Genomic DNA, 57,671 nt, shown 5'->3' with positions numbered 1-57,671 from the left:
GAAATGGTCTGTCACGGCAGAGTTGTCGAGAAATCCGTGGAGGTAGGTGCCCGTGCAGTTGTTTCCGCTGACAATAAGGTCGGCTTTCTGGCCTGCTCTGTCGTTGCCCTGGCTGTAGGTGGTAATGCCCTGATGGATTTCGTAGCCTTTGCACTCTTTACCGTTGAAAATGAAATCCGTCTGCCGTGTGGTCTTTTCTGGCAACATCTCGGTTATGGTGTCGAGAAGGCCGAGTCCGGGCAGTTGCGGAATGCTGCCTTCCACGGCATGAGGATCGAGCACCGATTGCCCCAACATCTGATAGCCGCCACAGATGCCGATGACGGTCTTCCCGTTGCGATGTGCCCTTACTATTGCTTGGGCAACACCGTTTTTGCGCAATTCGTATAAATCGTCGAGGGTTGCTTTCGTGCCGGGCAGAATGATGATGTCGGCTTTTTCTATATCGGCGGTATTGTTGGTATAGAACAGGTTGACGCGCTCGTCGCGCTCCAGTATGTTGAAGTCTGTGAAGTTTGATATATGTCGGAGCAGCACCACCGCAACGTTCACCTTGTCGGTAGCCATCTGACGGGCTTTGCGCTCCAGTTCCACGCTGTCTTCCTCTTCTATCACGATGTCTTTGAACATCGGTACTATGCCCAGCACAGGGATGCCGCATATCTGCTCCAGTAGTTTCTTTCCCTCATCGAAGAGACGAATGTCTCCGCGGAACTTGTTTATTATTATGCCCTTTATCCTCTTCCTGTCATCGGGAGTCTGCAGCATCACACTGCCATAGCATGATGCAAATACACCGCCACGGTCTATATCAGCCACGAGAATTACGTCAGCGTCGGCATGCCGGGCCATTGGCATGTTCACGAGGTCTGAGTCGCGTAGGTTTATTTCAGACACGCTCCCGGCACCCTCCATGATAATCGGACAGAAAGATTGGCTGAGCCTGTCGAAGGCTGCGTTCACTGCCTTGCGTAGTTCTTCGCGACCCTCTTTGCGGAAATAATCGTATGCCGAGCGGTTGCCTATCGGTCGTCCGTTCAGTACCACTTGTGTGGTGTGTTCGGAGTTGGGTTTCAGCAGCAGGGGGTTCATGTCTGTAGTGCAGACCACTCCGGCAGCTTCTGCCTGTACAGCCTGGGCACGGCCGATTTCCAGTCCGTCGGGTGTGGCATAAGAGTTGAGAGCCATGTTCTGCGCCTTGAAAGGGGCAGGGTGGTAGCCCTCCTGCAAGAAGATGCGGCAGAGGGCAGTGGCAATTATGCTTTTGCCTACGTCGCTTCCAGTGCCTGCAAGCATTAAAGGGTGTAATATATTGTGTGTCATAATGTTATAGTCTGATTGTTGAAATTTTGAAGAAGGGGAATCCAGTCTCTGCCCAATACCAGTGGGTGTAGCCTGCTACTACATTTTTATATCTGTATAGAGCCGTGGTGGTCTTGGTGTTTTTTGCAGAAAGCTGTATGCATTCTTTGTGTATTTCCCCATTGTAAAAGCTCTTGTTGTGAGAGGTCTCGTCTGTCAGTGTAACGTCATCATTGATGTCGGAATAATGGAATTCATGTCCTCTTATGCATTGGTTCCTGCCATCGATTGTCAGATACATCTGTCTGTAGCCCAGATGCAGGCGGGCGTCGCGCATCGAGGCGCTGAAAGGGAAGACACCGCACATCGGAATGTTGTCAATATCGTGGCACAGGTACATGAAACCTCCACATTCTGCAAATATCCTGCCTCCGTTTTCGGCATAGGCCTTGATTTCTGCCATCATTTCAGAATTTCCCGAGATGTCGTCGAGATATAGTTCGGGGTAGCCTCCTGGCAGATAGAGAATATCGCACGAAGGCAGATGACTGTCGTGAAGAGGTGAGAAAAACCTGACTTCGCCCATTGTGCGGAGCGAGTCGATGTTGGCACGATATATGAAGTTGAAAGCCTCGTCTTTTGCTATCAGGATTCTCATGATTCAAGGATTTTGTCAATGTCTACATGCTTTTCTATTTCTTTGGCGGCAGCTTCTATGATGCGGTTCATTTCCTGTCTTTCGGATATTGTAAGCCCAAGATGCCTGCCTGGGATTGTCAGTTCGCTGTTCTTGGCCATATAGCCAAAGCATTCCACTCCGGCGTCGTTGCAGGCAGATTTCAGAAACCGGAAATGATTTTCAGACCCTACGTTGTTGAACACCACTCCGGCAATCTGAAGATTCTTGTTGAAATTCTTGAAACCATAGATCAGCGGTGCCACGCTGTAGGCCATAGACTTTGCGTTGACGATGAGGATGACAGGAAGATGGAGCATGATGGCAATCTCGGCGCTGCTGCCGTGAAAACCGTCGTAGCCGTCGAAGAGTCCCATCACGCCTTCTGCTATTGCAACGTCGGCATTTTGTGAATAATCCGAGAATATTTTTCTTACATGTTGGGCAGAGGCCATGAAGGTGTCGAGGTTAAGGCTCTCGTTGCCTGACGCCATATGGTGGAAGATGGTGTCGATATAGTCAGGGCCGCATTTGAAAGGCTGCACGCAGAGTCCTCGTTGGGTGAGAGCACGCAGCAGTCCCATTGTGAATGTCGTTTTGCCGCTGTTTGATGTGGCGGCTCCTATGAGGAATGATTTCATTGTCGCTATGTTTATGTTTGTCAGATCAGATTTCTTTTCTTTTTCAGTAGGATAGACAATGCTATCGGTGCTCCGATGAGCGATGTGACTGAGTTAATCGGAAGTGCTCCTTCGAAGCCTGGCATTCGGGCAATGAAGTTGCAAAGCAGAGCCAATGCCGCTCCGCAAAGCACGTTGGCTGGCAGCAATATATTGTGGTCGGTGGTGTTGAAAAGACCGCGGCATATGTGAGGCACGGCAAGACCGAGGAACATTATAGGACCACAATAGGCGGTAACGATAGCGGTGAGAGTGCCGGCGGAGGCAATAGTAAGCATTCGTGCCCGTTTGACATTGAGACCGAGATTCGTGGCATAGAGGTCACCCAAGAGCAAGATGTTCAGTGGCTTTGCGAGTAGCATGACAAATGGCAGGAGAAAAGCGGTGAGACCGGTGAATACATATACCTGTCCGCCTGTGACGCGGGAGAAGGAACCGAGCCCCCAGATTACGTAGGCTCGTATATCTTCCTCGCTTGAGAAATATTTGAGCACTCCGATGATGGCTGTGGCAATATAGCCTATGAGTACACCGGTGATGAGCAGAGTGACGTTGCCTTCCACCTTATGGGAGAGAAAGACTATCAGCGACATCACGAGCATGGCACCGAAAATGGCGGCAATGGTTATGGCTGTGTTGCCGATAATGCCGAAACTCGACAGGGGTGTGCCGCCGATGGCTCCGCTTAGCAATACAACGAAAGCTACACCAAGACTTGCAGCACTGGAAATGCCCAGTACGGAAGGTCCGGCAAGGGGATTGCGGAAGACGGTCTGCATCTCAAGTCCGGCTACAGACAAGCCTGCGCCACAGGCCATGGCTGTAATGGTTTGAGGCAATCGCGTGTATATTATGATATTTGTCCACACCTCAGCATTCGCTCCTTGCAGGGCCTTGTCGCTGAAGGGATTGAGGATTGTCAATACAGCGTTTACTGGAATGGCTACTGAGCCTACAGCCAGATTCAGCATAGCCAGAACTATGATGCCCAGTATGAGCAATGTCATCATTGTAGAGTGTCGCATATCAGTTTTATTTTTATTTCTCCTTGCGGGAAAACAGTCTTGGTGTTTTCATGGCAGAGAGATTTTATCCTTTCGAAAAAACAGGCTGGCATGATGTTCCATAGCTCCCTTGCCATTGTTATGTGGCTGATGGGAGATGGGTCTATGCCGAGTTGCTTGGCGGTGGAGATAAGGAAATCTTTGTTCATAACCACTTTGTGTGAGTGAGTGTCTAGGTTTCCATCCGCCAATTTCACTGCTTTTCCTATCATGATGGCGAGAGTTGCACGCCTGAATCCAATATCATAGGCAGCTTTCAGCGCCTCGCCAATGAAATTGCCGTAGTGTATGCAGCGTATGTCCCTTTCTTCCCTCAATGCCTTTTCGCTTTTCATTCCGGCAACGAGTCCGATCTCTCGTCGCCCCATGGCCCATGCCACTTCCAGTTCGCGGCGTATGCTTCGTATGAAGGCATCGTTGGAAAGAGGGTGGACAATGCCTGATGTGCCTAAGATGCTAATGCCACCAACCACACCTACCCTCGGATTGAAAGTATGTTTGGCTATTTCCTCTCCGTTCTCCACGCTTATCGTTACATCAACGTCCATGTTCGTGATACGGCTTATTTCATTTATAATCATTTTACGGGGCGTTGGGTTCACTGCAGGTTCGCCGATAGGGATGCCCAAGCCTGGAAGAGTGACGGTGCCAACTCCACTGCCATGAAGAAACCTTATCTGTTGTCGGCTCATCGTTGGATTGCCTGTATCCTGTTGTCTGACAGGGCAAGAGATGCGAGATGTTATTCTACAGCCTCTTGTCACATCCGGATCGTCGCTGAAGTCTTTTGTGACGGTGGCAATTCCTTTGGCGTTGTGTTCAACGGGGATAGTGAGTATTTCACCATCAGGAAGAGAGAAGGAAACTTCCTCGTCGTCATCATCAAACAAGAGGGAGAGAAGTGCTGCTTTTGTAGCAGCTGTGGCGCAGGCACCGGTAGTGAGACCTGTTTTCAGTGGAAAGAAATCGGGCATCATCTGTTCGATGCTTCGTCTTAGTCCGTATTTTCCTGTTACGTAAACCCAATCGCCGGGAAGTGCAGGATGCTCGATTACGTAGATTTTCAGCCCTAGTTTTTGTGCTGCCTCTATCTTTGCGTCGAATCCTCCGGACAATCCGCTTTCCTTGGTCAGTATGGCATCGCAGCCAATGCGCTTCATCATGGCCTTTTCAGCTTCGGCTGATGGTATCTCAAGGTTTTCGTTATACATTACCAGATGCTCACTTGGGAAACCTGAGACCTCCGCTTTGTCAAGACTCTCCTGTCTGTCGAGGATTCGGAAGAAAGTTGTATGTTTCCGCCAATAAGCTTCCAACTTACTGATAGTGTTTACTCCACTCAACGCCAGCAGACAGTTGATGTCGTCAGCTTCGAGTCTACTGATAGCTTCTTCATAGCTATGGCAATATGTCACACCGATGGCGTGGCGTGGGAAAGAACGTTCAACCCTTATTACAGGAATGCCTGCTTCTTCAATCGCCTTGTGCAGGTTTTCGGCAAAGGGGTGGGCAGCGTCGATGATGCAGCAGATATTATTGTCGTGGCAGAATGACTTTATCTCAGTGGCGGACATGCTTCCAGAGAGACGCACGCCGTTGTGCATCTCCACTTCTTGCAGCTTGCTTCTTGTGGAGTAGTAGAATGGCTTTCCTGCTTCTTCGCATACCTCCACAGCGATGCGGCCTTCTGTTGTGCCGCCAAAGATAAGTATCATTCTTTACCCTTTCTGAATAGATGAGTGAAATGTCCGTCGTAGAGTTTGCTCAGACCATTACGATTGTCGATAGCCTCTCCTACAACTATCATTGTTGTGAGAGTAAGGTTGTTGTCCTTGAGAATCTTGGACAGGTCTTTCAGTTGGCCACGATAAATGCGCTGCTCTTTCCATGTTAATTTATAGCATGCCGCAACAGGCGTTTCGGGAGGATAACCTCCATCGAGGAGTTCTTTCATCACTTCGTCTACAATGCTGGCACTGAGGAATATACACATAGTGGATTGATGCTCTGCCAAGAGATGGAGCTTCTCTTTGTCGGGCATTGGAGTACGTCCTTCGCCACGGGTCAGGATGATAGTCTGACATTTTTCCGGGATTGTGAACTGGCTTCTGAGTTCTGCAGCGGCAGCAAGAAAACTGCTGATACCAGGAGTGATGTGGTAGTGCATACCGTATTCGTCGAAATATGCCATCTGTTCCTGTATGGCACCATAGATACAAGGGTCGCCTGTATGGAGACGCACTATGAGTTTTCCTTCGTCATAGAATTTCTTCATCAGGTGGAATTGCTCCTCAAGGTCCATTCCTGCAGATGAGCGTACTGTGGCTCCCGCTTTGGCACAGTATGTCAGTTCCTTGGGTACAAGACTTCCTGCATAAAGGATAAGATCTGCCTGCTCGAGGAATTTCCTGCCGCGCACGCTTATAAGATCAGGGTCGCCTGGACCAGCCCCCACTATTTCTATGTGTCCGTTGTCAAGGCTATTGTTCATGTCTGGTTTGTGGCATGCAAATTCGTCTTCACCAAGAGCCCATGTATAGAAAAACGTCTTGTCGCCGGCAGACACACTACCTTTCTGTTTCTCCACCACCAAACTGCCGTTTCTGCTTGCAGCCAATGCGGAAGCCTCAGCAACACCATGGCAGCCTGTCACTTCAAATACCTTGTCGGAAGGGTTCGGAACCTCTATCTGGCAAAGAGTCTCGGCAGGATAGATATTCAGTTCGGCCCATGGCAATAGGGCTTGGAGTTTCTTCAATGCAGCCTCGTCTTTCTTCAATGTTATGGTTGAGACAGTTCGTATGCTCTCCATAGCATAGCCTTCATTGCGGACATTCGACAATATTTCGTTGGCAATACCAGTGGGAGCGTCTTTCTGGCAACCAATGCCGAGATTGAGGCATTGCGGACAATACTGGATATGTTTCACTCTGCTTATGTCATATCTGTGTGGAGACACCAAGATCAGCAATTCTTTATTCCATTTGTCATTACCGGTAGTCTTGTCGTTAGAATTGCCATCTGACAAATAGTCATTATAGCTGTCGTAGACTGTGACATGTGTCGGGCATGAGGATTTCAAATATCTTGTTCCTTCGTCATCCACTTCACACACGAGGGCGGTTGGGCATTTGTTGACAAATGTAGCGATGACTTTATTCATTTCCTCATTTGTCATTTTGGTGATTTGCCATCCGAAGCGCTTGGCTATGGTGTCGAGAGACCACAGACCGGTATTGTCGCTCTGGGTGGTTATAATAGCCTCAGCATTTATAACTTTCGCTATTTCTCGGGCAAGGCCGTTGGCACCGCCCACGTGTCCGCTCAAAACAGGAATTACGTATTTCCCTGTTGAGTCTACACATACTACTGCGGGGTCGGTGTGTTTGTCTTTGACAATGGGAAGTATTTTTCTCACGCAGATGCCCAATGCTCCGATGAAGACTATCGCCTCACCATCAAAGCACAAGTTTCCTTTTCGTATTTTGTCTGCAAGACGTCTGCCTGCATCGTTTATTGTCTCGTATTTTATCATATTGCTTTCAAACGTATTGTGTTCTACAACACAGGAGCTCATATCGCTCTCATTATTGTAATAGGGTTGTTGCCGTCAACAGTTATCGTGTGTAGTATTTCTGTTGTCATGCCTAACTCTCTCGTAATGCTGAAGAAAGAGTCTTTGCTTGTTTCGCTGACAGAATTGAAAACTATGCAACCAGAGTGAGACAAGACATTTTTTACTTTTATAAGTACTTCTTTCATCTTGCCTCCATAACCGCCGATGAATACGGCGTCGGGCAGGGGGCAGTCGCTTATGTCCATATTGCAGAAGTCGCCTATCCTTGCGTCAATGCCAGGGGCATGGAATTTCCTGGAGTTTGCAAGCATGAGTTCCTTTCCCTCGTCGCGTATTTCGAATGCCGTGACCTTCAGATGAGGATAGGCGAGCTTGGCCTCAATGCTCACGCTACCAGTACAGAATCCTATATCCCAGAAGGATTTCTTTTCAGCTAACTGAAGGGCCGACAAAGATGCCATACGTACGGGCATTTTAGTTATCATCCTGCTGCGGCCATCCAGCAAGTGGAAGGCTTCGTCTGGGATGCCGATATTCTGGCGTATGAGTTTTCTTTGTTCCAATATTATGCAATTAGGGGTAGAGTAACCTTTGGCAGGGTCGTATTGTCCAAAGTTCTCTTTTTCTTCATTGCCAAGGTTTTCACCCACATACATTTCGTAGTTGTCGTAGCCATAGGTGTGCATTCTTTGCCATATCTCATGTGGAGTCTTGTTCTTGTCGGTGAGACAGCCAATGAGACGTTCTCCGCGTATGAGGGCTTCGTCTAACCGGTCCCACGGTCTGCCGGTAAGCGATGCCGTGTACATGTCATTATAAGCGAGATTTAGTTTGTGTGCAAGTAGCTGAAGAGAGTTGAATGTGGGAAACACTTTCATTTGTACTTCAGGAAAAGACCTCTTTACGGTATTGGCGAAACCATAGAACAGGGGGTCGCCTGAGGCGAAAATTACCAGTTCATCATGGTGCTTGTATTTTTCCAGTACGTCGGTAATTGGTATGGTAATGTTTATCCATACGTATCTGGTGGGCAACATGCTGGCTATGATTTCATGATGGCGCATACCACCGGAGAAGACTCTTCCTGCGGATATGATTTTCATGACCTCTGGTGTGAGGCAAAGTCTGTGGCTGTCGGAGAGTCCTATAATATAACATTTATTCATGTCTTCACTACTTATAATAGGGTTATACGTCTCTGCCCGGTCTCAATTGTTCTGCATCGTCGAATGTCAGAATGCTGTTTATGAGCGTTGCTGCAAGATTACTTCCGCCCTTCCTTCCGTCAATTATGATTTTAGGTATATCGGTGAGAGCCTTGGCTGCGTGTTTGCTTTCCTCAACATGTACGAATCCGACAGGTGCTCCCACTATTCCTGCAGGTCTGCAAATTTGTTTTCTTACCAGCGAACAGAGTTCCAGCAGTGCTGTAGGAGCATTGCCGAAGGCATATAGGGCGTTGGGATGCTCTTGTGAAGCAAGCCGCATCCCGGCCTGAGCGCGGGTTATGTTTTTTTCTTTGGCCATTTCTATAGCGCGGGGGTCATTGATGTAGCATACGGTTTCTATTCCAAGTCGCTCCAGTGCTCCCTTGCGTATGCCGGATGCTACCATAGAGACATCTGTAACAATAACCTTTATTTCTCTGCTTTTTACCTTGTCGTAAATCTTTACTGTGGCTTCGTTGTCCATCCACAACAGGTTTTCCATATCGAAGTCTGCCGTAGTATGAATGGCATGAAGGAGTGGCCATAGTTTCCATGTAGGGATGTCCCGGTTCTTCAGTTCATTTCTGATAGTTCGGAAAGACTTTATCATTATGCTTTGCCCCACTTTGCAATCTTCATCCTCCTTGTCTTTGCGGTAATAGCCACGTGGGGTGATGAACGATCCGTTCCAGTTGTAAGACTGGCTGTTGCCAATTATTACCACTGTAAACATATCTATATCCTCAGGATTGAAATCCTTCAGCGTTGTGATCTTTACACTTTGTTCCTCACGTCCTGCTTGTCTCACGTATCCTACGATATTGTCCTCGCTTCTATATTTGAGAAACAGTTCTTTCAGACGGTACAACTGCCAGTATCTGCCGTTGCTTTTAGGGTTATATACGGCAGTGATGAAGTCAGCTTCCGCTGCAGCAACAATTCTTTTCTCTATCACATGCCAGGGCGTCATGAGGTCGCTCATGGATATTACGCAGAAGTCATGTCCCATCGGAGCTCCGAGGAGGGAGGCTGCTTTCTGGAATGCGCTGATGCCGGGTATTGAGACGATTTCCACTTTGGATTCCTTCTCACGCTTCATCTCATAAATGAGAGGAGCCATGCCATATATGCCGGCATCGCCGCTGGAAACCACACACACGGTATTCCCCTTCTCGGCATATTCAAAGGCCATCTCGGCACGTTGGCGTTCTTTTTTCATTCCGGTGTCTATGCAGACTGTATCGTCGGATATGAACTTCTCGATGAACTGGAAGTAATATTTGTATCCTACAACTACGTTACTGTCTGCTACGGCCTGTTGAAGTGCGGGAGTTATATCTTCCGCACTGCCAGGTCCGATGCCTGCCACATATATTCTCATATCAGTCTTTGAATTTTAAAGTTACACTCAATATAACGGATCTTCCAGGATTTATTGTAGAGAAATTAGAATTCCAGTAAGATGTGTCACGCTTGTTGAAGATATTGTCTATGCCTACACCTGGTGTTATGGTAAATTGTTTCAGGCTGAAAGTGTGCCGCGTAACAATGTCCCATTGCTGATATTCAGGAGCGTAACCATATGTATTTGAGTATCTTTTGCCCTGTATGTGACCGTTGATCTGGGTGTTTAGATGATATGAACCCCAGCTTTTGTCCCATGCGGCAGATACATTTACAACATTTTTCACGCTCTTGTCCACTGGAGTTTCTGACATCTTATATTGTTGTGTCTTTTTGTCAAGCGTCACGCTTTTTGCCTTGGTATCGCAGAATGTATAGCCTGCAGAAGCAGAGAATCCATATGGGAGAAGAAGCTTTAAGTTTGTTGATATTCCCTTTATGGTGGCTTTGTCTATATTGTCGCGTTGACGTATAGTTGTCCAGCCTTCATTATAGAGTGCCGTCAGTTTCTCACTGGCTTCAATCTCAGTCTGTGTCATGGTGCGGTAGTTTATCATGTTGCGGATATTGTTGAGGAATCCGCTGACGCTCAGGGTGAACCACTTGTTGGCATATTCCAGGTTGGCATTCCAGAATCTGTTCTTTTCGGGCTTCAGCCTGGTGTTGTTGATTGTGTATCGGGCAGATGTCTTAGTCTGGTCGGTAGCATAAAGCTGAGAGAGGGTAGGGGTACGGTAGCCTTCAGCATAGCTTACTCTGGCTCTGAATCCGGCGATGTGATAGAAGAGGGCCGCATTTGGAGTCACATTGCTTCCGAAGTGCTTGTTGTAGGTATATCTCAGTCCCACAACAGCTTCCAGACCTTTGACAATGCGGATTTCATCCTGTGCGAACAGGTTGTATGTATATGTGCTCTCCTTGTCAATATTGTCAGAGGCGCTCTTCAGGTTTTCCTGTTCCATCTCTATGCCAGCCGATAGCTTGTTCCAGTTGTTGAGCCTGAAAATACCTTTTATGGTCTCGTTTATATACTGTGTGTTCTTGCGTGTTTCGTCGTAAGCTTCTTTGGTTGCCGTTTGCCAGTAGTCATAAGCCGACTTGAAGTTGTCCATGTATACGTCAAAGTAGAGATGCACATTTCTGTTTGGCACCCATCTTGCACCAGCTCCCAAGTTGTATGTCCTGTGTTTTATATCGTAGGTGTAGGCTTGCTTTGAAGTATAAGTATAAGTCTTGTCCCCCGTAGTCTTGTCGGTAGTTGCTTTCTGTGTGTAGTATGTAGCGTTTCTGTCGCGTCCGGTTTTGTGACCATATAGGTTGCCGGAAAGGTAGATGTCGATTTCGTCATTGAATCTCCACTCCAGCCTCTCGCTGATGTTGTCAGACTTGAAAGCCGTAGACATCGGTCTGCCGGTAAGCTTCAATACGGATTCGTCGCCTTCCTTGAATTCCTGATATCTGTTCACTTGCCAGTTGTCAGCCTGACGGTGGTTATAGCTTGTGTAGCTTGAGAATTTACCCTTTGTTATATCCACGTTGATATCCTGGTCGAATCTGCCTTTGTTCATCACTTTTGTGCTACTTGTCACCTCAAGGTTGTTTTTGCCATCGTCTGTGATTACGTTTATCACTCCGGCTATGGCATTACTTCCATAAAGGGCGCTTGCTGCTCCCGACAGGATTTCTATGCGCTTGATGTTGTCAATGCTGATACGGTTCCATCTGTCGTCGCCCGACATTCTCTTGCCGTTTACGAGAATCAGCATGTATGCGTCGCTTATTCCGTTGAAATTCACGGTGGTGCCCATTCCGTTTGTATAGGTGGTTATGTTTGATGTGAGTTTGGCCAAGGCTTCCTGCAGACTTGTCACATTGGCATTTTTCAGTTCTTTTGCCGAGATTACCTTCACTTCAACGGGTGAGTTTTCTGCCTTTCTATAGGTGCCTGTACCTGTTACGATAACAGGATTGAGTATATTCTCGCGAACTTTGTCATTCTGTGCTGATGCAATGCTTGGTATAGTCAGGGCAAAGGGTAAAAATATAAGGCGATTCATAAATATCTTGCTTTTTTCAAGTTGTATAATTGATTGTTTAATTGAATGTTACTTTATTAGTTTATAGTATTTAGGAATATAGCTTGGCAGTATTTCCGGATGGAAAGCTTTCACGAAGTCTGCGAGCAAGAAGTGTGGCTGCACTCCGCCAAGCTCTCTGTAAGGCGTCTGGCTCAAGTCGCAGAAGATTACCCTCTTGTTCTTGAAAGCGTCCATAGTGGCATATCTGGCATCTTCGTTTGCAAGTTCTTTCAATGAGAAATTGCCTTTCGACGAACCATCCGTCTGCCAGAAGTCAGCATGAATTCCTTTGGCATAAACAGATTCGAAGTCGAGGGCAATGCCACCAGACTCCTTGTTGTCTTTCATTATATAGTCTGCACCTGCATCTCTGAACAGTTGTGCCATATAGCTTCTGCCGCCCACGATATACCATCCGTCTCGAAGCTGTCTGCCGCTTATCACGGTTGGGAGTTTCTTGTTGTCAGAGGTTGCCTTTTCCACTTCTTCCTTCAGAGTGTTGTATTTTTTCTCGATGTCAGCGAAAACGGCATTAGCCCTTTTCGTTTCTCCTGTGAGGATGCCAACGAGCTTTATCCATTCAGCCTGTCCCAGTGGGTTAGTTTCTTTGTATCCGTGATGGAAGATAAGTGGAATGCCACATTCTTTCAGAGCTTCAAACCCTCCATATTTGCTTGCGCTCACGAGGATAAAGTCAGGTTTTGTGCGCATCACGGTTTCAAGGTCGAAGTTTCCTTCTTTCCCTATCTTAGCTGTCTTTCCGCTTTCAAGTTGGTCAAGCATCCTGAGTGAGAAGATATGTCGTAGAGAATTGATTCCGACGATTTTGTCTTCCAGACCGAGTACTTCAAAATTTCCGAGTTGTAAAGCCGTGGTGCATATAAAGCGTGAAGAAGATTTTCTGATTGTGATGTGTTGAGGCTTGCTTGCTTTGGCAGCAGGGTCAGGGTTTGTTATAGTGACATGTATGCCGTCGGGTTTGTATTCTACTTTCAGTCCTTTGGCATATTTTATCTCTATCGTGTCGCTATAGTCTTCAATGTGTGAAAGTACAGAGTCCTGGTCGTGGTACAGGCTGTCTGCAACAAGCTCTTTCTTGCCGTCCTGAGCTGTGGCGCAAGAAATGAGCATAGTCATTATTACTGCAAAATAATATAAAATTTTCATGTGTCTAAATAAACGGTAAAAACAGGTACGCAGAACATGCATGTTGTTCCGCGTCCCTGTTATATATAAACCGGTTCTATGATTGATTATTATTCCTCTGGATACATTGAATGGTAAGCGTCTTCAAGAAGCTCAGCATTCTTCGTATGGTTTATCCATATCTGGCGGATAGTAGGCAACTCCAGGAGTCCGAGTGGGTTGCCGTTGGTCTGAGGAACTACAGATGTGAAGCCATTGTGGTTGAAGAACTCAAACCAGCTGTTGTCTTCACTTGTCGGCTCACTTGCGTCCCAATAGTCGTTTCCCTCGCCAGCCATATCGTTGTGTGCGTGGTCACCGGCTATAGACATCAGAGCGTGGAGATAAACCTTGCCAGAAGTGATGTTGTTGTTCTGCATACGTGCCATTACATTCTGCTTGTAGTTGTCCTTCATGTCAACAGTACCTACGTAGTAGTTCTTGCTGTAAGTCTGCAGGGCCTTTTCAAGCTGTGTGTAGCGGATGTTTGCCTTGAAAGAGTCGTAGTTGTCAGGGTTTCCGTGACCCATAAAAGCAACAACGCCCTGTGCCGCCTCGTCTTGATAGAGGTCATTGAGCAGTTTTGCCACGTCGTCAACCTCGTCAAGGTCGTTGAGCAAAGGCATACCGAGGTGGATCTCTACGGTCTTCAGATATTCGTCATCGAGGTGTGCATCCTTTACATAACCGTTGTTGGCGAATTTCTTTACGGCAGCAACAACATTTGCGAACTCCTCTCCAGGGATAACCTGGAGGCTCTGCACGTAAACAGTCTTGTACTTTGCAGCACCGATGGCGTGGAGCAAATAACGTGGCTCATAATAGTTGCGTGACTCGCCATGTTCTCCAGCACTGGCACGGTTGATGCAGATGTCAGAAGAGAAGCAGAAGTAAACGTCTGCATCTGGGAAAGCATCCTCATAAGCCTTTTTCGTGTCATCAAAAGCGGCGAAGGCATTTGTCCAAGTAGAACCGAAGGCTACGAGCAGCACGGCTTTGTCTTTGCCCGACTTGGCTTTCTGTGCAGCCACCTGCTGGTCGTTCATGGAATACTCAGAGATGATGCTCTGCTTAGAGTCATCATCATCGTCGCAAGCTGTAAAGCTCAATACAGCGAGCAACATCATCAGAAAGATTTTAATCTTCTTCATCTTGTTTTTTGTTTTGTTTATAATTATGGTAGAAAATCTTCTTTCCTTTGTTGAACTTTATGGCGAATGAGGCATATATGCTTGTGCCGCCATTGTTTGTTCCGAGATGGTATGGACGCATCGTGGTGTCTTTGTAGTTGAAGATATTGTCCACTCCCAACTCTACCTTATACGACATCTCAGCCCCTGCCTTTCCGAAATCATGCGTGGTGTTGATTCGCCATATCTGATAGTGTTTGCCGTTTCCGTTGTTTTCGTAGTAGCGTTTGCTGCTGCCGCGTGTGGAGAGGCTGGCTCCAAATCGGTATACCGTAGAGAATCTGTGTCCGTAAACCAACGATGCATTCCACTTGTTGTGTGCCATACCGTCTATCACGGCCTTTTTCATCCTGTCGTGGTCTGTGTCATACATGTTGGCTTGAGTGTCGAGGTAACTGTAGTTTCCGACGATGCTCAGATACTTGTATATATTATACGACAGGTTGACGTCTATGCCATAAGTCTTGGCGTTTTCCATGTTTTTGTAACGTCTTGCCGTTACCTTTCCGCTGCCGTCCCCAAGATAACCGGTCGTCACGTCCTTTGGCAACTCGTCTACCGGAACGTTGACAAGTGCTATCATGTCTTCCAGTTTATTAAAGTAACCGGTTACAGAAGCAGTGAATCTCTCGTTCCTGTATTCGAGTCCAGCGCTGAAGTAGTTGCTTGTCTGTGGTTTGAGCGACGTGTTTCCCATATTGAAGAAAGTGGTCGAACCCATCACGTGCAAATATCTGTAATACAATTCTTTAACAGTTGGCGCCTTGAATCCCTGACTCCATCCCAGACGCAGTCGGAAGTCGCCAAGACTGGCCATCGTACTCACTTTAGGCGTGAAGTGGAATCCGAATCTTGAATTGTCCACGAGTCTTGCTCCTGCCGTTATGTTCAGCCATGGAATGATGTTGAATTCGTCTTGTGCATATATAGCTCCCGTGTTGTCGTCAGCGCTACCGTTTGCAGTCCTCATTGGGGCTTTAAGATAGTCGTATCTGTATTCGGCTCCAACATTCAAGGTGTTTGCATAAGGCAGATGGAAAACGCCTTTCAGCATAGCCATCACGCGTTGCTGGTCGGCTTGCAGACGCTCTTTGCCTGGATAGAAGGGCACTCCGTGTTCCAGTTTGCCGTCTATATAGGCATCTTCGTATGTCTTGCTTGTATAGTGGTAATAGTAGGCATGCTTGTTCCAGTCCACGTCAATCGATATATAGTCCTTCTTGTCTTTGTTTGTAAACAGTTTACCGCCTATCGCTGCAGAAGCGTTGCGATAGAGCAGGTCGTATGTGTAGACGTCGCATGAGGCATAGTTGCCGTTAGTGGGTCTGTTGATGGATTTCTTGTAGAAATACCCGTCGGCATACAGTTCAAGATTCTTTGTCGGATTATATGTCAGTCTTTCGCTGATCTGCCAGTTCGTGAATTTGTTTGTTGTCTTGTTTCTTGAATCAGGTACTACGTGGCCTTCTGCAAATTCTTTTGAAGTGTTTTGCCATCCATCGTTGTGTTGCAGCTGGAAGCTGGTATACGACTGCACTTTGCCTATTCTCAGTCCCAATCCATTGCGTTGTCTGATGTCGTTGAAACGACTGTAGCGAGTTGTGTTTTCTAGAAGCAGACCTTGCGTGTCGTGTTTCTTTGTTATGATGTTTATCACTCCAGCCATGGCATCAGAACCATAGAGAGCAGATTGGGCACCTTTTACTATTTCTATTCTCTCAATATTGTTCGGGTCGATCAGTCCGAGGTCGTTTTCGCCTCCGTTGTCTCCATGTAGCCTTTTGCCGTTGATGAGAATCAGTATATAGTTGTTTCCGAGTCCTCCAAGCTGTGCTTTGCTGCCCATGTCGCCTTCGTTGAAGGCAAACGAGGCCGTAAGCCCTTCAAGGATGTCTTCCAGGGATTTACCTCCATAACTCTCTATCATCTTGTGCGAGATGACTTCTGTCTGCACAGGCACATCCTTCAGCAGGTGGCCGGTACCGGTAGCGGTCACGACAACCTCTTGCAGCGTCTTGTCGCCAGCAATATTATCTTTGCTGTTCTGGGCATTGGTGCTGATGCTATAAGCACCTGCGGCAATAGCCAATAATATGATTTTATTCTTTTGCATAATTAGATTATCTTCTCCTATCCTGGGAGCATGTTATCTACGAGTTGTGATCTGGCAGGTATTCTGACTTTCCACAGAGCCAACGCCTTCCCGACAATACTTGAAACCCTTTTGTTTCATGTCAGTGGCTTTCTGATGTTAGCTCCATAATGTGGATTACAGCTGCAGGAACAGTTCAGGTCTTTCACCTGATTCCCTTGCACGTCAGCATCGTAAATCACAGCTTTGAAATTATTGTGATTCCCTTTGCTTCTGTTACCATATCAATTGCAAAGGTACATTTAATTTGTTTGAAAAACAAATTTTCACAAAGTTTTTTCGAGTAAAAGTCTGTCCACAATATAATAATGTTTTCCTTCTCTTCTTGTCTTTTCCCTATCTGGCAACATGTCTGGATGCTGCAAAAAATAAGGCAAATGCCATGTCTGACATTTGCCTTATATATATAATGTATTTTGCTTTCAAGTTTAAGCCTCTTCAGCCAAACGTTTTTTGATAGCCTTGCTGTCTTCTTCATAGCCAGGTTTGTCGAGCAAAGCAAACATGTTGCGCTTGTATGCTTCCACGCCAGGCTGGTTGAATGGGTTTACTTCGAGAAGCAGTCCGCTTATTCCGCAAGCCTTCTCGAAGAAGTATATCAGCTGACCGATGTAGTATTCGTCAAGTTTCGGAACGCTGATATGTATGTTTGGCACTCCTCCGTCGATATGAGCGAGTCTTGTTCCGAGTTCAGCCATCTTGTTCACTTCGTCCACTCGTTTTCCTGCAAGGAAGTTCAAACCGTCCAGATTGTCTTCGTCGTTAGGGAAGAGCAATTCACGGTTAGGCTTCTCTATGCTGATAACGGTTTCATAGATAGTGCGCTCGCCTTCCTGTATCCATTGTCCCATAGAATGGAGGTCTGTTGTGAAATCGCAGGAAGCGGGGAAGATTCCCTTGCCTTCTTTTCCTTCGCTTTCGCCATAGAGCTGCTTCCACCACTCTGAGAAGAAATGGAGCTTCGGCTGATAGTTCACCATTATCTCGATTTTCTTTCCAGCCTCTTGATAGAGTCCGTTTCTTACGGCAGCGTATTGTGCTGCAGGGTTTTCTGCGAACGGCACGTTGATATCACAGGCTTTTTCCATTTCCACCGCACCCTCTACGAGTTTCTTGATGTCGAATCCTGCGCATGCGATAGGTAGGAGTCCTACTGGAGTGAGTACTGAGAAGCGTCCGCCGACGTTGTCAGGAATCACGAATGTCTTGTAGCCTTCTTTTGTGGCTGCTGCACGGGCAGCACCCTTCTTGGCGTCAGTAATAGCCACGATTACCTTCTTTGCTTCTTCCTTTCCGCGCTGTTCCTCACATTGCTTCTTGAGCAGTCTGAAAGTGAGTGCTGTTTCAGTAGTCGTGCCAGACTTGGATATGTTTATTACGCCGAATTTCTTGCCTTTCAGATATGCTGTCAGTTCGGAAAGATAATCCTCGCCGATATTGTTTCCTGCAAAAAGTATTGTAGGGTTGCTGCCGTCGTTGACGAGCCACTGGAAAGAGTTGCTCAGAGCTTCGATTACGGCTTTTGCGCCAAGGTAGCTTCCGCCGATACCTGCCACTACGATTGCCTCGCAGTTGCTGCGTAGGGTGTCTGCACATTGCTGGAGCTCAGCGATGAAGTCTGCAGAAATTTCTGATGGCAGATGGAGCCAGCCCAGAAAATCGTTTCCTTCACATGTGGCATTCTCCAATGCCTCTTGAGCTTTCTTGACTTTTTCTTCAAAACCTTCCACAGCTCCTGCTTTCAGAAACTGTTCGGCTTTTTTTGTGTTCAATTTTATTTTTTCCATATTCGTTTGTGATTTATGTTTGTCTTCTTTATCTGAAAGAATCTGTCAGCAGCTTTATTTCAATCTGCGGACTTATGCGTTCGTACAAGATGTTGTATACAGCATCCAGAATCGGCATGTTCACATGCATGTGTCTGTTTATCTCTTTCATGCATTTCGTTCCGAAATATCCTTCGGCTATCATCTCCATCTCTATCTGTGCGCTTTTCACGCTATATCCTTTGCCTATCATCGTTCCGAATGTGCGGTTGCGCGAGAAGTTGCTGTATGCCGTGACGAGAAGGTCGCCAAGATAGACGGAGTCATATACGCAACGCTCGATAGGGTGTACTGCAGTCAGGAATCTTGACATTTCCTGCACGGCATTAGATATGAGTACCGACTGGAAATTGTCGCCGAATTTCAGTCCGCTGCATATTCCCGACGCTATTGCATATACGTTTTTCAATACGGAAGCATATTCTATTCCGACTACATCGAGGCTTGTCTTCGTCTTGATATAGTCGTTCACCAGTATGTCTGTGAATGCCTGGGCTTTTTCCTCGTCGCAGCATCCCACGGTCAGATACGACAACCTTTCGAGTGCTACCTCTTCGGCGTGCGACGGTCCTCCAAGGCAAGCGATGTTTTCTTCCGGCACGTCGAATACGTTGTGGAAGTATTCTGAGCATACCAGGTTTTCATCGGGTACGATACCTTTTATGGCTGTGACGATGAATTTGTTTGAAATGTTTGTCTTGAGCTTCTTCAGGTGGTTTTTCAGGTATGGTGATGGTGTTACAAACACCAGCGTATCGTATTTTTCTACAATCTCGTTGATGTCTGAAGAGAAACAAATCTCATCTACATTAAATCTAACTCCCATCAGATAAGACGGGTTGTGTCCTAATCGGCGAAATTCGTCAATACGGTCATCTCTGCGGATGTACCATCCAATGTGGTGGGTTTTTTCCACAACAATCTTTGCAATAGCCGTAGCCCAGCTACCTCCGCCAATTATTGCAATTTTACCACAGTTAAACATTCTGTCAAATTTGTTTGGGTGAGATATGTCCGGACCCATTGTTCTTTGTCGTCCGGACATATCTGGAGATATGAATTATTAAGATTCTGTCGAAGCATTTGCTTCAGCCGAAGGATTGGCTTTGTCAATCCAGTTCTGCACTTCGTCGAGAGACGGCTTTTCGTAGCCCAATTTGTATTTCTTGTTTATTTCTCCTATTTTCTGCTGGAGACCTTGCGCCTTTTCACCCTTGATGTCTGAGATGAGGTTGAATCCGGCCTTACGCATTACGTAAGCCCAATTTTCCGACACTCCGATTTCTTCCCATTCGTTTATGGTGCTTTGCGGCATTTTCTTTTCCGGCTTCATCTGTGGAAAGAACAACACTTCCTGGATGTAAGTCTTTCCCGTCATGAGCATTACGAGGCGGTCTATGCCGATGCCGATACCGCTGGTAGGAGGCATGCCGTATTGCAGCGCACGCAGGAAATCCTTGTCAATGATCATTGCCTCGTCATCGCCCTTGTCGGCAAGCTTCATCTGGTCTACGAAACGGTTCTCCTGGTCGATTGGATCGTTGAGCTCAGAGTATGCGTTGGCAAGCTCCTTGCCGTTTACCATCAGCTCGAAGCGCTCTGTAAGACCAGGCTTCGAACGGTGCATCTTTGTCAGCGGAGACATTTCCACCGGATAGTCTGTGATGAATGTAGGCTGGATGAATGTTCCTTCGCAGAACTCTCCGAAGAGTTCGTCGATGAGTTTTCCCTTGCCGAAGGTCTCGTCGACTTCCATTCCCTTTTCAAGGCAGAACGCACGGATTTCCTCTTCTGTCTTTCCGTTGCAGTCGAAACCTGTTTTCTCCTTGATGGCGTCAAGGATAGGCAGGCGGCGGTATGGAGCCTTGAAGCTCACCATCTTGCCGTCTATTTCCCTTTCAGGCGAACCGTTCACTGCTATACAGATTGTCTCGAGGAGTTTCTCTGTGAATGCCATCATCCAGTTGTAGTCCTTGTATTGCACGTAGAGCTCCATACATGTGAACTCTGGATTGTGGTTGCGGTCCATTCCCTCGTTCCTGAAGTTCTTTCCGATTTCATAAACACCTTCAAAACCGCCTACTATAAGCCTCTTCAGATACAGCTCTGTGGCAATACGCATATACATATCCTGGTCGAGGGCGTTGAAATGAGTGATGAACGGTCTTGCCGACGCACCACCTGCGATACTCTGCAGGGTAGGGGTCTCCACCTCCGTGTAGCCGGCTTCGTCGAGCACTTTTCTCAGCGTGCGCAACACCGTGGCGCGTTTCAGGAAAGTGTCCTTCACTCCGTCGTTCACAACGAGGTCTACATATCTCTGTCTGTAGCGAAGTTCCGGATCGTCGAATTTGTCGTATGCCACTCCGTCCTTGTATTTCACGATAGGCAGCGGCTTCAGACTTTTCGAGAGCAGGGTCAGCTCCTGTGCGTGAACTGAAATCTCGCCTGTCTGTGTGCGGAATACGAATCCTTTGACACCGATGAAGTCACCGATGTCCATGAGCTTTTTGAATACTACATTATAAAGGTCCTTGTTGTCGCCGTGACAGATCTCGTCGCGTGAAACATACACCTGTATTCTTCCTTTGGAGTCTTGTATCTCAGCGAAGGATGCCTTTCCCATGACTCTGCGGCCCATCAGTCGGCCCGCTATCATCACTTGGCGAGGTTCGTCCTCGTCTTTGAACTCAGATCTTATGTCAGTACTGAAAGCGTTTGTTGGAAACTCTGCGGCAGGATATGGGTCGATGCCCATATCGCGTAGCGTCTGCAAGCTCTGGCGGCGTACAATCTCTTGTTCGCTCAATTCTAGAATGTTCATATTATATTATCTTGTAATTTTCTTTTTACGTTGAAAAGGCATTTCGGACATCAGTTGACAAGTGACCAACCTGCATCTTGTCTGCCTGTAAGCAAGTTCGGAAACTTGCTGAACTCCTATACCTTAATGCTTGATTTTGCAAAGTTAATAAATTTATTATTAAAAGCCTTGCGTTTTGTGTTTTTTTTATTCTCAACAACTTGCTAATACTCATTAGAAGCCAGACAAAATCTACTCTTCAATAAAAACGGAATCCATGCAAACCGTAACCGTCGGTTTGGGTTCAAATAAAGTAAGTGGGAAAGAAAAATGCGTCTTGCCGCCATGATGTATGAATCATGTCTGTGGCAAGACGCATATATTGTCTGCTATTGGGAATTGCTTCCCGTCTTTTGTCTCATTTCTTCCCCAACAGAGGGGGTGGGCATCAGCCCAGATACTTGATGAGAATCTTGGCGTTGCCGCTGTCGCGCAGCTTGGCGATGCTCTTCTCTCTGATCTGTCTCACGCGCTCACGTGTAAGACCGAGCTGGTCGCCTATTTCCTCAAGGCCCTTTTCCTGACATCCTATACCGAAGCATTCGCGGATGATGGTTATCTCTCTCTCTTTGAGCACCTTGCTCAATACGGAATTAAGCTCAAGGGCCATTGATTCGTGGTCTACCACGCGGTCGGTCCTGCTGTCCTCTCCACTAGGCATCACGTCGAGCATACAGTTGTCTTCACCGTCCTGGAATGGGGCGTCGATGCTCACGTGGTGACCGTCGGCAGCAAGCGACTGTCCGATCTTCTCTTCGTCGAGCTTCGTTACTTCAGAGAGCTCGGAAACTGAAGGATGGCGCTGGTTTTCCTGCTCAAACTTGTTGATCTCATGGTTTATCTTGTTGAGCGAACCCACCTGGTTCAGCGGGAGTCTCACGATGCGGCTCTGCTCTGCTATTGCCTGAAGGATGCTTTGGCGGATCCACCACACGGCGTAGGAGATGAACTTGAAGCCTCTGGTCTCATCGAATTTCTGTGCTGCCTTGATGAGTCCGATGTTGCCTTCGTCTATAAGGTCGGTCAGAGTAAGGCCCTGATGCTGATATTGCTTGGCAACAGATACGACAAATCTAAGATTGGCTGTCACCAACTTGTTCTTTGCTCTTTCGCCCTCACGTCCGCCTTTCTTGATTTTCTGTGCGAGTTCAATCTCCTCGTCGATGGAAATCAACGGCGCACGACCTATCTCAACGAGGTATTTGTCGAGTGCTTCACTGGAACGGTTGGTAATACTTTTCTGAATTTTTAGTTGTCTCATGCCTGATATTTTCTTTAAAACCTTATAAGTAGCTGATTATTAATACTTTAATGTTGTTTTCCTGAAAAAACGATGCAAAGGTACTAAAAATATCCTCCCGTGTCAATGATTTTAACAAAACTTTAACACTTACGTGTGTTTGTTCTTCTGAAAAGCCGTAATGGTGACAGGCATTCATGTTTGATTGTCTTCATTCGTGATGATACGGTTCGCCTTTTATGATTGTGCACGCCCTGTATATCTGCTCCACGAAGAGCAGGCGTATCATCTGGTGTGAGAAAGTCATTTTTGAGAGCGACAGCTTGGCGTCGCTTCTCTCGTATACGGAGTCGGCAAAGCCGTACGGTCCGCCGATTATGAACACGAGGCTCCGTGCAGTCTGCTGCAGCTTCTCTATCCATCTGGCAAACTCTATGCTTCTGTATTCCTTGCCGTGTTCGTCGAGCAGCACCACGGTGTCTGACGGTTGCAGCCTCTTGAGAATCTGTTCCGCTTCCATCTCCTTCTGGTTGCTCTGTGTGAGGCTTTTCGTGTTTTTGAGTTCGGGGATTACCTCTATGTCGAAAGGCATGTAATGCTTCACTCTTCCCACATAGTCGTCAATCCCTTTCGTTATGTTCTTGTCGTTTGTCTTTCCCACGACTAAAAGTTTTGTCTTCATTTCCTCTGTTCTTTGTCCTGTCTTTCGGCTTCATGATGAAGCGTGGCAATGCCTGTATGCGCAACGAGAGGCTGCGCTTTCTATTTGTCGTATTCGTCTTTTCGCTTTGGGTTCATCGGAAACCATCCTTTTCTCACTCTTTCTCTCTGTTCGAAGAGTTCGAGGATAGACCATAGGAATGACGCCCCGGCAAGTCCCAGCGCTGCCGACCCGATAATGTCTTCTACGAAAAGCGCTGCCGCCAGACACAGGAGTCCGAGGAGCATGAACACCCACCAGTATCTTACTCCGGTGTAGTATTCCGTCTTTATCACTATTGGGTGGAACACGCCTATTATCGCCAATGCCATTACGGCTATTATGATACCTGTGAAAAACATTTGTTTATATTGATTTTTTATGAATAATTGGAGTACAGACAATGAACGTGCGGTCTGTCTTCCGTTAGGTTATGGACTTGTTTATTCTTCTTCCGTCTTCAGGAGTCTTAGTGCGGCGAGAAGTTCGCTGTTTTCCGACTTGCTGCCTACGGTGATTCTCAGGCAGTCTTCACACAGCGGCACGCCTGCCATGCTCTTCACCAATATGCCGTTTCCCTTGAGGTGGTCGTACACTTTTTTGGCGTCGGTCATCTGGGCAAGGAAGAAGTTCGTCTCTGTCGGATAAACCTTCTTGCACGAAGGCAGCAGTCTGAAGGCTTCAACCATCCTTTCGCGCTCCGCCAACAGTATGTTCACCCATTTCTCCACGTCGTATTGTCTGTCGAGGAGCTTGGACACGCTTTCCTGGGTCAGCGTGTTGACGTTATATGGATTTCTCACCTTATTTAATATGTCGATGATTTCCGGAAAGGCGAAGGCGGTCCCCAGCCGCAGTCCTGCGCAACCCCATGAGTTGCTGAAGGTGTCAAGCACTATCAGGTTAGGATATTTGTATAGTTCGTGCCTCAGAGGCGTGGCGCTTGAGAAGTCTGAATAAGCCTCGTCAACAACCACAAGTCCTTCGAATCCGTTTATGATCTTCACGATTTCTTCTCTCTGCAGTTCGTTGCCCGTCGGGTCGTTGGGTGAGCAGAGCCAAATGATCTTTGTGTTTCCGTTGCATGCTGCGAGTACTCTCCCGGCAGAAAGCTGGAAATTCTCGTCGAGTGCCGCCTTCCTGTATTCCACGTTGTTTATCTCGGCAAGCCTTTCATACATCCTGCATGTCGGTTCTATCGCCACCACATTGTCTCTGCCAGGTTCGGCGAAACATCTGTATATGATGTCTGCGGCTTCGTCTGCTCCATTGCTCAGAAGTATGCATTCGGCTGGCAGCTTCTTCATCTTTGCGATTGCCCTCTTCAGCTCCGTCTGTCGTATTTCCGGATATCTGTTATATGGGGTGTTGTAAGGATTCTCGTTGGCATCGAGAAGCACCAATCCGGTCTTGTTGCCGTTTGAGCTTCTTTCATGTCCGTATGGCTCGAGTCTTAATATGTTTTGACGTACTAATTCGTTGAGTCGCTTCATGTTGCGCTGTTTCTTTAAATCTTTGTTGTGATATGGTTGTTGTGATTGTCTTCATTCGAAACGTGGCTTGCATGCGCTTCGTGGCATCTGGTGGTTTCGGTTGCGAAGGCAATCTTTTTCTTTATCATACCGCAAATTTAGTCATTTTGTGATATATTTGCAAGGAAATAGCTATCTTTGTGGGCTATTTGTTCTGCATGCAGTTGTGCCGGAACGATATTTACCCGTAATTAAAAACAATTCATGACAAGATATTTTCGTTGCCGTAAAGGCCATTTGCTTTTCATCATCATGCTTTTGCCTGTTCTCATGCTTGCCGTTTCTTGCAGAGACAAGGCGGCAGACAAGTCTATCGTCACTCCCTGGGGCGAGGTGATGACAGACTCCGTGTCGGCTGGAGGCTTTTGCAGCATCTCGGAGATAGTGAGCAACGGCGAACTGATAGTGGTGACGCTAAGCGGTCCGCAGACATATTTCGAATACCACGGCAGGGGCTTCGGCACCCAGTATCTGCTTTGTGAGAAGTTCGCCCAGCAGCTTGGTGTCGCCCTTCGTGTGGAGGTGTGCAAAGACACGGCGGAGCTTGCCGAGAGGGTGAGGCAGGGTAGTGCCGACCTTATAATGTGTATGTTGCCTAAGGGCATGAAGCAGGGTGGAGGACTGAAGTTCTGCGGTGCCTATTCTGATGGCATGCAATGGGCGGTGGCCAAGGGCAACGGCGAATTGGCGAAAGCCCTTGACGGCTGGTATAAGCCCAAGATGCTTGCCGACATAAAGAAGGAGGAACGGTTTCTGTTGTCTTCGCGTAGCGTTTCGCGTCATGTCTATGCTCCGTTCCTGTCGCGCGAAAATGGCGTAATCTCTAAATATGACCCGCTTTTCCGCCGCTATGCCCCCGTGGCGCGGTGGGACTGGCGGCTGTTGGCGGCACAATGTTATCAGGAGTCGTGCTTCGACCCCAATGCCAGATCGTGGGCTGGAGCCTGCGGACTGATGCAGATAATGCCTTCCACGGCAGATCATCTAGGTCTCGCCCGTAGCGACATGCACGACCCGGAGAGGAGCATTGAGGCTGCTGTGCGCCTTCTTGCCGAACTGTCGTCTGTCTTCAGCAACGTGCGTTCTGCCGAGGAGCGCCAGTGCTTCGTACTCGCAGCATACAATGGCGGTGCGAACCACGTGAAAGACGCCATGGCGCTTGCCCGGAAGCATGGCGGCAATCCGTCGAGATGGAATGATGTGGCACCATACGTGCTGAAGCTTCAGCAGCCGGAATTCTATAACGATCCTGTGGTGAGATATGGCTATATGCGAGGGTGGGAGACTGTAGACTATGTTTATCGCATCCGCAAGCGCTATGCCCAGTATCGCGGATGCAAATATACGGGGCCTTCTGTGGAGGGGATTTCCAGCGGGTCCTACGATGCAGGCGGTGTGATGACTCCCCGCAGGGCTACAAAGAAATACAAATATCACATATAGCCTGTTGCAAACAGGCGGTTTGTGACTCGCAAACCGGCTGTTTGCGCCCTCGTTTTCGGTGTTTTATGATTTCAAGAACAGGGGAGGGGCTGCCGTATCCAAATTGTCGGTGAATGTATAGCCGTTGGAAAAGTCTTTACAAAAGAGTCTCAAGAGTCTCACAGTCTCACAGTCTCACGTGAAATCCGGTGTTTTGTATAAGTTATTATATATCAATGTATTATCTTTTTTATTACATTATTTATTGGTTATATGAGACTGTGAGACTCTGAGACTCTTGAGACTCTTGAGACTCTTTTCCTTCCTTTTCCCTCTTTCTCTTGTCTTTTCTTTGAAGTCCACACTTGCCATACCTCATGTCATAGTATTTGTAAGATTTACAAGAACAGAGTTGTGACGTTTGCCGTAGTCTGGCTGTCGGAGAATGCTGGTTGTTGGAAAAGTTTTTACAAAAGTGTCCCAAGTGTCCCACTGTCCCATTGTCCCAAGTGGAATCATGTATTTTGTATAAGTTATTATATATCAATATATTATCTTTTTTTATTATATTTTTTTATTGCTTATTTGGGACAGTGGGACAGTGGGACACTTGGGACACTTGGTACTCTTTTCCTCTCTTTTCTCTTGCCTTTTCCTTGAGGTTCATGTTTGCCATGCCTCATGTTGTTGTATTTGCAAGATTTTCAAGAACAGAGGTGTGAAGTTTGCCGTAGTCTGTTTGTCGGAGAATGTATGGCCGTTTGAAAAGTCTTTATAACATTTTTCCCATTTTCCCATTTTCCCATTTTCCCATTTTCCCATCTTCCCAATGGGAAATGGCGTTTTTATATAAGTCATTATATATCAATATATTATCTTTTTTATTACATTTATTTTTCGTTATATGGGAAGATGGGAAAATGGGAAAATGGGAATTTTTGGGAAAATGTCACCCTCTGTGTCGCCGTTGTTTATCTGCGAGAGTCAGTAGGAGATGGGGTTGAGGTTGGCAGATCGTGGATCATTTATCCGCCAGATAGGTTCTGAACTTGTCGAACACCTCGTCCTTCCTGTCGATAGTCATCCTGCGGAACTTCGCCCATCCTGTGACGAGTTTTGTCTTCTTCTTGTTCAGCGCATTCTTGTCGTTAATGGATTCCTCGGCAAGGATTTTCGTCATGCCCTTACCGTCGTTCTCGTCATATCTGAAGAATATGTTGCGCATCGTCAGTTCCACACAACCGTCCGTGCAGTTTGCCACCAGCACATAGTTTAGCTTTGCCCTGTCGAGCGAGAGGAAGGTGCTTTTGAATACAAGCCATTCGTTAAGTGTTGCCACAATCACCCGCTGCGACTTGTTCACAAGCGTGACGTTGCTTTCCGGAAGTTGGTCTTCTTCTTTAACGAAATCCTGCAAATAGCCCAAACACAGGTTGTAAAGCTGCTGGGAGGATTTTCCTGGCATGTTGATTTTGCAGGTCCATTCCACCTTTCCTTCATTCTCCGTCACGGCGCCGGCCATGTATTTCGGATCTTCTACTTTTTCCTTTCTGGTTACGGTCTTTACTGTTTCCTTCTGTTTCCCGACTGCTGCATCCGGTCTTTCCCACTCGTTCTGTGCCCAAACGTTGCAGAACGACACATTTATAAATAATAGTGACAATAAAAATTTTTTCATTCCAATTAATCTTTAAGTTGTTTAACGATATGCAAAGATAACACTAAAAAGCGCAATGCATCGTTGATTATGCATTATTTAACGATTCGGCATCTTGCCTGCAGTTTCTTTGTCATCCTTCTTGTTCGTGAATTTTTACATGCACAAAGCCCCGCTTTTGAGTAATTTTATCCTGCAAACCATCGAAACTGGATTAAAAATGATAAAAAATGCAAGATTTTGCAATGTAGAGTTTGAAAATTGGTGGAAAACCATTAACTTTGCAAATGAATTAAATGATAGGGATGGAAGCGTTTTTTAGAACACATAACTATTTGGTGGAGCACACGGATGCACCGGTACGTCGTCTATTGATGGACGAGGTAGACTGGAACGACCGCATGATCGGAATCAAGGGGTCGCGAGGAGTGGGAAAAACCACTTTCCTCCTGCAGTATGCAAAAGAAAACTTTGAACTCGGAAACAAAAAGTGTCTGTATGTAAATATGAACAACTTTTATTTCCAGTCCAGGGGAATAGCAGACTTCGCTGGGGAGTTCTACAGAAACGGAGGAAGAGTGCTGCTTATCGATCAGGTGTTCAAAGAGCCGAACTGGGCAAGCGAACTGCGCAAATGCTACGATCTCTATCCAAACCTTCACATCGTCTTTACCGGTAGCAGCGTGATGCGGCTCAAGGATGAGAACTACGAGCTCAGCGGCATCGTGAAGAGCTACAACCTGAGAGGGTTCTCGTTCAGAGAATTCATCAACCTGCAGACGGGAAACAACTTCGAACCTTTCACGCTTGACGACATAGTGGAAAACCACGAGAAGCTTGTCAGGAAAATCCTGCCATACGTTTCGCCGCTGAAGTATTTCCAGGATTACGTTCACCACGGGTTCTATCCGTTCTATCGCGAGCACAGGAACTATTCGGAAAACCTGCTCAAGACGATGAACATGATGACGGAGGTGGACATACTGTTCATAAAGCAAATCGAACTCAAATATCTTGCCAAAATAAAGAAGCTGTTCTATCTCCTGGCTGTGAACGGAACGAAAGCCCCGAACATAAGCCAATTGGCAATCGACATAGAGACAAGCCGTGCCACCGTGATGAACTACATCAAATATCTGGCAGACGCAAGACTTATAAACATATTGTATCCGGTGGGGCAGGAGTTCCCGAAAAAACCACCGATGGTGGTGATGCACAACCCTAACCTCATGTATGCGATATATCCGATAATCGCCGACAAGCAGGCTGTGATGGAGAATTTCTTCATCAATGCGTTGTGGAAAGATCATGTGGTGAACAAGGGAAACAAGAACGGACATTTCATCGTGGACGAGAAATACGACTTCACCATATCCGACGCCACACATTCATCAAGGTCGAGAGGCTCGGCGAACACGTATTCCGCAAGATACAACACGGAAATAGGACAGGGGAACCAAATGCCGCTGTGGCTGCTCGGATTCCTGTATTGACAGAAGAGGCTAATATATTATTTATTTAAAGTGTAATAATTAAATAAGTAAACAACAAATACATTAACATTAATATTTTACTAAAATGGCAAAAGAAAAAAAGTTTATCACTTGTGATGGTAACGAGGCTGCCGCTCACGTAAGCTATATGTTTACAGAGGTAGCTGCCATTTATCCTATCACACCATCGTCTCCAATGGCTGAGCATGTTGACGAATGGTCTGCACGTGGCAGAAAGAACATTTGGGGACAGACTGTTAGCGTACAGGAAATGCAGTCAGAGGGTGGTGCCGCTGGTGCTGTGCACGGCTCACTGCAGGCTGGTGTGCTTACAAGCACATACACAGCTTCACAGGGCTTGTTGCTCATGATCCCTAATATGTACAAGATCGCAGGTGAGATGCTTCCATGCGTATTCAATGTTTCTGCACGTTCATTGGCTACGCAGTCGTTGTGTATCTTCGGTGACCACATGGACGTCATGGCTTGCCGCCAGACAGGTTTCGCCATGTTCTGCTCTGGTTCTGTACAGGAGGTTATGGACCTCTCGGCAGTTCCTCATCTCGCAGCGCTGAAGTCTGAAATTCCTTTCGTAAACTTCTTCGACGGTTTCCGTACATCACACGAGTACCACAAGATAGAGCTCCTCGACCAGGAGGATGTTGCCAAGCTCGTAGACCCAGCTGACGTTAAGCGTTTCCGCGACCGCGCACTCACACCTGAGCGCCCTGTAACACGCGGTACAGCTGAGAACCCTGAGACTTTCTTCACTCATTGTGAGTCTCGCAACGATGTTTATGAGAAGTTGCCGGAAATCGTAGAGCACTACATGAACGAGATGACAAAGATCACAGGTCGTGAGCACCACATCTTCGACTACTACGGAGCTGAGGACGCTGAGCGCGTGATCATCCTCATGGGTTCTGGTTCTGAGGCTGCTCGCGAGGCTATCGACTATATGACAAAGAAGGGCGAAAAGGTAGGTATGGTAAGCGTACACCTCTTCCGTCCGTTCAGCAACAAGCACTTGCTGGCTGCCGTTCCTAAGACAGTCAAGAAGATTGCTGTGCTCGACCGTACAAAGGAGCCAGGAGCTGATGCAGAGCCATTGTATCTCGACGTGAAGAACGCATTCTACAACGTAGAGAACAGACCTGTAATTGTTGGCGGACGCTTCGGTATCGGAGGCTGCGACACTACTCCGGCCAGAATCATCTCTGTATTCGACAACCTCAATTTGCCAGAGCCAAAGGATCACTTCACTCTGGGTATCATTGATGATGTTACATTCACTTCTCTTCCTGCCGTTGAGGAAATCCCAATGGGTGGCGAGGGTCTCTTCGAGGCTAAGTTCTACGGACTCGGTGCTGACGGTACTGTAGGTGCTAACAAGAACTCTGTGAAGATCATCGGTGACAATACAGACAAGTACTGCCAGGCATACTTCTCTTATGACTCTAAGAAGTCTGGTGGTTTCACATGCTCGCACCTCCGTTTCGGCGACGAGGAAATCCGCTCTACATATCTGGTGAACACTCCTAACTTCGTGGCTTGCCACGTACAGGCATATCTCCACATGTATGACGTGACACGTGGACTCCGCAAGAACGGTACATTCCTGCTGAACACAATCTTCGACGGACAGGAGCTTGTTGACTTCATGCCTAACAAGGTAAAGCGTTACTTCGCACAGAACAATATCACCGTTTACACAATCAACGCTACAAAGATCGCCCAGGAGATTGGTCTCGGCAACCGTACAAACACCATCCTGCAGAGCGCATTCTTCCGCATCACAGGAGTTATCCCTGTAGACCTCGCTGTTGAGCAGATGAAGAAGTTCATCGTGAAGTCTTACGGCAAGAAGGGTGAGGACGTTGTGAACAAGAACTACCAGGCTGTTGACCGCGGTGGTGAGTACAAGCAGCTCACCGTTGATCCGGCATGGGCTAACCTGCCAGACGATGAAGTGAAGAAGGATGACGCACCTGCATTCGTTAAGGAACTCGTTCGTCCTATCAACGCACAGGCTGGTGACCTGCTCAAGGTTTCTGACTTCGTTAACCACGGTACTGCCGATGGTACATGGAAGAACGGAACTGCTGCTTATGAGAAGCGTGGTGTAGAGGCATTCGTACCTGTATGGAACTATGAGAACTGTATCCAGTGTAACAAGTGTTCATTCGTTTGTCCTCACGCTGCAATCCGTCCATTCGTGCTCACTGACGAGGAGAAGGCTGGCTTCAACGGCAACACTATCGAGATGAAGGCTCCTGCAGCAATGAAGGGTATGCACTTCGTTATCGAGCCATCTCCACTCGACTGTCTGGGATGCGGCAACTGTGTTGACGTATGTCCTGGCAAGAAGGATAAGGAGACTGGTGAGCTTGTCAAGGCTCTCAAGATGGTTCCTTACAACCCAGACGCAAAGGATATGATAGACCTCGCTGCCGGTTGGAGCTACCTGGTTAAGAACGTGAAGTCTAAGCAGGATCTCGTAGACGTGAAGTCTAATCCTAAGAACTCACAGTTCGCACAGCCATTGTTCGAATTCTCTGGCGCTTGCTCAGGATGTGGTGAGACTCCATACGTGAAGTTGGTTTCTCAGCTCTTCGGTGACCGCGAGATGATCGCTAACGCTACTGGTTGCTCTTCAATCTATTCAGCTTCTGTACCATCTACTCCATATACAACAAACGAGAAGGGACAGGGTCCTGCATTCGCTAACTCTCTGTTCGAGGACTTCTGCGAGTTCGGTCTCGGTATGGTAATGGCTAACAAGAAGATGAAGGAGCGTGTTGAAGGTCTTCTCAATGAGATTATCGCAAACGAGAAGGTTGCCGACGACTTCAAGGCTGCAGCCAAGGAGTGGATTGCCGGCAAGGATGATGTTGAAGCTTCTAAGGCTGCTGCCGCCAAGCTGAAGCCATTCTTCGAGGAGGGTGCTGCTGCTGGCTGTGATGTTTGCAAGGAGCTGAAGACTCTCGACCACTATCTCGTTAAGCGTTCACAGTGGATCATCGGTGGTGACGGTGCTTCTTATGATATCGGTTACGGTGGTCTCGACCACGTTATCGCTTCTGGTGAGGATGTGAACCTGCTTGTTCTCGATACAGAGGTTTACTCTAACACCGGTGGTCAGTCTTCTAAGGCTACTCCACTTGGCGCCATCGCACAGTTCGCTGCCCGTGGAAAGAGAATCCGCAAGAAGGACCTCGGTATGATCGCTACTACTTACGGTTATGTATACGTAGCTCAGGTTGCCATGGGTGCTGACAACGCTCAGTGTCTGAAGGCTATCCGTGAGGCAGAGGCTTATCCTGGACCATCACTCATAATCGCTTATGCTCCATGTATCAACCACGGTCTGAAGATCAAGGGTGGTATGGGACGCAGCCAGGCTGAGGAGGCTCGTGCCGTAGCATGCGGTTACTGGCATCTGTGGCGTTTCAACCCAGAGTTGGCAAACGAGGGCAAGAATCCATTCACACTCGACTCTAAGGAGCCGGACTGGAGTCTGTTCCAGGATTACCTGATGAATGAGGTGCGCTTCATGTCTGTCAAGAAGGCTTATCCTAACGAGGCTGACGAACTCTTCGCTGCTACTCAGAGAATGGCCCAGCTCCGCTACGAAAGCTATATCCGCAAGTCTAAGGAGGATTGGTCTGACGCTACAGAGGCTTAATCAGACAGAACTGTCAATAGGTTGACATAATGTCAGTTCTATATTCGACATACACCTAAACGGCATTGAAGAATAGGGAACTGACCATAAAATAAAGAGAGTGGGGGTTGCAAATTGTTTGCAATCCCTACTTTTTTGGCATATAGCGAAAACAAATTGATAAAAATTAGCAATAACACTTTTTTTTCATTACCTTTGCGCACATAATTTTTTAAAACATTTTTTAATCTAAAACCTAAGAGAAAAATTAAATTACTAAGAGATGGAATGGCTAATAGCTTTATTCACAACAACTGACTCGATAGCGCATATAGCATTGCTATACGCTATTGTCATAGCTGTTGGTGTTTATCTTGGCAAGATCAAGCTGGGTGGTATCTCACTTGGAGTGACATTCGTATTGTTTGCAGGCATCGCCGCAGGCCATGTCGGATTTACAGCTCCTACGAATATCCTGTCTTTCATACAGGATTTCGGACTTATCTTGTTCGTGTTCATGATTGGACTTCAGGTTGGTCCTGGTTTCTTAGAAAGTTTCAGAAAAGGTGGCGTTACGCTTAACGCCCTGTCTGCATGCATGATCCTGCTTAATATCGCAGTTATGTTCGCATGCTATTTCATTTTCTTCGACACAAGCGACCACAACAACCTGCCAATGATGGTTGGAACGCTCTATGGAGCCGTGACCAACACTCCTGGCCTTGGTGCCGCCAATGAGGCTTTGTCTACAATCTTCCCTGCCGGACAGGTACCTCAGATTGCAAACGGATATGCCTGCGCATACCCGCTTGGCGTGCTCGGTATTATTGGCGCTACTATCGCCGTCAGATATATCTGCAGGGTGAAGCTTGAAAGTGAAGAAAAGAAGTTGGAAGAGGAGGAAGCTGAGAATACAGCGGTGAAACCGTACATGATGCACCTCAAGGTCACCAACTCGTATCTTGAAGACCGCACGGTAGAACAGGTTCATGAATTCCTCAACAGGGATTTTGTATGTACACGCATACTTCATGAAGGCCACGTGACGATTCCTACAGGCGAAAGCAGACTCCATATGGGAGACTTGCTCTTCATCGTTTGTGCAGAGGATGATGCCGAGCCGATCAACGCTTTCATCGGACCGGAGATTGAAGTTGACTGGAATGAACAGGGTGAACCTATGGTAAGCAAGAGAATACTCGTTACCCGTTCTTCTATCAACGGAAAGACTTTGGGACAGATGCATCTCCCAAGTGTCTATGGCGTAAACGTGACTAGAGTGACACGTCAGGGAATGGATATCTTCGCAAGTCCAAGCCTTGCTCTTCAGGTGGGCGACAGAATCATGGCAGTCGGACCAGAGAACGCAGTCAACAGGGTGGCATCTGTGATGGGTAACTCTATCAAGCGTCTTGAGGCTCCTAACATCGCGACTATATTCGTAGGAATTATCCTTGGTATCATTTTCGGAAGTCTGCCTTTTGCCATTCATGGCATTCCTGTGCCTATCAAACTTGGTATCGCAGGTGGACCGCTTATCATAGCCATCCTCATCGGTAGATATGGATACAAGTTCCATCTTGTAACGTATACCACGACAAGTGCCAATATGATGTTGAGAGAAATAGGACTGGTTTTGTTCCTGGCGAGTGTAGGTGTAAAAGCAGGTAACAGTTTCTGGGACACTGTAGCACAGGGAGACGGTCTGAAATATGTATTCACCGGTTTCCTCATCACCATCATACCAATATTGGTAATCGGAACGATAGCAAGAATGAAATACAAGTTCAACTATTTCACTATCATGGGTATGCTGGCTGGTACATGTACCGATCCACCAGCATTGGCATATGCCAACTCATTATGCTCAAAGGAAGCACCAGCTGTAGGATATTCAACAGTCTATCCGCTGAGTATGTTCCTTAGAATATTTACCGCACAGATCATTGTGTTGTTCTTCTGCGGTCTGTAGCGATGATTGCATATAAATAACTTATATAATTCGTATGAAAAAGTTCAGTTTAATTCTCTTTGCTGCACTTACTACATTATTATCCGCATATGGTCAAGGTGCCAGAAACATCAAGATCAACGAGGTGATGACGAGTAATAAAGCAAGTATCACAGATGAGTATGGAAGGCACAAGCCTTGGGTAGAGCTTTCAAACATCGCATACTCTTCCTACAACATCCGTGGCATGTATATCACTACGGACAGGAAAGTGTTGGACAAGTCGTTGACTGTTCCACAGAGGATTTCGATGATGAGCATTATTCCAAGTGGAGATGACCGCACTTTGCTTACCGCCAGGACTCATGTTGTGTTCTATCTTGATTCACATAGAGCCGAAGGTTCTTTCTATATCGGCGAGAAGGCTATGCCAAACGAGCCGATGTGGATTGCCATCTATGACGGTAATGCTGTTGACCTGATTGATTCAGTCAGCGTACCTGCTCTGAAGGATGATTGCTCATTTGCCAGAGAAAAGGACGGCTCTGTGAAATGGGAAATCAAAAGCCCGGCAGAAGTGACTCCTGGTACGAACAACTTGTTGAAAGAAGGTGAATCAAAAGTGGCTAAACTGAAACGAGAAGATCCATACGGATTTGGCATTGCCATCCTGTCAATGGGAATCGTATTCTCTTGCCTTGCCTTGCTTTATGTTTTCTTCCGTGTTTTGGGTATATTCATGTCTCACAAGCAGACCATCAAGAAGGCAAAGAACATACAGCCTGTAAAGGCTGCCGTAGCTGCCGGAGAGGTGATCGCAGAGACTGGACACAAGACAAAAGTGATATTGAAGGACGGTCTGCAGTCGTCGGGTATTGATAAAGAGGTCTATATTGCCGTGATATCAATGGCTCTCAAGCAATATCTGGATGATGTGCATGACAATGAAAGCAATATCATTACCATCAAGCCGCATAGCACTATGTGGAATGCCCATATCGAAGAGAAACATTTTTAATGATTGTACAATTTAATAACAGCATAAAAAATCATGAACAAATATCAATATAAAGTACAAGGTGTAGATTACGATGTAGAAATCGTTGAAGTGGAAGGCAATATCGCAAAAGTCAAGGTCAATGGCATCGAGTTTGAGGTGGAGCTGAAAGAGCCTATCCATGCCTCGACAATGCCTAAGCATCCAATAGCTGTGAAGAAACCGGTTGCAAGTGTAGCACCTGCAGCAGCCGCTTCTCCGGCTCCGGCACCTGTTGCAGCCAAGCCGGCGGCAGGAGCCGGAACGAAGGTCGGAGCACCATTGCCAGGAACTATCACGGAAGTGAAGGTGAAAGTGGGTGACACCGTTAAAGCCGGTGATGCTGTCATCATTCTTGAGGCAATGAAGATGCAGAACAACATAGAGGCTGAGGTGTCTGGTACCGTTAGCTCTGTTCTCGTGAAAGAGGGCGATACCGTTATGGAAGGTGACGCTTTGATAACAATCGCCTGATAAAGGTTCAAGATAGTTCGAGTTATTATAAAATATAGAATAGAACATTATGAACATTATAGATTTCATAGTTTCCAACTTTAATGAATTCCTTTCCTTTACTGGTTTTGCCAATGCCACAGTGGGAAACATCATCATGATCGTTGTTGGAATCTTCTTCATCTGGTTGGCAATCAAGAAGGATTTCGAACCGTTGCTGTTGGTGCCTATAGGCTTAGGTATAGTTTTGGGTAACATACCTTTCCGTGCAGATGCCGGACTTGAGATAGGATTGTATGAAGACAACTCCGTACTCAACATATTCTATCAGGGCGTGCGTCAGGGATGGTATCCACCACTCGTGTTTTTGGGTATCGGAGCGATGACAGATTTCTCTGCACTTATCAGCAACCCTAAGCTTATCCTTATAGGTGCTGCTGCCCAGTTCGGAATCTTTGGAGCTTATATGATTGCCTTGGCTCTGGGCTTTGAACCCAACCAGGCTGCCGGCATAGCCATTATCGGAGGAGCAGATGGTCCTACGGCTATCTTCCTGTCTTCCAAGCTCAGTCCTAACCTGATGGGAGCAATCGCTGTATGTGCGTATTCATATATGGCGCTGGTTCCTGTTATCCAGCCTCCATTGATGCGTCTTCTCACCACAAAGAAGGAAAGACATATCCGTATGCAGCCTGCAAGAAGGGTAAGCCAGTTGGAAAGAATCATGTTCCCTATCATTGGATTGCTGCTCACTACTTTCATGGTGCCGTCAGGTCTTCCGCTTCTCGGAATGCTCTTCTTCGGAAATCTTCTTAAAGAGTCTGGCAAGACCACACGATTGGCAAAGACTGCGGGAAGTGCTCTCAATGATGTCGTAGTTGTTCTCCTTGGTCTGACTGTAGGATGCTCTACACAGGCGAGTGAGTTCTTGACGATGAATACGGTATTCATATTCCTTCTTGGTGCTTTCGCATTCATCATTGCTTCATCTACGGGTATTCTTTTCGTGAAATTCATGAACATCTTCCTGCCAAGGCACAAGAAGATAAATCCGCTGATTGGTAATGCCGGAGTGAGTGCCGTTCCGATGTGTGCACGTATCTCAAACAACATGGGACTTGAATACGACCGCCATAATTTCCTTCTCATGCATGCCATGGGACCGAATGTGGCAGGAGTGATCGGTTCTGCTGTAGCAGCAGGAGCATTGTTGGGATTCTTCTCATAAAGCTGACCTGACAGCAGAATCTGTTATGGCAAATAAATAATAGCAGGAGATAACGACTATCTCCTGCTTGTTGTTTTCATATGTTACAATCCTTATGTGTCATGCTACAATCCATTATCGTCATGCAATTATCCATATGTTGTCATGCAATTTTATAGCATCATGCATAATTTAATCAATGTACAATTATTAGTTCAACACGTTTAATTGATGAATACAGCACATTCCACACTACCACAGCAGCCACAGGTCGCAATCATTGATTCAAACACTTTTGCGGCAATTGGATTGAGATCATTATTGAAGGACATAATGCCAGAAATTACTGTTGATTGTTTCCGCTCGTTTTCTGAATTGGAAACAAATGACATGCAATTGTACTATCACTTCTTCGTGACCGAACACATATTGTTCACAAACCTGCAGTTCTTCAGAGATAACAAGAAAAAGACTATTGTGTTGACATCCACCAATGAACCAAGTCTGGTAGTGGAAAAATTCCACAGCGTTAACGTGAATGTATCAGAAAGTGAACTCGTAAAATCTCTGCTTCATCTTGAACAGAGTGCACATGCACATGGCAACAAGTTTCCTGAACACACCGCAAAAGAAATGTCAAAGGGTTTGTCTCCAAGGGAAATAGAGGTCCTGACTCATATTGTGCGTGGGTATATCAACAAGGAAATCGCTGACAAGCTGTGCATCAGCCTGTCTACTGTAATTACCCACAGAAAGAACATCACGGAAAAGCTGAAGCGCAAAAGTGTGGGCGCACTCACGGTTTATGCAGTAATGCAAGGATACATCGATATTGAGGAAATCGACAAATTGTCTGATTAAGCGCCAATATGATGGTTTATCGCTTCTCATCCAATAATTTCTCCATGCGCAATATCTCATCTCTGTATTGCGCAGCCTGAATGAAGTCAAGATTCTTTGCAGCCTTCTTCATCAATTCCGTAGTGTCGGCAATGCTTGTCTCGATTTCAGCCTTGCTCATCTTCATCATTATAGGATCAGCTGCAAATGCCAACGAATCTTTTTCAACGTATGGAGCGTACGTGGTGGTCTTGTGTCCAACCTTTGTTTCCATTTCATTAGAGCCATTGCGTTGGACTCCCAGGGCGCTTGTCTTGATTTCCTTCTCGATTTTCTTTGGCGTGAGATGATGTTCCTTGTTATACGCCATTTGTTTCATTCTGCGACGTTCCGTCTCGTCGATTGTCAATTGCATGCTTTCTGTGATGGTGTCAGCATACATGATGACTTTGCCATTAACATTTCGTGCAGCACGACCCGCAGTCTGTGTCAACGAGCGATGAGAACGCAGAAACCCTTCTTTGTCAGCATCGAGAATGGCAACCAATGACACTTCCGGCAGATCAAGTCCTTCGCGCAAAAGGTTCACACCAACCAGGACATCGAAGAGACCGGCCCGCAAATCATTCATTATCTTCACACGGTCAAGAGTTGCCACGTCGCTATGTATATAATTTGCCCTCACTTCATGGTTCAAAAGATATTCAGTCAGCTCTTCCGCCATACGCTTTGTCAGAGTGGTCACCAGCACACGCTCATCTTTTTCGCAACGTATCAGTATTTCGTTCATCAGGTCGTCAATCTGATTCTCGCTTGGCCTCACTTCAATCTCCGGATCCAACAGTCCTGTAGGGCGTATCACCTGTTCCACTACGACACCTTCTGCTTCCTGCAGTTCAAAGTCTGCGGGAGTGGCAGATACGTAAATCACCTGATTTGTCATTTCTTGAAATTCCTCAAACTTCAGAGGACGGTTGTCGAATGCGGCAGGTAGTCTGAAGCCAAACTCCACGAGATTCTGCTTGCGTGCCCTGTCGCCACCATACATTGCTCTTATTTGAGGCACGCTGACGTGGCTTTCGTCAATGACCATGAGATAATCTTTAGGGAAGAAGTCCAAAAGACAATAAGGCTTGTCACCTGCCGAGCGTCCGTCAAAATACCTTGAATAATTCTCTATTCCAGAACAATGTCCAAGCTCTTTTATCATCTCAATATCATATTCTACACGCTCTTTAATTCTCTGGGCCTTAATGTTGTCGCCAATTTCGTTAAAGAATTCAATGCGTTCGTCAAGATCTTTGGATATTTCGCTGATGGCTTCCTGTGTCTGTTCCTTTGAAGTAATGAACAGATTGGCTGGATAAATCTGATATTCGTTGAATGATGCAAGTTTGTGGAACGTTACAGAGTCAACTTCCTCGATGGAATCGATTTCGTCATCCCAGAACGTAACGCGCAACACGTTGTCGCTATATGCCATGAATATGTCCACTGTGTCGCCTTTAACCCTGAAATTGCCACGCTGCAGCTCCAAGTCGTTCCTCACATAAAGCGAGTCTACAAGACGGCGAAGGAACATGTTGCGCGAAAGAACCTGTCCTCGTTTGACCGTTATCACGCTTTGCGCCATGGCAGCAGGACCACCCATACCGTAAATGCATGAAACGGAAGACACTACAATGACATCCTTTCTTCCAGAGAGCAACGCAGACACGGCAGACAGCCTCAGCTTGTCTATCTCTTCATTGATGGCAAGGTCTTTCTCTATATATGTATCTGTCTGCGGAAGATATGCTTCTGGCTGGTAATAATCATAATATGAAACATAATATTCCACGGCATTTTCCGGGAAGAATCCTTTCATCTCTTCATACAACTGTGCAGCCAATGTCTTGTTATGGCTAAGCACAAGAGTAGGGCGGTTCACGTTGGCAATTACGTTTGCTACTGTAAATGTCTTACCTGAACCCGTTACGCCAAGCAGCACCTGTGCCTTGTCTCCATTATTCAATCCGTCGGTGAGCTGGCGGATTGCTTCAGGCTGGTCACCAGTTGGCTGGTATTTAGAAGTGAGAGTGAATTTATCCATCGTTTAATGATTCTTCCTTATGTTGTTAAGCATGACTTCAAAAGGCGAAGAACATGTCCGAATTGCAAAAGTACTCATTTTATCATAAGCCACAAAGGAGATGGAGAATTAACTTTTTGGGAATATCAAGGAAAAGCCGTATTCGCAGTTGCAACTTGCCGCTTCCATAGTTGTATTCCTATAGTTCTTGCCATGTAGACAAGCGTTTTCTTATACGTAATACTGTTGATTGTAAATGTCCTCATTGCATTGCGGTTTATTCGTGTCTGGGTTAAAAGCCAAACAAAATCCGCTCTTCTAAAAAACAAAATACAAGCAAGCCCTAATCGCCGTTTTGTGTTTAAGGAATTGTAAAAAATCGAATAAACGGCTAAAAATGCGGATATTTCAGGTAAATCGAAAGCTAATATTTTGAAGTATAAATTATTATGTGTATTTTTGCAACTCGAATTAATTTGCTTATATGAAAAAGATAATCGTCGTAATGGCCGGAGCGATGCTCCTTTTCACGAGTTGCGTGAACCAATTCAACCAGATATATAAGTCGACAGACAACGATTTGAAATACGAGTATGCCAAGGAGTGCTATGCTCGTGGCAAATATGTCAAGGCCACGACACTTCTGCGGGAGCTTGTGACAATACAGAAGGGTACAGACAATGCTGAGGAGTCTCTCTTCATGTTGGCAATGGCTGAGTTCAAGGACAAAGACTATGAAACCGCTGCTGAATATTTCAAGAAGTATTACAAGTCGTATCCTAAGGGCATGTATGCAGAACTTGCTTCTTACTACATCGGCGAAAGTCTGTATATGTGCACTCCGGAACCTCGTCTTGACCAGTCTCAGACGGTGTCAGCCATATCGGCCTTTCAGGATTATATGGATTTGTTTCAGGATGCCAGGATGAAAGACAAAGCGCAGGGCAGACTCTTCCAGTTGCAGGATAAGTTGGTAAAGAAAGAATTATATTCCGCACAGCTGTATTATAATCTCGGAACATATTTCGGCAACTGCACTAACGGAGGCAGCAATTATCAGGCATGTATCATCACAGCGCAGAATGCGCTGAACGACTATCCGTACAGCGAACTGAGAGAAGACTTCGCGTTGCTTATCGTTAAGAGTAAGTTCGAGTTGGCAGAACAGAGCGTAGAGTCAAAACGCATCGACCGCTATAGAGACGCAGAGGATGAATGCTATGGATTCATTAACGAATATCCAGACTCCAAGAGCCGCAGCCTGGCTGAGAAATACATCAATATCTGCAAGAAATACGTTAAAGACTAACAATCGGTACGGCCTCCATTTCGAGCAAGTGGTCTTGCCATCTTGAGAATAAAAACAGAAAACAATAATAATAATTTTAAAGAATGGATTACAAAAAGTCAAAAGCACCGGTAAATACCGTTACGCGCAATATTATGGATCTTTGCGATGAGACCGATAATATTTACGAGAGTGTAGCCATCATCGGCAAACGTGCCAACCAGATTTCAATTGAGATCAAGCAGGATCTCAGCAAGAAGCTGGCAGAGTTTGCTTCCTACAATGACAGCCTTGAGGAAGTATTCGAGAACCGTGAGCAGATAGAGATTTCCCGTTACTACGAGAAACTTCCAAAGCCAACATTGCTTGCTACCCAGGAATTCGTTGAGGGAAAGATTTATTGGCGCGACCCATCAAAAGACAACAACTAAATATGATACAGCGCAAACAGTCCGTTTTCCTCTTGGTAGCGGCTATTCTGACGATTGTATGCTTGTGTCTTCCCATAGGAGTATTTCATCCCAAGAATCTTGGAGTGGATACGGCAATGTATAATCTGTGGATTCAATACGGCAACGGAAGCGTAAGCTATACTGTATGTCCTCTCTTCTGCATATTGCTCCTGGCTACTGTTACAAGCTTCTTCACTATATTCAAGTTTAACAACAGAAAATTGCAGATAAAGCTTTGCGGATGGAACAATTTGCTCATAGTCGTATGGTATATAGCTTATGCTGTTTTCGCATGGATGTTCAAAGGGGAGTTGGATGCAGACTTCAAAATCGGTTTTGTATCAGTACTGCCATTGGTTTCAATGATATTGATATTCATGGCCCGCAAAGCCATAAAGGCAGACGAGGCTCTTATCCGTGCAGCCGACAGAATAAGATGAAAATCTTATATAATGACATGGAATGATGTTAGCGGTCTGTCTGCTGTAAGCAAGAATTATCATTCCTGTCAAGTAAAATATAGTTAAAGGGAGTCATATCAATATTTTCTTTGATATGGCTCCCTTTAGGTTTGTATGACTTTGATGATAGTTTCTTAATCATTCCACAACTCCAAATGTCGGAGTCGGTTCGCCGTCATCATCGCTTTTTTCGCTTCGGTCGAGCAGATATTGCAGAAACATCTGAAGAGCCTTTGTCGTGGCATTTGCAAGATTTATGTCTCTGCCGAAGTCGTCTTCCAGCTTCATTGTCACGATATCATCCTTGTTGCCGCAGGCAAGCCAGATCGTACCCACCGGAATATCGCCCGTGCCTCCGCCAGGACCGGCAAAACCGGTTGCCGAAATGGCATAGTCAACATCAAGAACCTTTATGGCGCCTTTCACCATCTCTATCGCTACATCCTCGCATACGGCAGTCTTCTCTTCCAGAAGATTGTGGCTGATGCCGAGGATTCTCTCCTTTATCTCATTGGTATAGGAAACGATCCCCCCCTTGAAATAATTGGAAGCACCTGGCATGGCGATGATAGACTCTGCGATACGTCCGCCGGTGCAACTCTCAGCAGTGCCGAGGGTTTTGCCGTTTTCCCATATCAGTTGGCTGATCTCTCTACTAAGTATTTTGTTTTCGAAACCCATTGTGTTTGATTTTGTTTTATTTGAACGTTACTTTAGAAAACGCCGGAGCGTCTATCGGACAGAATTCCTTGTCCATATATTTATAATATCCCGTTATGGCTATCATGGCCGCATTGTCGGTTGTATAGCTGAACTTTGGGATGTAGATATCCCAATGATAACGTTTCGCATGGTCTTTGAAAGCATTCCGCAGTCCGTTGTTCGCACTCACGCCTCCTGCCACAGCCACGTGCTTTATGCCCGTCTGCTTCACGGCTAGACGAAGTTTCTTCATCAAGATGTCCACTATCGTATGCTCAAGACTTGCCGCGATGTCCTCCTTGTGATGTTCGATGAATTCCGGATCGTCCTTTATCCATTCACGTAGACTATAGAGGAAAGAAGTCTTGAGTCCGCTGAAGCTGTAGTCCAGATTGGCTATATGAGGCTCAGCGAACTTATATGCCAAGGGGTTTCCCTTGCGTGCCAGCTTGTCTATGATAGGACCGCCCGGATATCCGAGTCCCATCACCTTTGAGCATTTGTCTATTGCTTCGCCGGCAGCATCGTCGATAGTCTGTCCCAGTAGCTCCATGTCCTTGTATGAGTTCACCTTGACTATCTGTGAGTTTCCGCCGCTTACGAGCAGACATAAGAACGGGAGTGGGGGAGCAGAGTTGTCGTCATCGCTTTCTTTTATGAAGTGAGCCATGACATGACCCTGGAGATGGTTCACGTCGATTAGCGGAATGCCCAACGAGCGTGCGAAGCCTTTGGCAAAACTTACGCCCACGAGCAGCGAGCCCATAAGGCCCGGACCTCTTGTGAAAGCCACAGCCGACAGTTGTTCTTTGGTTATACCGGCTCTTTTTATAGCCTGGTCAACCACGGGCACGACGTTTTGCTGATGTGCTCTCGACGCAAGTTCAGGAACAACGCCGCCATATGCCATGTGCACATCTTGCGAAGCCGTGACATTGCTCAGCAGCACTCCGTTTTTCAAGACAGCAGCCGAAGTATCGTCGCAGCTGCTTTCTATTCCTAATATATATATATCCTTTTGTTCCATAATCAGAAATTTTCAAGCCTCAGCCTTTAGTGGGTGAGAATCTCCACTCCATGTTCAGTCATTAGAAAAGTGTGCTCCCATTGTGCGCTCGGTTTTTCGTCACCCGTGATTACTTCCCATCCATATTCATCGTCTTCATCGATGAATACCTGCCATGTTCCCATATTGATCATCGGCTCGATGGTGAAAACCATGCCTGGCACGAGTAGCATTCCTGTTCCACGATGTCCGAAATGCAGTACCTCAGGCTCTTCGTGGAATTTCAGTCCCACACCGTGTCCACACAAGTCTCTTACCACACCGTAGTGGTATTTCTCAGCATGTTTCTGTATTGCGTGACCTATATCTCCGACGAAAGAATACGGCTTTGCCGCTTCAGCTCCAATTTCGAGGCATTCCTTTGCCACTCTCACGAGCTGCTCCTTCTCAGGAGTAGTCTTGCCGATAATGAACATTCGTGAGGCGTCGGCGAAATATCCGTCAAGTATTGTGGTGAAGTCAACGTTGACGATGTCGCCCTCCTGCAAGACATCCTCCTCCTTAGGTATTCCGTGGCACACCACTTCATTGATGCTCGTACACACGCTTTTGGGGTAACCTTCATAATTGAGGCATGCTGGAGTTGCGCCATGGTCTACGCAATAGTCATAGCAGATTTTGTCAATCTCCAGAGTGTTCATGCCGGCATGTATCTGTTTTGCCACTTCGTCGAGCACTCCTGTGTTGACGATGCCGCTACGCTTTATTCCTTCTATTTCTTCGGGAGTTCGGATGAGGTCACGTGTCGGAACCTCTTTACCTTTGTTTTCCCAATACATTACCTTCTTGTCAAGCTCAGTTGGCTCTTGTCCTGACAGACAATGCCATCTTCTTTTCTTCTTAAACATGATATATTAAGTTTTGATCTTCTATCTTGCGTTCAGAGCTTCAAGGGCGTCAAGGAGCTCCTTCGTCCAATCCTCTCCGTTTGGGGGGCAGAACGTCTTGAATCCCAGATTCTTTCCCATTTCTATATTTGCCGGTCCGTCGTCAACGAAGAGAGTTTCCTCTGGCAGAATACTTTCTTTAGAAATGATTTCCTCAAACATTTTCCTGTTCGGCTTCATCATCTTCATCTTGAAGCTCATGTATAGAGAATCGAAGAAATCTGCTATGCTTCGTCCGTCGCCTGAGAAGCCGTCGCTCATCCCCCAGCTCATCATGAAAGGGTTTGTGTTTGAGATGAGAATCAGTCTGTAGCCCATGCTTTTAAGTTTGTCCAGGACTTTTATGTTTCTGAGAGGCACCTCTTTCGTGTATCCTCTCCATGCGTATTTGCATTCATCAAAAGTCAGTCGCCTGTGGCAGAGCCTGCTGAGTTCGCGGATAAATTCTTCAGCCGTGATCTTTCCTTCTTCCAGGTCTCCGAATATTCCGCTCTGGGTATAGGGGTCAAGGCGCCGATCTGCGTCCTCCAGTCCTATTTCCTTGAATCTCTTTACTGCACTTGGCTGGTCGATGGTCATTATCACGCCACCCAAGTCAAACATTATATTCTTTATTTTCATATCAAAGGGATTTTCTCTTGCATCCGACAAAATATCTTTCTACATTTGTCAGAATCTTTTCCTTGCCCTGTCCATTTCTCTTCTGTCTTCTTTCTCTTTGAGAGTCTGACGCTTGTCAAATTCTTTCTTTCCGCGGCATAGGGCTATGTCGAGCTTAGCCCTTCCATGGTCGTCGATGAAGAGGAGCGTCGGTATGATGGTGAAGCCCACCTGCTTTGTGTCTTCCTGCAGATTGTGGATTTCTTTTTTGTTCAAGAGAAGTTTCCTGTCACGCTTGCTCTCATGATTGTTGTAAGAGCCATAGAAATAAGGCGATATATTCATTCCTTTCACCCATATTTCCCCGTTGTGTATATAGCAGAATGTATCCACGAGCGAAGCCTTGCCCATACGTATGGACTTTATCTCCGTTCCTGTCAGCACTATTCCTGCCGTGTATGTGTCTACGAAGAAATATTCGAAAGAAGCCTTTTTGTTGCGTATGCTCACAGGACTTTTCTTTCTCAACAATTCCTGTTCTTTATTCATAAAACGTTTTTCTTCTAATTCATTATGTCGTCAAGACTATATTCAGCCAAGACTACAGTCTGGACTGAAATAATAAGTGTGTTGTCAAGACTACAGACAATATGGATGCTTTTACTGTTCGATTTTTGCGAATTCATCGATGTGTCCATCGATGTAATGGGCGATTTCTGAAGTCCATTCCTCTTCGTTTTCCACGAACGTGTCGTCGAAATCATCAAAGTCAGGGAATCTTTCAAACAGAGCCATGAACTCCTCATCGCTGCATTCTCTTTCTATTTCCTCCTTGTTTTCATTGTATAGTTTTCTTGCCGAATACAGTAATTTTGAGAAATCCCGAAGTCCCCATTGTTTCATCGCCCTTGCGAAAGGGTTGTCGAAGATGAATGGTCCGTAGCCGTTGTGTATGAGCTGCACGAATCCTCCGTCCATCACTTCGTCTCTCAGCCAGATATAAGCCAGAAGCGTGATTTGGTCTGCCGAAAGCTCTGCCATGTTTTCAGCCGTGAGACTTCCCCCGATGCTGTCGAGTATGGCATTTGAGAACAGGTTGACGAACTCGTCCATGCCTTCGTTGGCTGCCTTTATTATATCCGTTTCCTTGATAACAACATTCATATAACTGTCTGTCTTTCTATTTTTTTGCAAAGTTACGTAAAATATCGCAGTATAAGCTATCTTGAATGATTTTTTTGCTCAAGTAGCCATCTGCGGCAATTCTAATTGCCAGGATAACTCCCAATGGTCACAAGAGTTGCCAAAAACGAGCAACCACGGTCTTACTACTACTTCAGTCCCCACCTAACCTCCCCCCCCCCCTTATAGGGGATGGACGGTTACCCTTGAGTCCTGATTGTCGGGGAGGGATGGTTACTATTGAGCATCAATTACTGTTGAGGGTAAGATTCCGACCTAAGTGAAGGTTGGAGTCTTACCCTTTCCGCTATCTGCCGCACAAGGGCTTGTATGGGCAATATGTGCAGATTTTCAGATTGGCGGTAGGCGCGAAGGCTTCTTTCCTGTCGTATATGTTTGCCACAAGGGCTTTCAGCCCCTCTCCGAACTCCGCCTGATATTCTTCCACATCGTTGATTCTCTGTCTGCCCAGCGAGATCACTGGGTCGTAGTTCTCCCCGAATGCACGTTGGATGAATATTAGTGCCGGACTGACTGGCAGCGCCTGGGGATTCAGTTTCCTGTCGTTTCGGGCTATCATCGAGTAGAGCATCGCCTGCAGATAATAGTCTGTGTGTTTCTTTCCGCCGGCTTCGTCGGCAGAGAATATCTCTCCGATGGTGGCTACAGGAGTCTTTATGTCGCTTCCGCCCGTCTTGTAGTCTATCACTCTGATGGTCTGCCTTCCCGTCTTGGGGTCGTTCACCATGTCGAGGCGGTCGATTCTTCCTCCCACCTTCACTTTCCTTACTCCCTCGTCGGTATTCACGTCCAGATTCATGAACATGTCTTTTTCGAGTGCCACGATGCTGAAGGGCGTCAGTTCCAGATCGATGTCGAGAAGCCGCTTCACGTATTTTATGAGTACCGTGCGGCTGATGAGCTGCATTCCGTTGTAGTGGAGCTTGCGCCACAGCCGTTCGTCGCTTCCGAACATCTCTTTCTGGAACATCCTGTCCACCACGGCCTCGATGTTCTGTGTTTCAGAGAGTTGTTTTATCACTTCAGAAGTTATCATCTTGCCGTTCCCGGCAAAGTCCTTGTATATTTCTTCGAGCACATTATGGAATATGTTTCCGAACGCCCTGCTCGTGAGATGTTCCTCTATGTCCTCGTCGGGCTCCCTTATTCCGGCTATGTTGTTGAAGTAGAACTGCATCGGGCATCGCAGGTATCTGTTGAGAGCCGTTGGCGAGAGGGAGCCGTAGGCTGAAAGGATTTTCATCACGTTGTCGTCCTTCTCAAACCTTACGGCGATTTTCTCCACCGAACTTTGTCCCACATGCAGCGAGAGCCTGTTTATCTCGTGTCTGCTCTCCACCATGAGCTGGAGCATGAAGCGGCTCATTTCGCCTTTGTTGCCGTTTTCCGTCGATGTGTTGTATGCAATCGTGATGTCTTTCGCCCGCTGCAGCAGCCTGTAGAAATAGTAGGAATAGATGGCCACCTTGTTGTCCACCGTTGTCAGCCCGTAGGCCTTTCGTATGGAGTAGGGGATGAATGACGAATCCCTTATTCCCTTTGGCATGTTCCCCTCATTGCATGAGAGCAGCAGCACGTGGTCAAAGTCCAGGTTCCTCGTTTCCAGCACTCCCATTATCTGTATTCCTATCGCCGGTTCTCCGTGGAATGGTATCGATGTGGCTGCGATATGCTGCTTGAGGAGCTTCTGTATTGTTATCCTGTCCACATCAAGTTCGCCTGCCTCCACGAGTCCCTTTATCCTGTTTATGAGCGTGTACATATTGAATACCGACTCAACGAAGAGCACGTCTTCATTTTTCCCGGCTATGTTTTTCAGTATGTTCAGTAGCCATTGCATGAGCTTCAGGTTGGAGTCCATCGGCAGGAAGAGCGCCTTGAGACTGTTGTCTGCCCAAAGCTCTTCGTTTTTCGGATATAGAATCCGCTTCACCTGTAGCTCCTTCAGCAGTTCTGAGGCTTTTGCGGATAGATATTTGGTGAATGGATGTGTGAGCAGACTACGGATGAAGGAGATTCTGAATCCGTTGTCGGTCCTCAGTCCGATGGTCTGCAGGTCGAGCAGCTGCGACACGAATGATGACACCGGGGCCTGCGATAGGGGGTAGCCCGTGGTGATGTTTATGTTTTCCACCTCTTCCGGTATTGCATACATTATGCCCGTGAGCAGCCCTTCGTCACACATCACCACTGCCGTGCGCCTGCCGTCCTTGTAGCGTCCGTTTTGCCTCAGCCATTCGCTGACGAATCTTGCCTGTATGTTCTCCGTCTTGGCTTTTATGAATGATATTGTCTTGTCGGCTGAGAAGTTGTCGTAAGCCGCCCCGTAGTCCTCCTGCGGCAGGGAGTTTCCCAGTTCCGAAAGATACATTGAGATGTATTTTCCCGCTTCCTTGTGGCTTGAGGCTGTGCGTTTCGGGTTGCAGTAAAACTCGTCGTAGTCCCAATAGAACTCGGCTGCGCCTTCTTCCTTGAAATGTCGGAAGAGGCGGTGTTCTACTTTCTGCAGCAGGTTGAATCCCACGAAGATGTATTTGTCGAATTCTTTTTCTATTCCGCCATTTTCTATCACTTCTCTATACAGCATTCCCTCGTATGCAAGTCCTTGGCTGGCAAGTCTTTCTCTGAAATCGTTGTATATGTCCTTGAGCTTTGTCCATAGCGATAGGAAGAGTTCTTTCAGCCTTGTGTTGTGGTCTTCGGAGAAATTGCTGAAGAAGGTTTTGAGAATCTCCTTCTGCTCTTCCGTGAGATAAGAAGCGTCGTCGAATTCATGGATGTCGGCCACGTTGGCAAAGAGCTTGTCTGCATCAGCCATGTTCTTGTCTATGTCGTCGAAATCGCTTATGAGCATTCTACCCCAGTCGTAGAAGTGGTCGAGCGTCTCGTCTTTGCCTGTTATCTTGACGAAGCTTTTATACAGGTCGCAGACCAGCTTTATGGGGTCTCCCACTTCTGCCTTGGAATACTTGCGGAAGAGTTCGCTGATGGTGAGGTAGTTTGGCGCCCACACGGGCTTGCCGGCACATCTATAGAGTTCTTCGTTGAGAAATAGCGAGGCTCTTTTGTTCGGGAAGATTATCGCTATGCGCGACAGGTCATTTCCGTATTTTCTTATTATATCCTGTGCTACTATCTGTAGGAATGTTTTCATATTTTCCAATGTATTGTTTTTTACTTTTCCACCTCTTTTATTTCTTTCCTGAATACATACCAGATGTATCCTCTCACATTGGCGTAGCCCATCTGTCTGAGGTATCCGATGTATTGTCTCACCTGGGTGGCATATTTTTCGTTGGGCTTTCCGAACTTGAAGTCCACCACAACCACTTCGTCGCCGTCTTTCATCACACGGTCGGGTCGTCGTGCCACGATTTCCTTCTTTCCGGTCTTTTCGTCGGTTTCCTCGCAGATTATCGTGCATTCGTTGAAGAGCGTCCATCGGGGCGAGAACCAGTCAGCCACGAGTTCGTTTCCCGTCAGGTATCCGTTGAGCAGGCTCTGCAGCTTCTCCCGGTCCAGGTTGTCTCCATAGAGTATTCCTTCTGCTTCAAACCTGTCGAGCTCGGATTCCACGTCGCCTGCCGTCTTGATGCCAGAGAATATCTGGTGCAGTATGTTTCCCGTGCTGATATAGTCGGCTTTCGGCTCCGTGTTTTCTTCCTGTTCTTCTCCGTTGTTCTCCTGTATGAATTTCTTGCTGTTGTTGCTTTGTCTGAACTCCAGTGGTATTTCGTGGTGTTCTATGGTGGCAGCCACGGAGATGTCCTGCTTCAGGAACACGTTTCCCGACTTCTTGTCCTCCTCTTTAGTCTTGCCAGGGCAGAATTCTCCGTATGTGAACGTGAGTTCTGTACTGTTGTCGTCCTTGCCTTCTATTGTGGCTCCTTTTAGTGACTGTGCCGTTTCCACCAGGCTCTGCTCTATGAGCATGGAGCGTGTTCCTGCCGCGTTGCGCTTGCCGACGACAAAGAGATTCTTCTTCGGTCGGGTGAAAGCTACGTAGAGCAGGTTGAGGTTGTCTATCGTGTTCTGCATGTGCTCATACTTGTAGTCGTCGGCATAGATAGACTTTGCGAGTGTGGGTGAATAGCTGATGGGGATGAGGGGCAGCTGGCTGAACGGCTCCACGGCGGGATGACACCAGATGTTGTTTCCGTATAGTTCCAGCTTCCAGTCGCAGAACGGGATTATCACGTTGTCGAATTCCAGTCCCTTGCTCTTGTGTATGCTGATTATCCTGAGTCCGTCGATGTCGTCGGTCTGTATGGTTCTCGAGTGCAGGTTTTCGTCCCACTCTCTGAGGAATCCCGCCACGTCTGCCGACATGTCTTTGATGTATGCGTTGAGATAGTCGAAGAATGCGCAGATATATGCTCCGTCCTCCTTCATGCGGTCGAGCCTGAAGATATGGAGCAGCTCCTCGCAGAGCTCGAAGAGCGGCAGTTCTTTCAGCTCTTCCTGGTGTGCGGTATATTCCTCGGGCAGCAGATTGTCGCCCTGGTCTTTCATATTTGTCATTTGACTGCCGGAGAATGTGTCGTTGCCTGTGGCGAGCGAATATTTCTTTGTCAGACAGGCTCTCGTGAGCACGTCGTCTCCGCCATACAGATAGCGCAGGGCATCTATGATGCAGCACACGGCGACCGAATGGTCGAGTCTGAAAGCCTCATCGCTCACGATGTTTATGTCGGGATGGCATTCCGTGAAATAGTTTGCCAGCACGGGTATGTATCTGTTTGAGCGCAGCAGTATAGCTATGTCGCGCTGCCTCACTCCTCTTTGCAGCAGTTCGTGTATGGTGTCTGCCAGTATGGCGAACGTGTTTTCTTCGTAGCCTTCGGCTGGCAGCAGCCTGACGCTCACGAGTCCCTTGGCTTCTCTCTTTATCGTCTTCTGCTCCACGTCGGCATAGGCTGTGTTTATCTGCTGCGCATTGTTCTGGTCTGTATTGCTTTCGTTGGCGAATTCGGCGGCTATGGCAGAGCGGAAGAATGCGTTGTTGAAGCGGATGATATTCTGCTCGGAACGGTAGTTGGTGTCGAGCGATTCTACGTTAACGGAGTATCCGGGGAATGCTTCTGCGATATTGCTGAGCAGACTCCATTCTCCGGCTCTCCATCTGTAGATGCTCTGCTTTATGTCTCCCACTATGAGGTTGTCTGTCACTCCCGGGGGCGTGGTCTTGGCATGGCTCAGACATTCGCCGAGCAGCACCTTGAAGTTGTTCCATTGCACTACGCTCGTGTCCTGGAATTCGTCTATCATGATGTGGTTGAGATGTGTTCCTATCTTCTCGAAGATGAATGGCGAGTCGGAGTCGTTTATCATCATTCGCAGCAGGTGTTGCGTGTCGCTGAGCAGGAATCTGTTTGCCTCGGCGTTCATCTCCTTCACCTTGTTTTCTATGTCTCTGAGCAGTCTGAGGTTGTTGATGTTCTTGAGCGTGGCGGCCACGGAGTTCACTATTGTCGCGGCTGTCGTCCTTTCCTTTTCCGCCCTCTCGAGGAGGGGCATGAGGCTCTCGCGTGCTGCCCGTATTATGAGGTCGCGGTTTTTGTTGGTTTTCGCAACCCAGTTCTCTTCGCTTTCCATGCAGTTTGCCACGGTCTTCGGTATGAAATTCCTGTCGCTGAGGTCGTCTTCGGCCAGTCGGTGGAAGTATTTCTGTATACCGCTTCTCTGCCCGCCCTTGAAATCCTCTTCCTGTATGCCGTATTTGCCGATGAGCCTGAAGAATTCAGAGCTTGTTTCCTTGAGAATTTCCCGTGCGGCGATCTCTTCGGCTCGCAGCTTGGTGCGGTAGGAGGTGAGGAATCTGCTGTCGGAGAGTTTTTCGTTCACTGCTTTCCCGATTTCGCGATACTGGTCGTTGAATATCATCCGTCCAAAATCCTTCACCGAGCCGATGATGTTCCAGCTGTTGTTTTTGTCTATGTTTTCCATTATGAACCTCACGATCCATGAGAAGAGGGGCGACTTTCTGTCGAGTTCCTCTATCATGAGGTCCACTGCTTGGTTTTCCACCGCCGTATCGTTGAGTTCCACTCTGAGGTTTGCCGAGAGGTCCAGTTCGCGCGCGAGGTTCCTGAGCACGCTCTGGAAGAACGTGTCGATGGTCTCCACGTGGAAATAGTCGTAGTTGTGTATGAGGAGCGAGAGGGCTGCCGAGGCTGCTTTTCTGATGTCGTCTTCCGCCATCTGTGTCTCAAGTGCTATCTTTTTCAGATAGTCGTCAGATTCGGCCAGTCCTCGTGATATTCCGTAGAGCTGGCTCAGTATTCTGGTTTTCATCTCCTCTGTGGCTTTGTTTGTGAAAGTCACGGCCAGGATGTTTCTGTAGCTTGCCGGATTGGCTACGAGCAGCTTTATGTATGCCACGGCAAGCGTGAATGTCTTTCCGCTGCCGGCACTTGCCTTGTAAACTGTGAGTGAACTCATGTGTGTGGTTTTATTGTCGTTTTTTTTTATTCACCAGTCTCTGAACAGCTCCATGCTCATTCTGATGCCAGTGCCCTCGAAGTGCTTGTTGCTCACCCCTAGGAAGAGCCCTATGGAGAAGAGACGGTTTGTCAGTCCGTAGCCACACTCCAGATAGGGGTGCAGCTTGTCTGTGAAGAGTGTGTTGCAATAGAGCCTCTCCATCTCGATGAATTTTCCCACGAATGGTATTCTCGACACGAGCAGCAGGGGCGACTCATAGGTCAGATTGCTGTTCACGTAGTATTTCGAGGCGTTATACCAGTTTTTGTTCAGTAGCTGGAACTCCCCCGTCCAGTCGTCGTTCCATCCCTCTGGGATGGAATTGTATCTGAAGTTCCTGTAGTCCAGAAAGTAGGCCCCCTTGCTTCTTGATGTGTATATTCCGTATCCCATCTTCATCGATAGTACGCGGAGTTTCATCACGGGTATTTTCCACGAGGCGTCTATTTCCATGCGCTCGTAGTTCATGTCAGACCGTATCACTCCCTTTATGCCCCGCTCATAGTCGTAGGTCAGTACGGGGCCCCGATTCAGCCACGGGCTCCATACCAGCTGCAGGGTGGGGGAGAAGGAGTAATACTTCGGTTTCCTGCCCGTTGCGGCGAAGTCCTGCGGGTCCACCGCCGTACGCCTGTGGTAGGCGAATCCTGCGCCCAGCCTTAGCCTCGGGTTGATGAGGAAACTTGTGCGCAGGCGCCAGTACATGTCTTTGAAGAGGTCGAGCCTCAGGTTCTCCCATCTGATGGAGTCGTACGACTCATGCTTGAGCTGCGTGAGGATTTCCGAATTGAAGATATGGTTGCCCGTTCCGTATTCCGTCTCTATGGTCAGCCGCCTGCCGAGTGTGAGCCGCATCGGGATGTTGAAATACACTTGTCGGAGCTTGAATGAATATCCGAGCCTCGCACCCATGCCGAGCCTTGCGTTGGGGCTGAAATCTAGGTTCCCGTTGAGCTTTATGCGATAGGTCACTCCCTTGTAGCTGCTGTAGCCCAGATAGAGAGGGTTTATTATGGGCGACATTCTGAAGCTCCCCCTCATGTTGCCTCCGAAATCGCCGCCCAGTCTGTCTATGAGATAGCTGCCCAGGTCTTTCCATAAGCTGCTCTCTCTCCGGTTGCGCCTAGTCGTGGCACTGTCGGGGGTAGGGTCGTTCTGCGTTCTGCGGGCTATGAGCGTGTCTATGGCGGCAGGGTCCAGATGGTAGAGCACGTTGTATGCCGACACCACCTTGTTGCCCATAAAGCGCATCTGTGTCCTCACGTTGCTGCTGTGGGGCATGGGCGGATGGTCTTTCTGCATGAGGATGCGGATTCTAAACTTCATCACGTCGATCGTGCCTCTGAATTCCACTTCGTGTATGCAGCCCGCCGAGTCCACGTTGGCTGAGCCTGCCACAAGCTGTATGTTCTTGAAGCGTGGTCGGAACGCCACTCTCATCAGCCCCGTGGTCTTGTTGTGCTCCGTCTTGTATCTGTAGAAGCTCCTGTTAGTGCGCTCAAACGGCGAGAGCAGGAAGCTGTCGAATATCGTGGCGCCGTAGATTCTGGGCCGCAGCAGGATCTTCATCATCGACACCACGTCCTTGTTGCGTGGCACGTTGCCGCTTGACCTCACGGACTGAAGGTCTCTGATTTTTCTATTTGACATAATTAGTCTGAACAGTCTTTCTCCTTGATATTCCCTTCGTCCTTTGGCTATGGGATACATCGACGGCAGGAGTTTAAGAATGAAATTCCTCTTCTTTATGTCGATTCTGAAATTGTGATATATATAGAGAGAGGTGTCTGTTCTGGATTGCAGCAAGCTGTCGCCCTTGTCGAAAATCCTGTCAAGCAAGAGATTGTCGACATCTGTTTTCCTTTCGCGCCCCAAGACTCCGGCTGCCGCGCAGAAAACAATAAACATCAGTAAGATGATTCTCCTTTTCAACTCACCTTATTTTATATATGAGACTCCAAATTTCAATTTCTCGTACTGAAGAACTCTGAAATTCCAGTTCGCGGATTAAAATGCAAAGATATGGAATTTTTTTCAAGTTTACAAGGAGACGAGTAAGCAAATAAACAAGGATTTTTTTTCCTAAATACCTGAGTTCGGGATAAGCGGCAGTCGTTTTTCTTGTTATGCCAGATTTCCGATAGGTGCATATTACATTTGCCCTCCAAACAATATGGATGGCAAAATGCAGAATTGTAAAGTCCAAATGAGGTTTACTTTATAACAACAAGCTGTCCGTCAACATTCTCTATGCAATAGTCAATGTTGATGGATGGCTTCTTTTCAAAGAAGCTATACGCAGCCAAAACAGAAAGGACATTCATTACGAAATTGAACACGCTACAATGTCTTGAATGTACAAGTTGTGCAACATTCTTAAGTTCGTCATTGATGGTTTCTATGACAGATCTTTTGCGCAACAGAATCTTGTCATACAATGGCATGAGCTTGTTTTTCATATTGCATTTCAAGCCAGTGACAATTTCTATACCGTCGTTAAACAATCTCTCAAACAAGCCATGCGAAATATATCCTTTGTCTGCGAATAATTTTCCGAACACATTATCACTCAATCTGTTAAAAATATCTGTGTTTCTATCGTCAACATTCGCTTTCGTAAGCATAAAGTTAAGCAGTTCACCTCTCTCATTGCATATCAGGTGTAACTTGAAACCGAAATACCATCCCATGGTGCTTTTACCTCTTTCTGCATAATACCACCTAAATTGACGAAGAACCAAGACTTTCTTAGTAAGCGTATCCGCGATGCTGCCTTGTACACGTTCGTTTATCATTATACCTTTGCCGCCAAATCAAAATCTTTAATAATATGACAGCAGAGGAACGATACGAGTGGGCATGGAAAAAATATCTTGTACGGCTCAACCAGGATTCGAAAGTCCGCCTGACCTCCTTCCTGAGGGAAATCCATGTATACCATCGCGGCATGACAAGATGGATGCAAGCCCGGGGGCTTAGCGTCGGTGAAGCGAAAAGGCAGATACGCGAGTCCCAGAACAGGGCTAAATACGAACGGCTGCTTCCGTCTTCCGACACCACCGGTTCGATGTTCCTGCCGGTAACGGCAGACGGTGCGGACGGTTTTGCCGAAGCCGCAGACCCGATGTCCGGAATCAGCTTCACATTTCCGGACGGTACCCAGGTGAACATAAAACATGGCAGCGCACAGTCGGTCATGTCATTCCTCAAGCTTTATCAGATGGAGGGCCTGCCATGTTTGGACTGAATGACGGGATGCGCTACTATGTCTGCCAGCGCTATGTGAGAATGAACCTGGGGATAAACGGCCTGTACAGGCTGGTGTCGCAGGAGATGGACCTGCCTCCGCTAAGCGGGGCTGTGTTTATCTTCTTCAGTAAGAACCGGCAGCAGGTCAAGCTTCTGCGCTGGGACACGGACGGTTTCACGCTGTATCAGAAGCGGCTTGAAAGAGGAACCTTCGAGATCCCCTATTTCAACACCGGCAAGAAGGCTTGCGTAATGCCATACAAGACCCTTTCCGCTATAATGGACGGAATATCGCTGAGGTCTGTAAGATATCGCAAGAGGCTGAACATTGACAGCTCCGTGCTTGTAAATACCTGATAACCAGTGATATTATCATCAATAATACATGATGCTTTATTTGGTAGTCTCGTCTTTTTTTCGTACCTTTGGAGTATGAAAAAAGACGAGATTATTGCATTGTTGCAGCAACAGATATCCTTTTTGCAGGAACAGCTCCAGGAGGCGAACCGTAAGGCGGACGCCCTTCTGGAAGAGGTCACGTCTTTAAGAAACACGCTCGAGCACAAGTCGGAAGAAGAGGCCAGACAGAAACGTATAATCAAGGGACTCGTCAAGATATCAGAGAACAAATCGGAGAAACAGGCCCCGGCACCTGCGTCCCAGGACACGCCGGCAGACCGGTCTTCTGAAAAAAAGGAACGCGCCCGTACCAACAACGGCGCAGGGCGCAAGCAACACCTTGAGGCGGAAGTCATAGAGGAGGATGTCGAACCGGAAGACCCGCGCTTCAACAGGGAACTGGCACGGGC

At 47.0% G+C, this 57,671-nt stretch carries 43 protein-coding genes, 2 pseudogenes and 1 riboswitch (1 of these 46 running past the window's edge); of the genes and pseudogenes, 14 read left to right on the top strand and 31 right to left on the bottom strand.

Annotated elements, in window-relative coordinates; genetic code table 11:
- From CCC32_RS07250 to hisC, 19 genes are all read right to left on the bottom strand, one after another.
- Window positions 1-1,323, bottom strand: the 5' portion of a protein-coding gene (locus CCC32_RS07250; protein ID WP_022317281.1) for a cobyric acid synthase. The gene continues 141 nt to the left of window position 1, outside the view; the window shows 1,323 of its 1,464 coding nt (coding positions 1-1,323); it begins with the start codon at window positions 1,321-1,323; the stop codon falls past the left edge of the window.
- 4 nt (window positions 1,324-1,327) lie between these two features.
- Window positions 1,328-1,960 (bottom strand): type 1 glutamine amidotransferase family protein, encoded by a 633-nt coding sequence (locus CCC32_RS12810; RefSeq protein WP_022317280.1) that lies wholly within the window; start codon window positions 1,958-1,960, stop codon window positions 1,328-1,330.
- Window positions 1,957-2,619 (bottom strand): cobyrinic acid a,c-diamide synthase CobB, encoded by a 663-nt coding sequence (locus CCC32_RS12805; protein WP_022317279.1) that lies wholly within the window; start codon window positions 2,617-2,619, stop codon window positions 1,957-1,959. Before CCC32_RS12805 ends, CCC32_RS12810 begins: the two co-directional genes overlap by 4 nt.
- 20 nt (window positions 2,620-2,639) lie before the next feature.
- Window positions 2,640-3,683, bottom strand: a complete 1,044-nt coding sequence (locus CCC32_RS07240) for an iron chelate uptake ABC transporter family permease subunit (protein WP_287073346.1) — start codon at window positions 3,681-3,683, stop codon at window positions 2,640-2,642.
- Complete coding sequence (gene cbiD, locus CCC32_RS07235) at window positions 3,665-5,437, bottom strand: cobalt-precorrin-5B (C(1))-methyltransferase CbiD (RefSeq protein ID WP_287073343.1); 1,773 nt, start codon at window positions 5,435-5,437, stop codon at window positions 3,665-3,667. The genes CCC32_RS07240 and cbiD overlap by 19 nt, the downstream gene beginning before the upstream one ends.
- Window positions 5,434-7,257: a precorrin-4 C(11)-methyltransferase gene (gene cobM, locus CCC32_RS07230; RefSeq protein WP_231560846.1), complete on the bottom strand. Its 1,824-nt coding sequence runs from the start codon at window positions 7,255-7,257 to the stop codon at window positions 5,434-5,436. Before cobM ends, cbiD begins: the two co-directional genes overlap by 4 nt.
- Before the next feature lie 38 nt (window positions 7,258-7,295).
- Window positions 7,296-8,465, bottom strand: a complete 1,170-nt coding sequence (locus CCC32_RS07225) for a bifunctional cobalt-precorrin-7 (C(5))-methyltransferase/cobalt-precorrin-6B (C(15))-methyltransferase (RefSeq protein ID WP_044064550.1) — start codon at window positions 8,463-8,465, stop codon at window positions 7,296-7,298.
- 22 nt (window positions 8,466-8,487) lie between these two features.
- Window positions 8,488-9,888 (bottom strand): precorrin-3B C(17)-methyltransferase, encoded by a 1,401-nt coding sequence (gene cobJ, locus CCC32_RS07220; protein WP_287073340.1) that lies wholly within the window; start codon window positions 9,886-9,888, stop codon window positions 8,488-8,490.
- A gap of 1 nt (window position 9,889) precedes the next feature.
- A complete protein-coding gene (locus tag CCC32_RS07215) occupies window positions 9,890-11,968 on the bottom strand; it encodes a TonB-dependent receptor plug domain-containing protein (protein WP_287073338.1) in 2,079 nt (692 codons plus the stop codon).
- A 48-nt stretch (window positions 11,969-12,016) separates the two neighbouring features.
- Entirely contained in the window at window positions 12,017-13,120 is a 1,104-nt protein-coding gene (locus CCC32_RS07210) for an ABC transporter substrate-binding protein (RefSeq protein ID WP_287073336.1), read from the bottom strand.
- A gap of 125 nt (window positions 13,121-13,245) precedes the next feature.
- Window positions 13,246-14,325 carry a sirohydrochlorin cobaltochelatase gene (locus CCC32_RS07205; RefSeq protein ID WP_022317271.1) on the bottom strand — a complete coding sequence of 360 codons (1,080 nt, stop codon included), beginning with the start codon at window positions 14,323-14,325 and terminating at the stop codon, window positions 13,246-13,248.
- Window positions 14,312-16,477, bottom strand: coding sequence for a TonB-dependent receptor plug domain-containing protein (locus CCC32_RS07200; protein WP_287073334.1), 2,166 nt, complete (start codon window positions 16,475-16,477; stop codon window positions 14,312-14,314). Before CCC32_RS07200 ends, CCC32_RS07205 begins: the two co-directional genes overlap by 14 nt.
- A gap of 36 nt (window positions 16,478-16,513) precedes the next feature.
- Window positions 16,514-16,709, bottom strand: a riboswitch (cobalamin riboswitch).
- A gap of 235 nt (window positions 16,710-16,944) precedes the next feature.
- A complete protein-coding gene (locus tag CCC32_RS07195; protein WP_044073195.1) occupies window positions 16,945-18,303 on the bottom strand; it encodes a glucose-6-phosphate isomerase in 1,359 nt (452 codons plus the stop codon).
- Between the two features lie 28 nt (window positions 18,304-18,331).
- Window positions 18,332-19,327 carry an NAD(P)H-dependent glycerol-3-phosphate dehydrogenase gene (locus CCC32_RS07190; RefSeq protein WP_042520089.1) on the bottom strand — a complete coding sequence of 332 codons (996 nt, stop codon included), beginning with the start codon at window positions 19,325-19,327 and terminating at the stop codon, window positions 18,332-18,334.
- Between the two features lie 78 nt (window positions 19,328-19,405).
- Window positions 19,406-21,166 (bottom strand): lysine--tRNA ligase, encoded by a 1,761-nt coding sequence (gene lysS, locus CCC32_RS07185; RefSeq protein WP_022317267.1) that lies wholly within the window; start codon window positions 21,164-21,166, stop codon window positions 19,406-19,408.
- Window positions 21,167-21,593: 427 nt separating this feature from the next.
- A complete protein-coding gene (locus tag CCC32_RS07180; protein ID WP_022317266.1) occupies window positions 21,594-22,466 on the bottom strand; it encodes a sigma-70 family RNA polymerase sigma factor in 873 nt (290 codons plus the stop codon).
- A gap of 190 nt (window positions 22,467-22,656) precedes the next feature.
- Complete coding sequence (gene rlmH, locus CCC32_RS07175) at window positions 22,657-23,127, bottom strand: 23S rRNA (pseudouridine(1915)-N(3))-methyltransferase RlmH (RefSeq protein ID WP_278839843.1); 471 nt, start codon at window positions 23,125-23,127, stop codon at window positions 22,657-22,659.
- An 80-nt stretch (window positions 23,128-23,207) separates the two neighbouring features.
- Window positions 23,208-23,507: a DUF4491 family protein gene (locus CCC32_RS07170; protein ID WP_022317264.1), complete on the bottom strand. Its 300-nt coding sequence runs from the start codon at window positions 23,505-23,507 to the stop codon at window positions 23,208-23,210.
- Window positions 23,508-23,588: 81 nt separating this feature from the next.
- A complete protein-coding gene (gene hisC, locus CCC32_RS07165; protein WP_287073330.1) occupies window positions 23,589-24,638 on the bottom strand; it encodes a histidinol-phosphate transaminase in 1,050 nt (349 codons plus the stop codon).
- Window positions 24,639-24,881: 243 nt separating this feature from the next.
- Between hisC and CCC32_RS07160 the strand changes: the two genes are divergently transcribed.
- Window positions 24,882-26,120: an MltF family protein gene (locus CCC32_RS07160; protein WP_044074231.1), complete on the top strand. Its 1,239-nt coding sequence runs from the start codon at window positions 24,882-24,884 to the stop codon at window positions 26,118-26,120.
- A gap of 1,000 nt (window positions 26,121-27,120) precedes the next feature.
- On the opposite strand, the gene CCC32_RS07155 is transcribed toward CCC32_RS07160, so the two are convergent.
- Window positions 27,121-27,777, bottom strand: coding sequence for a DUF4468 domain-containing protein (locus CCC32_RS07155; RefSeq protein WP_287073328.1), 657 nt, complete (start codon window positions 27,775-27,777; stop codon window positions 27,121-27,123).
- A 284-nt stretch (window positions 27,778-28,061) separates the two neighbouring features.
- Between CCC32_RS07155 and CCC32_RS07150 the strand changes: the two genes are divergently transcribed.
- From CCC32_RS07150 to CCC32_RS07120, 7 genes are all read left to right on the top strand, one after another.
- A complete protein-coding gene (locus CCC32_RS07150; protein WP_278839831.1) occupies window positions 28,062-29,249 on the top strand; it encodes an ATP-binding protein in 1,188 nt (395 codons plus the stop codon).
- 85 nt (window positions 29,250-29,334) lie between these two features.
- Complete coding sequence (gene nifJ, locus CCC32_RS07145) at window positions 29,335-32,934, top strand: pyruvate:ferredoxin (flavodoxin) oxidoreductase (protein WP_287073326.1); 3,600 nt, start codon at window positions 29,335-29,337, stop codon at window positions 32,932-32,934.
- 262 nt (window positions 32,935-33,196) lie between these two features.
- A complete protein-coding gene (locus CCC32_RS07140; protein WP_287073324.1) occupies window positions 33,197-34,885 on the top strand; it encodes a putative transporter in 1,689 nt (562 codons plus the stop codon).
- A 34-nt stretch (window positions 34,886-34,919) separates the two neighbouring features.
- Window positions 34,920-35,882, top strand: coding sequence for an OadG family protein (locus tag CCC32_RS07135; RefSeq protein WP_044073924.1), 963 nt, complete (start codon window positions 34,920-34,922; stop codon window positions 35,880-35,882).
- A gap of 33 nt (window positions 35,883-35,915) precedes the next feature.
- Window positions 35,916-36,374, top strand: a complete 459-nt coding sequence (locus tag CCC32_RS07130) for a biotin/lipoyl-containing protein (RefSeq protein WP_022317253.1) — start codon at window positions 35,916-35,918, stop codon at window positions 36,372-36,374.
- Between the two features lie 49 nt (window positions 36,375-36,423).
- The gene (locus CCC32_RS07125) at window positions 36,424-37,581 is read left to right on the top strand and encodes a sodium ion-translocating decarboxylase subunit beta (RefSeq protein ID WP_370755905.1); all 1,158 of its coding nucleotides are present in this window, start codon (window positions 36,424-36,426) and stop codon (window positions 37,579-37,581) included.
- A gap of 312 nt (window positions 37,582-37,893) precedes the next feature.
- Window positions 37,894-38,421, top strand: a complete 528-nt coding sequence (locus tag CCC32_RS07120; protein WP_287073321.1) for a response regulator transcription factor — start codon at window positions 37,894-37,896, stop codon at window positions 38,419-38,421.
- Between the two features lie 16 nt (window positions 38,422-38,437).
- On the opposite strand, the gene uvrB is transcribed toward CCC32_RS07120, so the two are convergent.
- On the bottom strand, window positions 38,438-40,492 hold the full coding sequence (gene uvrB / locus CCC32_RS07115) for an excinuclease ABC subunit UvrB (RefSeq protein ID WP_044064563.1): 2,055 nt from the start codon (window positions 40,490-40,492) through the stop codon (window positions 38,438-38,440).
- A 463-nt stretch (window positions 40,493-40,955) separates the two neighbouring features.
- On the opposite strand from uvrB, the gene CCC32_RS07110 reads away from it, so the two are divergent.
- From CCC32_RS07110 to CCC32_RS07100, 3 genes are all read left to right on the top strand, one after another.
- Complete coding sequence (locus tag CCC32_RS07110) at window positions 40,956-41,780, top strand: outer membrane protein assembly factor BamD (RefSeq protein WP_022317249.1); 825 nt, start codon at window positions 40,956-40,958, stop codon at window positions 41,778-41,780.
- 83 nt (window positions 41,781-41,863) lie between these two features.
- Complete coding sequence (locus tag CCC32_RS07105) at window positions 41,864-42,190, top strand: DNA-directed RNA polymerase subunit omega (RefSeq protein WP_022317248.1); 327 nt, start codon at window positions 41,864-41,866, stop codon at window positions 42,188-42,190.
- Between the two features lie 2 nt (window positions 42,191-42,192).
- Window positions 42,193-42,651, top strand: a complete 459-nt coding sequence (locus CCC32_RS07100; RefSeq protein ID WP_022317247.1) for a DUF4293 domain-containing protein — start codon at window positions 42,193-42,195, stop codon at window positions 42,649-42,651.
- 159 nt (window positions 42,652-42,810) lie between these two features.
- On the opposite strand, the gene CCC32_RS07095 is transcribed toward CCC32_RS07100, so the two are convergent.
- From CCC32_RS07095 to CCC32_RS07050, 10 genes and pseudogenes are all read right to left on the bottom strand, one after another.
- Window positions 42,811-43,353, bottom strand: a complete 543-nt coding sequence (locus tag CCC32_RS07095) for a CinA family protein (RefSeq protein WP_022315687.1) — start codon at window positions 43,351-43,353, stop codon at window positions 42,811-42,813.
- A gap of 16 nt (window positions 43,354-43,369) precedes the next feature.
- Window positions 43,370-44,401: a tRNA (adenosine(37)-N6)-threonylcarbamoyltransferase complex transferase subunit TsaD gene (gene tsaD / locus CCC32_RS07090; RefSeq protein ID WP_022315686.1), complete on the bottom strand. Its 1,032-nt coding sequence runs from the start codon at window positions 44,399-44,401 to the stop codon at window positions 43,370-43,372.
- 26 nt (window positions 44,402-44,427) lie between these two features.
- Entirely contained in the window at window positions 44,428-45,288 is an 861-nt protein-coding gene (gene map, locus CCC32_RS07085) for a type I methionyl aminopeptidase (protein WP_022315685.1), read from the bottom strand.
- A 21-nt stretch (window positions 45,289-45,309) separates the two neighbouring features.
- A complete protein-coding gene (locus tag CCC32_RS07080; protein ID WP_287073314.1) occupies window positions 45,310-45,948 on the bottom strand; it encodes an HAD family hydrolase in 639 nt (212 codons plus the stop codon).
- A gap of 48 nt (window positions 45,949-45,996) precedes the next feature.
- A complete protein-coding gene (gene smpB, locus CCC32_RS07075; RefSeq protein WP_022315683.1) occupies window positions 45,997-46,476 on the bottom strand; it encodes an SsrA-binding protein SmpB in 480 nt (159 codons plus the stop codon).
- Window positions 46,477-46,587: 111 nt separating this feature from the next.
- Window positions 46,588-47,091: a DMP19 family protein gene (locus tag CCC32_RS07070; protein WP_022315681.1), complete on the bottom strand. Its 504-nt coding sequence runs from the start codon at window positions 47,089-47,091 to the stop codon at window positions 46,588-46,590.
- A gap of 325 nt (window positions 47,092-47,416) precedes the next feature.
- Entirely contained in the window at window positions 47,417-50,284 is a 2,868-nt protein-coding gene (locus tag CCC32_RS07065; RefSeq protein WP_287073312.1) for a PD-(D/E)XK nuclease family protein, read from the bottom strand.
- 20 nt (window positions 50,285-50,304) lie between these two features.
- The gene (locus CCC32_RS07060; RefSeq protein WP_287073309.1) at window positions 50,305-53,571 is read right to left on the bottom strand and encodes a UvrD-helicase domain-containing protein; all 3,267 of its coding nucleotides are present in this window, start codon (window positions 53,569-53,571) and stop codon (window positions 50,305-50,307) included.
- Window positions 53,572-53,601: 30 nt separating this feature from the next.
- Window positions 53,602-55,521: a DUF5686 family C-terminal domain-containing protein gene (locus CCC32_RS07055; RefSeq protein WP_042520255.1), complete on the bottom strand. Its 1,920-nt coding sequence runs from the start codon at window positions 55,519-55,521 to the stop codon at window positions 53,602-53,604.
- 305 nt (window positions 55,522-55,826) lie between these two features.
- Window positions 55,827-56,324, bottom strand: a pseudogene (locus CCC32_RS07050) (IS982 family transposase); the annotation flags it as partial.
- 119 nt (window positions 56,325-56,443) lie between these two features.
- Here CCC32_RS07050 and CCC32_RS07045 point away from each other — a divergent pair.
- The 3 genes and pseudogenes from CCC32_RS07045 to CCC32_RS07035 all read left to right on the top strand — a co-directional run.
- The gene (locus tag CCC32_RS07045; protein ID WP_044075054.1) at window positions 56,444-56,860 is read left to right on the top strand and encodes a hypothetical protein; all 417 of its coding nucleotides are present in this window, start codon (window positions 56,444-56,446) and stop codon (window positions 56,858-56,860) included.
- The gene (tnpB, locus tag CCC32_RS07040; RefSeq protein WP_044066062.1) at window positions 56,848-57,219 is read left to right on the top strand and encodes an IS66 family insertion sequence element accessory protein TnpB; all 372 of its coding nucleotides are present in this window, start codon (window positions 56,848-56,850) and stop codon (window positions 57,217-57,219) included. The genes CCC32_RS07045 and tnpB overlap by 13 nt, the downstream gene beginning before the upstream one ends.
- Window positions 57,220-57,294: 75 nt before the next feature.
- Window positions 57,295-57,671: pseudogene (locus CCC32_RS07035) on the top strand (IS66 family transposase); the annotation flags it as partial.

The organism is Prevotella sp. LMAG:51, assembly GCF_008680225.1.
GTDB classification, from domain to species: Bacteria; Bacteroidota; Bacteroidia; order Bacteroidales; family Bacteroidaceae; genus Prevotella; species Prevotella pectinovora.
The sequence above is the reverse complement of the archived record's forward strand: the minus strand, read 5'-3'. Positions and strand labels throughout refer to the sequence as shown.

Excerpts from the sequence above, each read along its gene's own strand:
- CCC32_RS07060 (WP_287073309.1), bottom strand. The coding sequence starts at position 53,571 with ATGAGTTCACTCACAGTTTACAAGGCAAGTGCCGGCAGCGGAAAGACA.
- cbiD (WP_287073343.1), bottom strand. The coding sequence starts at position 5,437 with ATGATACTTATCTTTGGCGGCACAACAGAAGGCCGCATCGCTGTGGAG.
- CCC32_RS07135 (WP_044073924.1), top strand. The coding sequence starts at position 34,920 with ATGAAAAAGTTCAGTTTAATTCTCTTTGCTGCACTTACTACATTATTA.
- hisC (WP_287073330.1), bottom strand. The coding sequence starts at position 24,638 with ATGAAGCGACTCAACGAATTAGTACGTCAAAACATATTAAGACTCGAG.
- CCC32_RS07215 (WP_287073338.1), bottom strand. The coding sequence starts at position 11,968 with ATGAATCGCCTTATATTTTTACCCTTTGCCCTGACTATACCAAGCATT.
- CCC32_RS07155 (WP_287073328.1), bottom strand. The coding sequence starts at position 27,777 with ATGAAAAAATTTTTATTGTCACTATTATTTATAAATGTGTCGTTCTGC.
- CCC32_RS07225 (WP_044064550.1), bottom strand. The coding sequence starts at position 8,465 with ATGAATAAATGTTATATTATAGGACTCTCCGACAGCCACAGACTTTGC.
- CCC32_RS07130 (WP_022317253.1), top strand. The coding sequence starts at position 35,916 with ATGAACAAATATCAATATAAAGTACAAGGTGTAGATTACGATGTAGAA.
- CCC32_RS07140 (WP_287073324.1), top strand. The coding sequence starts at position 33,197 with ATGGAATGGCTAATAGCTTTATTCACAACAACTGACTCGATAGCGCAT.
- CCC32_RS07190 (WP_042520089.1), bottom strand. The coding sequence starts at position 19,327 with ATGTTTAACTGTGGTAAAATTGCAATAATTGGCGGAGGTAGCTGGGCT.
- CCC32_RS07110 (WP_022317249.1), top strand. The coding sequence starts at position 40,956 with ATGAAAAAGATAATCGTCGTAATGGCCGGAGCGATGCTCCTTTTCACG.
- CCC32_RS07210 (WP_287073336.1), bottom strand. The coding sequence starts at position 13,120 with ATGCTCATTTCTTGCGCCACAGCTCAGGACGGCAAGAAAGAGCTTGTT.
- CCC32_RS07070 (WP_022315681.1), bottom strand. The coding sequence starts at position 47,091 with ATGAATGTTGTTATCAAGGAAACGGATATAATAAAGGCAGCCAACGAA.
- CCC32_RS07200 (WP_287073334.1), bottom strand. The coding sequence starts at position 16,477 with ATGCAAAAGAATAAAATCATATTATTGGCTATTGCCGCAGGTGCTTAT.
- CCC32_RS12805 (WP_022317279.1), bottom strand. The coding sequence starts at position 2,619 with ATGAAATCATTCCTCATAGGAGCCGCCACATCAAACAGCGGCAAAACG.
- CCC32_RS07240 (WP_287073346.1), bottom strand. The coding sequence starts at position 3,683 with ATGCGACACTCTACAATGATGACATTGCTCATACTGGGCATCATAGTT.
- CCC32_RS07105 (WP_022317248.1), top strand. The coding sequence starts at position 41,864 with ATGGATTACAAAAAGTCAAAAGCACCGGTAAATACCGTTACGCGCAAT.
- lysS (WP_022317267.1), bottom strand. The coding sequence starts at position 21,166 with ATGAACATTCTAGAATTGAGCGAACAAGAGATTGTACGCCGCCAGAGC.
- CCC32_RS07180 (WP_022317266.1), bottom strand. The coding sequence starts at position 22,466 with ATGAGACAACTAAAAATTCAGAAAAGTATTACCAACCGTTCCAGTGAA.
- CCC32_RS12810 (WP_022317280.1), bottom strand. The coding sequence starts at position 1,960 with ATGAGAATCCTGATAGCAAAAGACGAGGCTTTCAACTTCATATATCGT.
- CCC32_RS07045 (WP_044075054.1), top strand. The coding sequence starts at position 56,444 with ATGACAGCAGAGGAACGATACGAGTGGGCATGGAAAAAATATCTTGTA.
- map (WP_022315685.1), bottom strand. The coding sequence starts at position 45,288 with ATGTTTAAGAAGAAAAGAAGATGGCATTGTCTGTCAGGACAAGAGCCA.
- CCC32_RS07100 (WP_022317247.1), top strand. The coding sequence starts at position 42,193 with ATGATACAGCGCAAACAGTCCGTTTTCCTCTTGGTAGCGGCTATTCTG.
- cobM (WP_231560846.1), bottom strand. The coding sequence starts at position 7,257 with ATGATAAAATACGAGACAATAAACGATGCAGGCAGACGTCTTGCAGAC.
- CCC32_RS07160 (WP_044074231.1), top strand. The coding sequence starts at position 24,882 with ATGACAAGATATTTTCGTTGCCGTAAAGGCCATTTGCTTTTCATCATC.
- tsaD (WP_022315686.1), bottom strand. The coding sequence starts at position 44,401 with ATGGAACAAAAGGATATATATATATTAGGAATAGAAAGCAGCTGCGAC.
- cobJ (WP_287073340.1), bottom strand. The coding sequence starts at position 9,888 with ATGAGAATATATGTGGCAGGCATCGGACCTGGCAGTGCGGAAGATATA.
- CCC32_RS07170 (WP_022317264.1), bottom strand. The coding sequence starts at position 23,507 with ATGTTTTTCACAGGTATCATAATAGCCGTAATGGCATTGGCGATAATA.
- rlmH (WP_278839843.1), bottom strand. The coding sequence starts at position 23,127 with ATGAAGACAAAACTTTTAGTCGTGGGAAAGACAAACGACAAGAACATA.
- CCC32_RS07055 (WP_042520255.1), bottom strand. The coding sequence starts at position 55,521 with ATGTTTATTGTTTTCTGCGCGGCAGCCGGAGTCTTGGGGCGCGAAAGG.
- CCC32_RS07120 (WP_287073321.1), top strand. The coding sequence starts at position 37,894 with ATGCCAGAAATTACTGTTGATTGTTTCCGCTCGTTTTCTGAATTGGAA.
- CCC32_RS07195 (WP_044073195.1), bottom strand. The coding sequence starts at position 18,303 with ATGGAAAAAATAAAATTGAACACAAAAAAAGCCGAACAGTTTCTGAAA.
- smpB (WP_022315683.1), bottom strand. The coding sequence starts at position 46,476 with ATGAATAAAGAACAGGAATTGTTGAGAAAGAAAAGTCCTGTGAGCATA.
- CCC32_RS07150 (WP_278839831.1), top strand. The coding sequence starts at position 28,062 with ATGGAAGCGTTTTTTAGAACACATAACTATTTGGTGGAGCACACGGAT.
- CCC32_RS07080 (WP_287073314.1), bottom strand. The coding sequence starts at position 45,948 with ATGAAAATAAAGAATATAATGTTTGACTTGGGTGGCGTGATAATGACC.
- uvrB (WP_044064563.1), bottom strand. The coding sequence starts at position 40,492 with ATGGATAAATTCACTCTCACTTCTAAATACCAGCCAACTGGTGACCAG.
- CCC32_RS07125 (WP_370755905.1), top strand. The coding sequence starts at position 36,424 with ATGAACATTATAGATTTCATAGTTTCCAACTTTAATGAATTCCTTTCC.
- CCC32_RS07095 (WP_022315687.1), bottom strand. The coding sequence starts at position 43,353 with ATGGGTTTCGAAAACAAAATACTTAGTAGAGAGATCAGCCAACTGATA.
- CCC32_RS07065 (WP_287073312.1), bottom strand. The coding sequence starts at position 50,284 with ATGAAAACATTCCTACAGATAGTAGCACAGGATATAATAAGAAAATAC.
- nifJ (WP_287073326.1), top strand. The coding sequence starts at position 29,335 with ATGGCAAAAGAAAAAAAGTTTATCACTTGTGATGGTAACGAGGCTGCC.
- CCC32_RS07205 (WP_022317271.1), bottom strand. The coding sequence starts at position 14,325 with ATGAAGAAGATTAAAATCTTTCTGATGATGTTGCTCGCTGTATTGAGC.
- tnpB (WP_044066062.1), top strand. The coding sequence starts at position 56,848 with ATGTTTGGACTGAATGACGGGATGCGCTACTATGTCTGCCAGCGCTAT.